The 57,671-nt window shown below is 59.0% G+C and carries 41 protein-coding genes and 1 pseudogene (2 of these 42 running past the window's edge); 27 read left to right on the top strand and 15 right to left on the bottom strand.

Annotation, left to right across the window (positions count from 1 at the left end):
* The 3 genes from HGI46_RS18450 to HGI46_RS18440 all read left to right on the top strand — a co-directional run.
* Positions 1-417: the 3' portion of a hypothetical protein gene (locus tag HGI46_RS18450; protein ID WP_118074341.1), read on the top strand. The gene continues 735 nt to the left of window position 1, outside the view; only the last 417 of its 1,152 coding nucleotides appear in the window; the start codon falls outside the window, past its left edge; its stop codon occupies positions 415-417.
* On the top strand, positions 414-1,556 hold the full coding sequence (locus HGI46_RS18445; RefSeq protein WP_168905365.1) for a hypothetical protein: 1,143 nt from the start codon (positions 414-416) through the stop codon (positions 1,554-1,556). Before HGI46_RS18450 ends, HGI46_RS18445 begins: the two co-directional genes overlap by 4 nt.
* A 208-nt stretch (positions 1,557-1,764) precedes the next feature.
* Positions 1,765-2,841 (top strand): IS5 family transposase, encoded by a 1,077-nt coding sequence (locus HGI46_RS18440; RefSeq protein WP_118074829.1) that lies wholly within the window; start codon positions 1,765-1,767, stop codon positions 2,839-2,841.
* A 418-nt stretch (positions 2,842-3,259) separates the two neighbouring features.
* Here HGI46_RS18440 and HGI46_RS18435 read toward each other — a convergent pair whose 3' ends face one another.
* The 6 genes from HGI46_RS18435 to HGI46_RS18410 all read right to left on the bottom strand — a co-directional run bounded on the left by HGI46_RS18435 (position 3,260) and on the right by HGI46_RS18410 (position 10,907).
* Positions 3,260-4,267, bottom strand: a complete 1,008-nt coding sequence (locus HGI46_RS18435; RefSeq protein ID WP_118074339.1) for an IS110 family transposase — start codon at positions 4,265-4,267, stop codon at positions 3,260-3,262.
* A gap of 202 nt (positions 4,268-4,469) precedes the next feature.
* Positions 4,470-5,399, bottom strand: a complete 930-nt coding sequence (locus HGI46_RS18430) for an arginine N-succinyltransferase (protein ID WP_118074338.1) — start codon at positions 5,397-5,399, stop codon at positions 4,470-4,472.
* Between the two features lies 1 nt (position 5,400).
* A complete protein-coding gene (locus HGI46_RS18425) occupies positions 5,401-6,690 on the bottom strand; it encodes an N-succinylarginine dihydrolase (RefSeq protein ID WP_125955317.1) in 1,290 nt (429 codons plus the stop codon).
* Positions 6,680-8,122, bottom strand: coding sequence for a succinylglutamate-semialdehyde dehydrogenase (gene astD, locus HGI46_RS18420; RefSeq protein ID WP_168852291.1), 1,443 nt, complete (start codon positions 8,120-8,122; stop codon positions 6,680-6,682). The genes HGI46_RS18425 and astD overlap by 11 nt, the downstream gene beginning before the upstream one ends.
* Positions 8,119-9,330, bottom strand: a complete 1,212-nt coding sequence (locus tag HGI46_RS18415; RefSeq protein WP_206065821.1) for an aspartate aminotransferase family protein — start codon at positions 9,328-9,330, stop codon at positions 8,119-8,121. The genes astD and HGI46_RS18415 overlap by 4 nt, the downstream gene beginning before the upstream one ends.
* Before the next feature lie 221 nt (positions 9,331-9,551).
* Positions 9,552-10,907, bottom strand: a complete 1,356-nt coding sequence (locus tag HGI46_RS18410; RefSeq protein ID WP_118074337.1) for a hydrolase — start codon at positions 10,905-10,907, stop codon at positions 9,552-9,554.
* Positions 10,908-11,105: 198 nt separating this feature from the next.
* Here HGI46_RS18410 and HGI46_RS18405 point away from each other — a divergent pair, with 198 nt between their 5' ends.
* Complete coding sequence (locus HGI46_RS18405; protein WP_118074336.1) at positions 11,106-12,008, top strand: LysR substrate-binding domain-containing protein; 903 nt, start codon at positions 11,106-11,108, stop codon at positions 12,006-12,008.
* A gap of 56 nt (positions 12,009-12,064) precedes the next feature.
* Here the strand turns inward: HGI46_RS18405 and HGI46_RS18400 are convergent, their stop codons facing one another.
* Positions 12,065-13,261 carry an MFS transporter gene (locus HGI46_RS18400; protein WP_162896112.1) on the bottom strand — a complete coding sequence of 399 codons (1,197 nt, stop codon included), beginning with the start codon at positions 13,259-13,261 and terminating at the stop codon, positions 12,065-12,067.
* Positions 13,262-13,570: 309 nt separating this feature from the next.
* Positions 13,571-14,722: an MFS transporter gene (locus HGI46_RS18395; protein WP_168852290.1), complete on the bottom strand. Its 1,152-nt coding sequence runs from the start codon at positions 14,720-14,722 to the stop codon at positions 13,571-13,573.
* Between the two features lie 77 nt (positions 14,723-14,799).
* On the opposite strand from HGI46_RS18395, the gene HGI46_RS18390 reads away from it, so the two are divergent.
* From HGI46_RS18390 to HGI46_RS18360, 7 genes are all read left to right on the top strand, one after another.
* Positions 14,800-16,392: an NAD(P)/FAD-dependent oxidoreductase gene (locus HGI46_RS18390; protein WP_168852289.1), complete on the top strand. Its 1,593-nt coding sequence runs from the start codon at positions 14,800-14,802 to the stop codon at positions 16,390-16,392.
* Positions 16,389-17,642 (top strand): sarcosine oxidase subunit beta family protein, encoded by a 1,254-nt coding sequence (locus HGI46_RS18385; RefSeq protein ID WP_118074332.1) that lies wholly within the window; start codon positions 16,389-16,391, stop codon positions 17,640-17,642. Before HGI46_RS18390 ends, HGI46_RS18385 begins: the two co-directional genes overlap by 4 nt.
* A gap of 1 nt (position 17,643) precedes the next feature.
* Entirely contained in the window at positions 17,644-17,907 is a 264-nt protein-coding gene (locus HGI46_RS18380; protein ID WP_054123171.1) for a sarcosine oxidase subunit delta, read from the top strand.
* Complete coding sequence (locus HGI46_RS18375) at positions 17,904-20,603, top strand: 2Fe-2S iron-sulfur cluster-binding protein (protein ID WP_168852288.1); 2,700 nt, start codon at positions 17,904-17,906, stop codon at positions 20,601-20,603. Before HGI46_RS18380 ends, HGI46_RS18375 begins: the two co-directional genes overlap by 4 nt.
* Positions 20,593-21,057, top strand: coding sequence for a hypothetical protein (locus tag HGI46_RS18370; RefSeq protein WP_168852287.1), 465 nt, complete (start codon positions 20,593-20,595; stop codon positions 21,055-21,057). Before HGI46_RS18375 ends, HGI46_RS18370 begins: the two co-directional genes overlap by 11 nt.
* A 125-nt stretch (positions 21,058-21,182) precedes the next feature.
* Positions 21,183-23,504: a TonB-dependent receptor gene (locus HGI46_RS18365; RefSeq protein ID WP_168905364.1), complete on the top strand. Its 2,322-nt coding sequence runs from the start codon at positions 21,183-21,185 to the stop codon at positions 23,502-23,504.
* Positions 23,505-23,576: 72 nt separating this feature from the next.
* A complete protein-coding gene (locus tag HGI46_RS18360) occupies positions 23,577-26,306 on the top strand; it encodes a fused MFS/spermidine synthase (RefSeq protein WP_168905363.1) in 2,730 nt (909 codons plus the stop codon).
* 79 nt (positions 26,307-26,385) lie between these two features.
* On the opposite strand, the gene purU is transcribed toward HGI46_RS18360, so the two are convergent.
* Positions 26,386-27,225: a formyltetrahydrofolate deformylase gene (gene purU / locus HGI46_RS18355; RefSeq protein WP_233497657.1), complete on the bottom strand. Its 840-nt coding sequence runs from the start codon at positions 27,223-27,225 to the stop codon at positions 26,386-26,388.
* Between the two features lie 300 nt (positions 27,226-27,525).
* Here purU and HGI46_RS18350 point away from each other — a divergent pair, with 300 nt between their 5' ends.
* Complete coding sequence (locus HGI46_RS18350; RefSeq protein WP_346766774.1) at positions 27,526-28,161, top strand: TetR/AcrR family transcriptional regulator; 636 nt, start codon at positions 27,526-27,528, stop codon at positions 28,159-28,161.
* Here the strand turns inward: HGI46_RS18350 and HGI46_RS18345 are convergent.
* Complete coding sequence (locus tag HGI46_RS18345) at positions 28,155-29,444, bottom strand: aromatic ring-hydroxylating dioxygenase subunit alpha (RefSeq protein WP_205525209.1); 1,290 nt, start codon at positions 29,442-29,444, stop codon at positions 28,155-28,157. The genes HGI46_RS18350 and HGI46_RS18345 overlap by 7 nt on opposite strands.
* Here HGI46_RS18345 and HGI46_RS18340 point away from each other — a divergent pair.
* Positions 29,434-31,905 (top strand): TonB-dependent receptor, encoded by a 2,472-nt coding sequence (locus HGI46_RS18340; RefSeq protein ID WP_162896107.1) that lies wholly within the window; start codon positions 29,434-29,436, stop codon positions 31,903-31,905. The genes HGI46_RS18345 and HGI46_RS18340 overlap by 11 nt on opposite strands.
* A gap of 122 nt (positions 31,906-32,027) precedes the next feature.
* Positions 32,028-33,272: a sulfotransferase gene (locus HGI46_RS18335; protein WP_168852284.1), complete on the top strand. Its 1,245-nt coding sequence runs from the start codon at positions 32,028-32,030 to the stop codon at positions 33,270-33,272.
* A gap of 8 nt (positions 33,273-33,280) precedes the next feature.
* On the opposite strand, the gene HGI46_RS18330 is transcribed toward HGI46_RS18335, so the two are convergent.
* Positions 33,281-33,871: a hypothetical protein gene (locus tag HGI46_RS18330; protein WP_125955331.1), complete on the bottom strand. Its 591-nt coding sequence runs from the start codon at positions 33,869-33,871 to the stop codon at positions 33,281-33,283.
* Positions 33,872-34,246: 375 nt separating this feature from the next.
* Between HGI46_RS18330 and HGI46_RS18325 the strand changes: the two genes are divergently transcribed.
* From HGI46_RS18325 to HGI46_RS18290, 8 genes and pseudogenes are all read left to right on the top strand, one after another.
* Positions 34,247-36,388, top strand: a complete 2,142-nt coding sequence (locus tag HGI46_RS18325; RefSeq protein ID WP_118074322.1) for a CocE/NonD family hydrolase — start codon at positions 34,247-34,249, stop codon at positions 36,386-36,388.
* A 60-nt stretch (positions 36,389-36,448) separates the two neighbouring features.
* Positions 36,449-38,548 carry a CocE/NonD family hydrolase gene (locus tag HGI46_RS18320; protein WP_162896105.1) on the top strand — a complete coding sequence of 700 codons (2,100 nt, stop codon included), beginning with the start codon at positions 36,449-36,451 and terminating at the stop codon, positions 38,546-38,548.
* A gap of 194 nt (positions 38,549-38,742) precedes the next feature.
* Positions 38,743-40,125: an alpha/beta hydrolase gene (locus HGI46_RS18315; RefSeq protein WP_162896104.1), complete on the top strand. Its 1,383-nt coding sequence runs from the start codon at positions 38,743-38,745 to the stop codon at positions 40,123-40,125.
* Between the two features lie 188 nt (positions 40,126-40,313).
* A complete protein-coding gene (locus tag HGI46_RS18310; RefSeq protein WP_082364758.1) occupies positions 40,314-41,672 on the top strand; it encodes an MFS transporter in 1,359 nt (452 codons plus the stop codon).
* A 92-nt stretch (positions 41,673-41,764) separates the two neighbouring features.
* A pseudogene (locus HGI46_RS18305) lies at positions 41,765-42,855 on the top strand (S-(hydroxymethyl)glutathione dehydrogenase/class III alcohol dehydrogenase).
* Positions 42,855-43,688 carry an S-formylglutathione hydrolase gene (gene fghA, locus HGI46_RS18300; RefSeq protein WP_118074319.1) on the top strand — a complete coding sequence of 278 codons (834 nt, stop codon included), beginning with the start codon at positions 42,855-42,857 and terminating at the stop codon, positions 43,686-43,688. Before HGI46_RS18305 ends, fghA begins: the two are co-directional and overlap by 1 nt.
* On the top strand, positions 43,681-43,950 hold the full coding sequence (locus HGI46_RS18295) for a hypothetical protein (protein ID WP_125955336.1): 270 nt from the start codon (positions 43,681-43,683) through the stop codon (positions 43,948-43,950). The genes fghA and HGI46_RS18295 overlap by 8 nt, the downstream gene beginning before the upstream one ends.
* A gap of 62 nt (positions 43,951-44,012) precedes the next feature.
* A complete protein-coding gene (locus HGI46_RS18290) occupies positions 44,013-45,950 on the top strand; it encodes an MOSC N-terminal beta barrel domain-containing protein (RefSeq protein WP_168905362.1) in 1,938 nt (645 codons plus the stop codon).
* Between the two features lie 35 nt (positions 45,951-45,985).
* On the opposite strand, the gene HGI46_RS18285 is transcribed toward HGI46_RS18290, so the two are convergent.
* From HGI46_RS18285 to HGI46_RS18270, 4 genes are all read right to left on the bottom strand, one after another.
* Positions 45,986-47,323, bottom strand: coding sequence for an aminotransferase class III-fold pyridoxal phosphate-dependent enzyme (locus tag HGI46_RS18285; RefSeq protein ID WP_118074315.1), 1,338 nt, complete (start codon positions 47,321-47,323; stop codon positions 45,986-45,988).
* A 137-nt stretch (positions 47,324-47,460) separates the two neighbouring features.
* Entirely contained in the window at positions 47,461-48,711 is a 1,251-nt protein-coding gene (locus HGI46_RS22480) for a Xaa-Pro peptidase family protein (RefSeq protein ID WP_205525207.1), read from the bottom strand.
* A gap of 130 nt (positions 48,712-48,841) precedes the next feature.
* On the bottom strand, positions 48,842-49,273 hold the full coding sequence (locus tag HGI46_RS18275; protein WP_054123150.1) for a DUF4345 domain-containing protein: 432 nt from the start codon (positions 49,271-49,273) through the stop codon (positions 48,842-48,844).
* Positions 49,270-50,103 (bottom strand): SDR family oxidoreductase, encoded by an 834-nt coding sequence (locus tag HGI46_RS18270; protein ID WP_118074313.1) that lies wholly within the window; start codon positions 50,101-50,103, stop codon positions 49,270-49,272. Before HGI46_RS18270 ends, HGI46_RS18275 begins: the two co-directional genes overlap by 4 nt.
* 129 nt (positions 50,104-50,232) lie before the next feature.
* Between HGI46_RS18270 and HGI46_RS18265 the strand changes: the two genes are divergently transcribed.
* The 5 genes from HGI46_RS18265 to HGI46_RS18245 all read left to right on the top strand — a co-directional run.
* Positions 50,233-51,057, top strand: a complete 825-nt coding sequence (locus tag HGI46_RS18265) for a crotonase/enoyl-CoA hydratase family protein (RefSeq protein ID WP_240344722.1) — start codon at positions 50,233-50,235, stop codon at positions 51,055-51,057.
* Between the two features lie 131 nt (positions 51,058-51,188).
* On the top strand, positions 51,189-52,289 hold the full coding sequence (locus tag HGI46_RS18260) for a CaiB/BaiF CoA-transferase family protein (protein ID WP_118074312.1): 1,101 nt from the start codon (positions 51,189-51,191) through the stop codon (positions 52,287-52,289).
* A 39-nt stretch (positions 52,290-52,328) separates the two neighbouring features.
* Positions 52,329-53,885 carry a long-chain fatty acid--CoA ligase gene (locus HGI46_RS18255; RefSeq protein ID WP_118074311.1) on the top strand — a complete coding sequence of 519 codons (1,557 nt, stop codon included), beginning with the start codon at positions 52,329-52,331 and terminating at the stop codon, positions 53,883-53,885.
* A 100-nt stretch (positions 53,886-53,985) separates the two neighbouring features.
* Positions 53,986-54,864 (top strand): fatty acid desaturase, encoded by an 879-nt coding sequence (locus tag HGI46_RS18250; RefSeq protein ID WP_118074310.1) that lies wholly within the window; start codon positions 53,986-53,988, stop codon positions 54,862-54,864.
* A gap of 108 nt (positions 54,865-54,972) precedes the next feature.
* A protein-coding gene (locus tag HGI46_RS18245) for a LuxR C-terminal-related transcriptional regulator (protein ID WP_162896103.1) crosses the window boundary here: on the top strand, positions 54,973-57,671 show its 5' portion. It continues 10 nt past the right edge of the window; the window shows 2,699 of its 2,709 coding nt (coding positions 1-2,699); its start codon is at positions 54,973-54,975; the stop codon falls past the right edge of the window.

The raw sequence follows: 57,671 nt of genomic DNA, 5'->3' as shown, positions 1-57,671 counted from the left end.
ACCTGGGGACTGACCCAATTGCATTATACCAATCCGGCAGACATGCAGACCGGCTATGAGAACTTCAAGCGTCTGCTCGTTGCGCAGCAACCGGATGGCGCGCTCTACCTCAAGGAATGTGTCCATGCCTCCGATCCCGCCATGGGGCTGGAGGAGAGTTTCGGGCTTCTATATGCGCTCGGCTTGGCGAGGGAGTATCAGGACCCTGACCTTTGGGCTGGTTTTATGAAGTACCTGGGTAAGACGTCTGGTATTGCGTATGTCGACGGAAGGGTCCGCCTCGTCGAAGTGACAAATGGGGAAGAGCATCACGCCAACAGCTACATCCTATGGGGCGCCCTTCACGAATCCTGGAACGCGGTCTTTCAGCATGATTGGAGCGCGCTGAGGGCCCGGCATCGGGCGGTGTTGTCATGATCGGTGCAGAGGCTTCGCGCCAAGACATCTGGGCGATGGTTGAAGACGGGCGGTTCACAGATCAAGTTGAGGCGCATTACAGGACGCTTCTGTTCGACCTGGACCTGGCTTGCTACAATAATTGCCACGTCTGTCACGTTCCTGGTTCGGGGGTCGCTTTTTACAAGGCCATGGGCTTCATGGCCCTGACTTTGCCATCTGTAGCCTATATTGACCCGTTCAGAACCAGAGAGGTTGAGTATAATCTTAACCTGACCGCAAAAAATATCTGTAATCCAAATCTTTCCAACCCATTGAATATGTACGATTCTGAAAATGTCCGCGTCGTCCTGAGCGCCCTGTCGTATGAATTCTACCGATTGGTCAGCGGAAGGGGGCAATTCGATGAAAAATCTCGCGCATTCATCGAAGAAATAAAAGGAAAGATCATTAACAATTACCAATCTGCGCAAAATATTTTCGCGCTTGAAACTGTGACCGGTAGGTTCGAAATGTTTCCAAATCTACTGGCGATGCTTGCATTTGAAATTCATGATAAGATTCATGGGACAACTTATTCCGACGATAATGACAAAATTCTGGACGGTATAGGCGTTCTGTTACGCGATGATAAATCAGGACTGTTCTTCGAATCACTGCAAACTGGAAGTTTTGGTTTCGACAAGCAGGAAATGAATAGAGAGTCATTTTGGATCTCTAGAAATATTCGACCAAGATCCAATGCGTTGGCACTTAACCTGATGCATTATTTCAGGCCGCAGGAAGCTGAGGCGCTTTGGGAGCAGTTTAAGTTCGCATTTTCTGACGAATTGATGCGGATCGATTTAGGGGCGTTGAAAGGGAAGTCTGGACAGTCTTTCGTAACACCTCTTGGTTTTCAACTAGAGGATATTTTTTCAGCTCTTTGGTTGGCTAAAGAGATGCAAGATGTCAAATTTTTCAATTTACTGAACAATCGCATTTATGAAGTTTTAGAGCCGAAGCGTATAGAGGCTAAGATATTTTATGATCAGCTGGGGGAGGGTGGACCATTGGTTTCATACTTTAACCTTCTGGCCCAGTGCCATGTCGGCTGGAAGCAGCTTGTTGAAAAAGATTGGGCGCAGAGCTACCACAAAGACTATAATGTGGTCCGCTGATACCAGAATGCGATGAGCCTGACTCATCGCATTCTGCTTAAGCCCGTGCGGCGCTTGAGAATTTCCAGCGTGTGATGCGTCACCATCCCAGCGCGCTGGTATGAGACGATGCTTGATGTGAAGGCTTCGCAGCAGTTGGACACCCTGATTTACTGGTGGCGGTGAGGGTGTGAATGTGATTCCATCGTTTTGAGCGATGGAGGCGTATGTGTCTGTGCAGCGTGGCTTTTTCGATCTGGATGAGCGGTATGCGGCGCTGTCGGCGGCGGGCGATCCGCTGGAGAAACTCGTGGCGCTGATCGACTTTGAGATATTTCGCCCCGCGCTGGATGCGGCCCTGCAACGATCTGACGGCAGCAAGGGCGGGCGGCCGCCGCTGGACGCGGTGATGATGTTCAAGACGCTGATCCTGCAGACGCTCTACGGCCTGTCTGATGCGCAAGCCGAGTTCCAGATCCTCGACCGGCGCAGCTTCGGGCGCTTCCTCGGCCTCAACGATGGCGACAACACGCCCGACGAGACGACGATCTGGCGGTTCCGCGAGGGCTTGGTGCGCGCTAATGCCATCGACGCCTTGTTTGCCCGCTTCGACGCCCACCTCAGAGGTCTGGGCTATCTGGCCATGGGCGGGCAGATCGTCGATGCCAGCATCATCGCCGCTCCGCGTCAGCGCATGACCGACGAGGAGCGCGCCCTGGTCAAGGGCGGCGGCATTCCGGAAGACTGGGCCGCCAAGCCGGCAAAGCTCGCGCAGAAGGATCGCGACGCGCGCTGGACGCTCAAGCGCGGGCGCCGCAAGAAAGGCCCAGATGGCAAACTCATGGCCGAGATAGCCACGCCCATGTTCGGCTACAAATCCCACATCGGCATCGACCAGCGGCACGGCTTCATCCGCACGTGGGGCGCCAGTGATGCCGCCCGCTACGATGGCCGCGAACTGCCGAACCTGATCGATCCGGCCAACACCGGCAGCGCGATCTGGGCGGATACCGCCTATCGCAGCCAAAAGAACGAGCGGGCTATCCTGCGCGCGGGGCTGGTATCGAAAATCCACTTCCGCCGCGCACCAGGAAAGCCGCTTCCCACGCAGCGCCAACGCGCCAATGCCGCCCGATCCAAAGTGCGCTCTGCTGTCGAGCACGTCTTTGCCACACAGAAGCACCGCATGGGCCTGTTCATCCGCACGATCGGCATTGAGCGGGCCAAGGTGAAGATCGGCCTCGCCAACATCGCGTTCAACTTCAAACGCTTCCTCTACTGGGAAAACCGGGCGAGCACCGCATGATCACGCGGCCAAGGTCCCGAAACGGCCCGTAACGCCTACGCGGTGACCGGAAAATGCCCGGATATGGAAACCCGAAACGGTCGGCCTCGCACCTTCAGGTTATGCCCAGCACCGTGAGCGGGTAAATCAGGGTGTCCAGATGCAGACCAGACGCCAAATTCGTAGGTCCTGATCTGTAATTGCAGAGCTAGGCGGTGTTGATCCCCTGAGGGTTTCATGGATCTGTCCGCACTGGCCGGACCGGAGCCTGGTCGTGCTGTATCGGGTCTCACAGAGGCGAACGTTGCATTGACTCGAAGCGGGCTTTGCAGCCCATCTGACTACCTTCGCAGATCGTTCGTCCCTGCGTTCCCTCGCGGGACACCGCCCTCGGATCAGCTTCGACGCTTCACCGCTGGCAAACAGGTTCTACTCTACCTTACGCTTGGAACAAAGTGCCGTCGCGCAGCATGGCATGCATTATGACAGCGAGGCGGCGGGCAAGGGCAACGCGAGCCTTCTTTAGGCCGTGACGCTTGGCGATCTTCATGGCCCATGACTTGAGCGCGAAGGTTTCCCGGCTTCGGGTGAGGATCGAGTTGGCAGCTTCGTACAGCAGCTTGCGCACGGTCCCATCTCCCTGTTTGGTGATCCTGCCTGTCCGATCTAGCTCGCCCGACTGATGACGTCGGGGCACAAGGCCGAAGTAGGCGCCGGCATTGCGCGATTGTCGGAAACGCCCCGCTTCATCCACTGCAGCGGCGAAGGCAGCAGATGTCTGCACGCCCACGCCCGGTATGGTCATCAGGATTTCGCAAGCCTGTGACTGGCTGGCGATGATACGCAGGCGGCGGTCCATTTCCTTGATTTGCCCGACCAGTTCTGCGCGCACAGACAGCAAGGATGCGATGGCGTCGCCAAGGCCCGGGATGTGGGCGGCCTGCATGATCCGTTCGAGGAAGGCCTTCCCTTGACCTGCGCCGGGCCGATAGCCGAACGTCGCGCAGAGACCACGGATCGTGTTGTCGAGCCGGACACGCGCTTCAACCAGATGGCTGCGTGCGGTGATGACGCTGCGAACGCCATGCGCTGCCGGAGATTTGACATGCACCTCCTTGTAGAAGCCGGTGCGTGCCAACTGTGCGAGGCCGGCGGCATCGTGAGGGTCGGTCTTGTTCGCCTTCATTGCCTTGAGGCTCTGGTGGGCCTGGCGGGCATCAATGCACACTACCGGGACACCCAGTTCACGCAGGCCAAGGCAGATCGCCGGCGACATGCGGCCCGTTTCGATCACCGCCCGCTCGATTGGACCGTATCGCTCCAGCATCATGGCGATCGCCTCCGGAGAGCTTTCCACTTTCTCCGACACGACCTTCCGACCATTGTCATCAACGATGCAGACCTGCGTGGATTCCATCGACAAGTCCAATCCGGCATAGTGCTTCATGGCTGCTTCCTTCCTTCAGGATTCGACAACCAGAAGTGTGCGCCCCAACCGAGCTCCGAGGGAAGCAGCCGCAATTACACGATGACTCCAGCATCCTAAGATCGGACAATGCAGGGATTGAGTATCGGACGCCTTGCCGCGTTCTGCCAATCCCTTCGAAGGCGATCACCTGGTGCATTGCACAAGGGGTTGAAAAGTTGCGCTACGATTCCAGCGCTTCGAGGCTTACCGTGAATTCCAGACCAGAATTTCTGGCACGCAGGCGCTGATTGCGGCCAGGTAGCGGTAATTCCAGGCCGTCGCCTACGAGGCGGCATTCGGTAATCGTACGCAACTGGTCAATGCGGGCATGAAGCGTGGGACCTGCATCGAAGATGTCGACATAGCCGTCGTAAACAAATCCTTCGGCTTCAAGCATTGCCTTGGCCGGAACTGCGTCTACGTGGGGGCGCCCGATCGCAGACTGCGCATCGAGTGGCAAGAGCGCAGTATATATGGGAAATTTAGGCATGAGATCGGCAATGAACTGATTGCCTTGGGTCGCATTGTATAGGTCGGCAGCATGAAATTCGCTGTCAAAGAATTTTCGGCCAACGGCCTCCCAGAATGGTGAGATGGCGCCATCTAGCCAGCCGCGCATTTCAGCAACTATAGTGCTTCCAAACCTCTCCCTGTGTTGAGAAATAAAGAGGTAGCGGCTGCGCGAGAGAAGTTGTCCCAGCCCCGCGGATCGGGCTTGTGGCGCCAAAAAGAGCCCGCCCACTTCCGAAGCGCCATCGAAATCATTGACCAGTGTTAGAATATGAGTCGAGAAATGTCGGCCAGTGCCATTGGAAACATGGGATATTCGGCTCAGCTTGTAGCTGTAGAATGGCCATCGGACCCCGATCTTCGAGTAAATGCTCGAGGTTCCAACAATTCGGCCCGTCTCAGTGTCTTCAAGGACGAACAGATAGAATTCATCCTGCGGTGAATCGATAATGACGCCGCAGGATTGCTCGCTCCACGCTACTCGTTCCGCCAGTACACCCCGGTCATGAGGAAAGTTGGTGAGGCCGCCCGCGGTCAATGCCGCCAGTTCCAGCAATGCATCCACGTCATTCTTGCATGCCATGCGCACTTGGTGCGTCATATCAGAGTTCCCCAATTCCAAAGCCGAGCATTTTCATCAGTGCTCCGCGTGCAGCACGGCATTCTGCCCAGAGTTCGGCGTCCGCCAGGTCGGACTCGGCAATTCTCTCCGGCCAATGTTCTTCTATGGTTCTCTCGAGCCTGTCACAGATCCTTTCGTCAACGAGGAACCTCTTGTCGACGGCTGCCAGCGCGCCCTCGCTCATGGCAACCCGTAGGCGCAAACAAGCAGGGCCTCCTCCATTACGCATGGATTCGCGAACCTCGACGATTTCCAATCGTGTGATGACGCCTTGGCCCACCACGCTATCGTTCAACCATTTCCACACAGCAGAGTTCTCTCGGCATTCGCCCGGTACGACCAGGGCCATTCCGCCGCAAGGCAGTGTGACCAGTTGCGAGTTGAACAGATAGGAACCCACCGCATCTGCAAGTGATACTCGATCCGAAGGCGCCTCGATAATCTGGACCGAAGGTACTCGCATGCGGATGGTTTCGAGGACTTGGTCGCGATCCTCGAAGGCCTGTTGGTGTGTCAACAAGACATTCTCGTTCGCGACCGCCACCACGTCATTGTGGAAGGCACCGGCTTCTATCGCCGCAGCACTTTGTTGGACGTGGAGTTGCCCCTCGGCGCTCAGGCCATGGCGCCGAGCCACGGCTTCCCCCGCGATCCGATTCTGCCGGGCGGGGTACCTGCCGCTTGAAACACCGTAAACGAAGATCTCGAGGCCGTGTTCGCCATGACTGGCTGTTAGCCGCATTGCATTGGCGGCTCCTTCGTCTGTTAGTCTTGCGGGGAGCGGGTCATGCACGGCGAACAGACGCTTATCGGGAAATGCCAGCCGAAGTTGTCGCACAGTCTGTTGTGCCTCGATGCTGCGATGGAGCATCGACGAAAGGTTTGCGACTGTCAGGTGGCAACGCCCGTCGCGCGTGTCGGGGGCGGGCGAGACGGTCGCTGCATTAGCGGTCCACATCGGGGATGCGGAGAACACACTCGTCAGCAATGCCGGATCGCTTGCCCAGGCGGCGGAGTAGACGTCATCGTCGCTGCCTGCGAAACCAAGATCTCGTAGCCACGGAGCGAAAGGGCGGTCATGCGGCAGCAGCAGGCCTTGTGTTAGGCCAAGCCCGAGCATTCGCCGCATCTTGCCAATCCCCTGGATGGCCGCTTTTCGAGGGCTTGAGACCACGCCGGCATTCCGCGCAGAGGCGACATTTCCGAACGAGAGGCCCGCATAATTGTGGCTCGGGCCGACCAGACCGTCAAAATTGACTTCACGCACCATTGGAATGATCCCTTCGGGCTGATCGCAGGCCGCGAATGTCGCTGGTTTGGTCGATCACTGCTTCTGCTTCGAAGCTGGCGACCGGATAGGCGCAATAATCAGCCGCGTAAAAGGCGCTTGGCCGGTGATTGCCCGAGGCACCCAGCCCGCCGAACGGCATCGTCGCGGCGGCGCCGGTCGTGGGCCTGTTCCAGTTGCACACACCGACGCGTGCGCGAAGCGCATAGCAATCCCACAAGGATTGATCTGAAGAGATCAGCCCCCCCGCCAGTCCGAAGGCGGTATTGTTGGCGACGCGGATAGCGGTGTCGAAGTCAGGCACTCGCATGACCTGGAGAAGTGGGCCGAAGATTTCCCGGTCAGGGACTTCCATGTCCGTTACGTCGACGATTGCGGGAGTCAGAAATGCACCCGAACGATCCGGCGGGGATAGCAAGGGCAAAACCACGCGCGCCCCGGATGCCACCAGCGCATCATAGGCGGCGCGCACGCGATCGGCAGCGTGAGCGGATACCAGCGGTCCCATTGCTGGCTCCGGAGCTTCGTCCCAGCTGCCGATCGACAAACGCTGCGCGTAGTCGACGACAGCTGCAAGCGTTGCGTCACCGACGCTACCCTTCGGGATAATGAGGCGACGCGCACACGAGCAGCGTTGCCCGGCCGAGATGAAAGCGGAGCTCACGACGATTGAGGCTGCCGCGTCCGGCATCCCGTCCCAAGCGATCAGGGGATTGTTGCCGCCGAGCTCGAGCGCAAGAATGACTTCTGGACGATCAACGAACTGGCGCCGAAGGTGTGCGCCGGTAGCGGCCGAACCAGTAAAGAGTAGGCCATCGATCCGGGATTCGGCGAGGGCGATGCCGGTGTCGCGCCCGCCCTGCACAATGTTGAAAACACCATCCGGCAGGCCAGCCTCTTGCAACAGACCATCAATGATTTCGCCAACGAGGGGCGCTTCCTCCGACGGCTTGAAGACGATTGTGTTTCCCGCAAGGAGCGCCGGAACGAAGTGCCCGTTGGGAAGATGGCCAGGAAAGTTGTATGGGCCGTAGACGGCCATTACACCATACGGCCTGTGGCGCAGCACCGACCGGCCGAATGCGGCCTCCCGCTCGGACTCGCCAGCGCGCTCGCTTTGGGACTGGATCGAAATCGCGACCTTGTTGGCCATGGATGCGACTTCTTGGCGGCCTTCCCACAAAGGCTTTCCGGTCTCACGGCCGATTGCCGCAGCGAGCCGTTCTGCGTGATCCGATATCATCTGCCGGTATCGCTCGACGAGCCGAATTCGCTCGAAAAGTGGCGTAGCGGACCAGCCATCGAAGGATCGCCTCGCACGTTCGACGGCCAGAGCGACTTCCTTCGGGCCCGCCGACCTTCCTTCCCAAACTGTTTCTCCCGTCGCCGGGCACACTGATCGGAAATTAGTCATACTGCGACCTGCAATGCGTCAACAGCAAGTAGTTCGCTTGCCTTCTCACAGGTCTGCTCGAACCGAATGAGGACCTCGCGCACTTCCTGTGCTGAAATGGTGAGAGCCGGCAAGAGGCGCACGACATTGTCTCCGCCACCCGTGATCAAGAGTCTCTGTTGGCGCGCAAGATTGATGAACTCCCGATTGACGACTGCTAGCTGCACACCAATCAGGAGGCCGAGCCCACGGATCTCGCGCACTATGTGCGGATAGCGAGCGGTTATGGATTCAAGGCCGGCACGGAATTCTTTAGCGCGCTGGTTCACGGTATCGAGAGTTTCTGCGTTGCTTATCTCATCGAAGGCCGCGATCGCGACGGCCATCGCAAGCGGATTACCGCCAAATGTCGAACCATGTGATCCAATAGTCATACCGATCGCGGCCTGCGCAGTTGCGAGGCAGGCAGAGACTGGAAAGCCTGCGCCAAGGGCCTTGGCAATAGCCATGATGTCTGGCTCGCAGTCCTTGATCCACTGATGAGCAAAAAGACGACCGGTGCGCCCCATTCCACACTGCACTTCGTCAAAGATAAGCAGTACGCCATTGCGCGAGCAGACTCGGCGAAGGTGTCGCAACTTCTTGGGATCGAGCGCTCGCGCGCCTCCTTCGCCCTGCACGGGTTCGACGATCACGGCCGCTGTGCTGGGCGATGCTACCAGTTTCTCCCAGGCAGCGACTTCGTCGAAGGCGGCATGACAAAAGCCCTGCATTGGCGGGCCGAAGCCGTCGAGATAGGCCGCATTGCCGGCAGCGTTCAACGCGGCGAAAGTGCGGCCGTGAAACGAACCTTGGAAGCCGACGATGTCGACGCGTTCATGATTGCCCTTGACCGAAAAATGGCGGCGCGCAGTCTTGATCGCGCATTCGATCGCCTCGGTACCAGTGTTGGCGAAAAAGGCCGTATCTGCAAATGTGGCGGCGATCAGGCGCTCTGCCAGCTGGGATTGTCCGGGAATTTGCAAGCCGTTGCCAACATGCCAAAGGCGTTCCGACTGGCGTTGCAATGCATCCACAAGTGCAGGATGGCAATGACCCAAGGCGTTGACGGCGACCCCCCCGATGCAGTCGAGCCATTCTAAACCATTCTCATCGAACAACCAGCTTCCGAAACCCCTTACGGGTGCAATAGGCGCGGGTGCATAGACCGGCATCACCGAAGAGATCATATTCGCAGCCCCTTACCGAGTTGAGGTAATGAGAATATGCCAACATTCGCCGGATAATAGCGAAAAAGAGGCTAGCATTAATTACCAGAAGGAATGTTTGGGCCGTCTTTCGGAGCTGGTACACCTGCTGACGTTGTGATACTGCCGCGGCTCGGTGAGCAAGCAGGTCATCAGCGGCATTATCCTGCCTTGGCGCACGACGAGAAGGTGCAGTCCTTCAGTCAGTCGGCTGACAATCTGTCATTTTCCTGCTCGGCGATCAGTTGCGCCCGCAATGCGAGCGCATCGATCTCGGCGCTTGCGAGCTTGCAGAGTATCAGGGCTGAAAGCCGGGCCTGCTCTGCGAAACTTTCAGGCCAGGCGAACTCCTGTTCACTATGAATGTCGCCACCCCGAACGCCTAGTGTGTCGATTCCCGGGAGCCCCTGCGCAAGCAGATTGTTGCCTTCGCAGACGCCACCGGATGGCTTCCAGCCGATTGACAGGTCAAGTAGTGCGCCCAACTCGCGAACCTGGCCAAACAGGACCTGTTGGGCGTTGAAGAATGGCTTCGCCGGACGATGTACCCCGCCATGGACCTGGACGGATATGCCGCCTCCTTCCATTGTGGCGGTCGCAATGCGCACCTGCTCGTCGATCCAGATCGCACCCGCTTGGTCAGGGACTCGCACGTCGAGTCGCAGCACGGCACGGTCAGGAACCGAATTCAGCGCACCACCCCCATCGATGCGACCTACATTGATGGTGACGCCGTCCCGGACTCCGTTGAGATCTGCGAGCTTCGTAGCGATACGCGCAGCTGCGACCAGCGCGTTTCGACCGCTGGCGAAATCACGACCGGCGTGCGCGGCCCGCCCAAAAATTGCGATGTGGTAATTCCCCGACCCCTTTCGTGCTGATACGAGCGAACCATCGACAAGTGTAGGCTCGTAGGTAAGCCCTATGTGGCAGTTCCGACCAAGTTCGGCTAGCAAGGCGGCTGAGCCCATCGAGCCCGTCTCTTCGTCAGGGGACAGAAGCACCTGGAAGCCCAGCTGCGAAGCTAGCGGGTGGCGCTCGAATGCGGCGAGCGCACCCAGCATGACACTGATGCCGCCTTTCATGTCGGCGATTCCGGGGCCGTTGATGCTGCCATCGGCAAGCGGTCGAACTGCCTGAAACGGACTGTCAGCGGGAAAGACCGTGTCGTAATGTCCGGTCAACGCGACCTGAACGGGTGCTTCGGGGCGCAATCGGAGTAGGAGGGATTGCCCTGCCGGTGTAGCGCAAGCCTCGCCTCGCGTGTTTATCTGCAGTGCTTCGTCAAGCGAAATGGCTTCAAGATCACCATCAAAGGCACTTAGGACTTCGAATAGGCAATCAGCCATTGTGGCCAGCCCCAGCAGGTTGGAACTCCCGCTGTTTATCTCCGACCACTCGATCGCACGAGCAACCAAGTTCGGCCCTGTCTTCGCGACGGCATCCAGGACTGCTTGATCGGCATCGCTGATCTGGAACCGTCGAGTGCAGGATGGCCATTGCTCCACAATCAATCTCCAACTTGCCTTTGCCTTTATGGGGCGGCTTTGTTGCAACATGGCGCCCGCAATGCTTTTCCTCCCTTATGCGGCCCCCACATGATTAGTCAGGTAACGCCGCTCAGTGAGTCGCACTTCAGGCCCAAGCATGGATGTCAAATCAAGGGCTATGGATCCGCGATTGAACCTTTGATTGAGATCGGCAATCAGGAGCCAGAACACAAGCGACTTCGTTTCGCTGATATATGAGGTTTGTGAATGGAATCGACTCGCAAGCATCTTCCACCTCTATCCATGCTACTGGGGTTCGTTGTTGCCGCGAGGCACGGCACGATTTCTCAAGCGGCAAGGGAAACTGGCCTCACACAGGGCGCGGTAAGCCGGCAGATTGCCTCGCTCGAGGGCTGGGTCGGTTGTGAGTTGTTCGACAGGGTTGGACGCAATGTTGTGCTGAATGCTGCGGGAACGACCTATCTGGGCGAAATCGAACCTGCCCTCCGGCGTATCGCACGGGCAACGGGCAAGTTGATGAGCACGCCTGGGGGGCGGATCGTCGAAATTGCAACCTTGCCCAGTTTTGGCATGCGTTGGCTCGCGCCGCGCTGGAGCCGGCTATCTGCTCTCCACCCTGACCTCACGGTAAACATCTCCGCGCGATCTGAAGAATTCGACTTTGCTGTCGAGCCTTTCGATCTGGCTGTCCATGTCGGGCAAGCAGACTGGCCGAATGCCCAACATGACCTCCTTTTCAGCGAACGTGTCGTACCTGTGGTGGCTCCAGCGCTCGTCCGTGATCGCGCAATCCGCTCGCCGAGTGACCTCCGAAACATCCCTCTGCTCGTCCAGTCGCGACGTAAGGATGCTTGGAAGCGCTGGTTCGAAATTGTTTCCGTCCCTTACGAGGAGCCTCCCAGCACCACCAGTGTGGCCCACTTTTTGATGTTAGCCCAGGCTGTTGCTGCGGGAGCCGGCGCGGCCTTGTTGCCAACTTTCTTGATCGAGGCCGAGCTTCAATCTGGCAGTCTGGTTGTTCCTTTCGACGTCCCGTTGGGCGAGGACCGCAGCTACTACTTGGTCTACCCCAAGGAAAATCTGGAGAAGCAGGCCGTCAGACAGGTCCGGGATTTCATTTGCGGAGAGGCCAGCGGTCATCAGGCCTAGTGTCGGTCCGCCGCTCCTGAAGCCTATACCCATTATGTGTGGTTTCCCATCGCATGCTACGCCTGCTGGGTACGCGAGCGAACTCGCCGACCGATCATAGCGGTTGTCGCCAAGCCCATCGCGCATGCCAATGCGACGATTCCAAAGAGCATCCGGTAGCCGCTCTCGCCTGGGAAACTGTCCAGGAGAAAACCTGCAACTGGGGGCACGAAGATGTCGGGCGTAAAGCCGACCAACGAAATCAGACCGGTTGCTGAGCCAGTGCTCGATTCGGGAATCCGGCACTCCTCGATCAGCGCGAAATAGACCCCTCGGATCGCGAAGACAGCCAGCGATGCGCATGCAAGGTTTGCGATCATGATGGGGGCATTTTTTGCGGTTCCCGGAGATATCGCAAAGGTCATCATGCTTGCAACGAGGATGGCGAAGGCGAACACCACCGTCTGCCAAACTCCCCAACGGTCGGCTGCAAAGCCGGCCGCCATGGCTGCAACTGGCTTGAGCCAAATCTTCCCAACCGCAATGGCACTTGCCGCCGCAACCGACAGTTCCAGCATGCTCGAACTATAGGGCGTGAAATAATAGAGCGCCGTGTAGGCAGTGTAGCTGCTCAAGACGATCAGCGAGATCAGCCATAGGTCTGGATTTGGGAGCAATTCCCGCCATCCGCTGTAAGATGCTGCCTGCAATTTCGCGCCGCTCGGTGCTGCGCGGTCGAGCGTGAAAAACGCGATGATCCCAAGTGCGATGTTCAAAACGGCAAAGCCGATGATGACCGTGCCGAGCGCGCCGCTTGTGCTTCCCGCCCAAGCAAACACCGCGACTCCGGCCGCTCCAATAGCGCCTTCTGTAACGCCGCGGACACTTTCGAGCAGGCCAAAGGCGCGGCCCTGGCTCCCGGCGACCGCCCATTCGCGTGTTGCGCGGATCATTGTGCTCCAGCACACAACGGTCATGGCGCCCCAAAGCACGTAGAGGAGAAGGGTGAATGGATAGGACGGAAACGAAGCGAAAAACGCTCCACCTATGCCGGTTCCGATCAACCCGATCGGAAGCAGAGTGCGAGGCTTGAACCTGTCAGCAAGCCAGCCTCCCGGGACGTAGCCGATTAGTGATGCCAGGCCATATGCCGACGAAAGACTGCCGATCTGCACATTCGTTTGGCCGAGAGCGAGACGCAGGGGATCGTAATAGATTTCATGCAGAAACGGGAACAGAAACAGCGTGGTACCTGCGCTGCCCAATACCAGCATTGTGATTGACCTGCGCAAGCCTGCCCCCCGTATCTTGCATGTCAGTAAGCAGAGTGTTCAGAACGGGAGCGTTTCGCGATGTCCTCGTGTCCGAGTGCACTTGGTGAAATCACTTTGGTAAGCCGACAGCAAGTTCTTCTGATTCTCAAAATACGCATTGCCGCAATGCCTTCCGCCATTCCGTCAGGGACCCTGCGCCCAGTTCCTTCGGACATGTTCTGCAATTCCGTCTCACTCTCGGATTTGCCGACACAGTCGGCCCGAAGCCTGTTGCAGATTGATGGATCGGCTTAGCCAAAAAGCCTGGGCTTATCTGTCGCCTCCAGCTGCAATGGAATTGGAGGCAATTGACCTGCTGAAGAGAAGTAGGGGGAGCAGAGCCAATACAGCACAGCCAAGCGCCAAGGCTCCGATTTGCTGATACGTTCCTCCGTTCAGCAGGATCAGCCCTGAAATCGCGGGTGCTGATGCGCTTCCGATTCCCTGACCTCCACGCGCAACCGCGGCGAGCGGCGCTCCACCCGAGGCGGCAGCAAGGCCGAGAAGATATGGCAGAGTGAAGACATAGGCAGTGCCGGACACGCACATGGCAATTGTAAGCATCGTCTGGTCGCCCGAATGGGTAACCGCATAGGCGCCTAAGCCGGTTATCAGGTACCCAAGGACCAACGGTGGTGTCCTTCCGAACCGGGTGCCAAGCCGATGCGCCAAGGCAGGTCCGGCTAGAGAGCAAGTAGCAGAGATAGCCATTGCATAGCCGGCTTGAGCTTCGGTCACACCGATAGATTGGGCGATACCTTCAATGAAGTAGTAATATCCGTTTGCCAAAATCGCGAGGAGTGCAGCGACAAGGCCCAGCGTAACCGCGCGGGCGTCGATAGTGGCAAGATGTTGCTTCGCCGTCGTGTCGACCACCTGGGCTCGTGGAGGGATGTTTCGGAGCAATGGGACGAGGGCCAACACAACAATGCCCAAGGCTACGAAGATTCCGCGCGGACCAGCCCAGTCAGGCAAGAGTGGCAAAGTCACAAAGAGCATTACTGCCAATCCCACGACGGCGGCCCATATGAGAGCAAACGTTCTATCCGCATTGGGGGTTTCCGCAGCGGTTGCGGCAATTGCAGCATAGAGCAGCCCCTCACCGATCCCGCCTATCAAGCGTGACACAACGAGGAACTCCGCGCCATGGCTCAATGCTGAGCCAGCATAGCCAGCCAAAACCAGCAACGCACCTGCGAAAGCTAGCTTTCTTCGGTCAAGACGCAACAGGTAGGGCGCCAGTCCAATCGATACCAGCGATGCACAGGCGATCTGCCCCGCAATGATGAAGCCGATCCAACCTTCAGGAATCGCGTAGGCCTTGACTATGCCGCCAACCACAAAAGGCATCGTATAACCGCCAATCTCGGCAATCAGCGATCCCGCAAGCATTCCCGAAATCGAGGCGAAGCGTCCAAGCAAATTTTGACCTTCCGAACTCCAAACACTAGTGTATGGTAGAGAGGTTGTTTCAAGAGTCCAGAGGGCAGGCGAGTCACGTGACCGATTTTTTCGATGCAATTGTGGTAGGCGGTGGTCACAACGGTCTGACTGCGGCCGCATATCTTGCCCGTTCGGGTGCAAGAGTTCTGGTCCTCGAGCGTCGCCAAATTGTGGGCGGGGCTGCCGTGACCGAGGAAGTGATGCCGGGGTGCCGTGTGTCATTTTGCTCGTATATCGCCAGCATGCTTACCCCCGCCGTGGTCAAGGAACTGGGGCTCGCTGATCATGGGCTGAAAATGGTCGCATGCGACCCGGCGCTTAATGTGCCGACATCCGATGAGGGCCTCGTGACGCTTTGGTCCGATCCGTTGCGGACTGCGGCAAGCCTTCGGACCTACAGTCGGAAGGATGCCGACAACTTCGTAGCGGTCGAGCATCAACTCAAGGCGCTCGCTCGCTACCTGCAGCCGTTCTTTCTCAAGCCTCCGCCGGCTCTGAGCGGGAGCTTGGTCGACCGGCTCGGGGAATTGGCATCAATGGCCCGCCAATTCTGGGGAATCTCGCGAGATGAAATTGCATCGATGACGCGGTTTCTGACCGGCTCCCTCGCCGAATTTCTCGAGCGACACTTCGAAAGCGAGGAGACGCACCGGCTCTTTCTGGCCAACAACGTTTACGGCAAGCATGGGGGGCCATATGATCCGGGCTCGACCCTAGGCTTGTTGTTCCACCTGTTGGGCGGTGGTGATAATAGCATCCAGGGCTTCAGCGGCCATGTTATCGGGGGGATGGGATCAGTCAGCGATGCGCTGGCCAACGCTGCCCGGGGCTTTGGCGCCGAAATCATCACGAATGCAGAGGTTGCGCGGATCTACGTAAAGGGCGGGCGGGCATCCGGCGTCGAGCTGGTCGATGGCCGAGTGTTTCACGCCAAGGCGGTCGTGTCGAATGCGGACCCAAAGCGAACGTTCCTTGGGTTGGTCGACGCGGAACATCTCGACCCGACATTTCGATCGGACATCGCCGCCATCAAAATGGCCGGTCCTTCGGCCAAGGTGAACATGGTCCTGAGCGAGCCACCTTCGATCAGGGGCATGTCGCTCGACGCCACTCCGGCGGAACGCGCGGTCTTTTCGGTCATGGGCAGCATGGAGGCTATGCAGCGCTGCTATGATGCCTCAAAGTTCGGCGAAGTGGCAGACGAGCTGTGGGTCGATTGCGTGGTTCCAAGTTTGGTCGATCCCACGCTCTGCCCGTCGGACCGCACCATGCTCACTTGCTTTGTCCAGTATGTTCCTTTTCGGCTGCGAGAGGGGGACTGGGACTCGCGACGTGAAGCGCTCGGCGATCAGGTGGTGCAACAGATTGGCCGGGTCGCGCCCAACGTCCCTGGCAGCATCGTCGCACGTAAAGTCATCACACCGCTGGATTTGGAGCGCACCTACGGACTGACCGAAGGCAACATCTTCCACGGGGATCTCAATCTCGCCCAGTTGTTCTTCATGCGCCCGCACCCCGATTGGTCGGGCTACCGCACGCCTGTGGCCGGTTTGTATCTGTGCGGCGCGGGCACGCACCCCGGTGGGGGCGTGACGGGAGCTCCTGGCCGGAATTCAGCACAAGTCATTCTGAAGGATTTGCGCCGATGAGCCGATATTCGGCGTTCGCGCTTCTCAGGAACTGGCTTGGTGGCAATACGGATTGGGATCCGGTTTGGCGCTCCCCCGAACCGGCGAGCAGCTACGATGTGATTATCATCGGAGCTGGCGGCCACGGCCTTGCGACCGCCTACCATCTGGCCAAGCACTACAGGCCTGGACGCATTGCTGTGATTGATAAGGGGTGGCTCGGCGGCGGTAACACCGGCCGCAACACGACCATCGTGCGCTCGGACTATTTCTACAAGGAAAGTGCCGACTTCTACGACCATTCGCTCCGTCTCTATGCCAGCCTTTCGCAGGAGCTCAATTTCAACATCATGTATTCCGCCCGCGGAATCCTTAATCTCGCGCACAGCCGGCACGAGGTCGATTTTCAGCGCCGAATTGTGAACGCGATGCAGTTGAACGGGATCGATGCCGAACTGCTCGGACGGGAGGAAGTGCTCAAATTCTGTCCTGTCCTGAATGGCGATCCTAATGCAAGGTTTCCCATTTACGGGGCCATGCGCCAGAAACGAGGAGGGACTGTCCGGCATGACGCGGTAGCCTGGGGCTATGCACGGGCAGCCGATGCCCTGGGTGTCGACATCCTTCAGAATACCGAAGTCACCGGGTTCCGCCGGGACATCAGCGGCGGTGTGCAGGGCGTCGAAACAAGTAAAGGCTTCATTGGTGCGACCAAGGTGGGGATCGCCACGGCCGGTCATTCGTCAGTGGTCGCGCAGATGGCCGGTTTCCGATTGCCTGTCGCCAGCTATGGGCTCCAAGCCTTTGTCTCCGAACCGGTCAAGCCCGTCTTGCACACCGTGATCGGTTCAGCCGTGATCGGAAGCTATTGCAGCCAGTCGGACAAGGGCGGCATTGTGTGCGGTGGCGGCATCGATCCCTATCCGTCCTTTGCCCAGCGCGGAAGCGCAGCGACAATGGAAAAAGTGCTTGCCGGCATCGTCCAGCTTGTTCCGACCTTCAGTAGTCTGCGCCTCCTGCGCCAATGGGCTGGAATCGTCGACTACACGGCCGATAGCTCGCCGATCATTGACCGCAGTCCGGTACCGGGGATTTATCTGAACGTCGGCTGGGGCGGAGGCGGGTTCAAGGCGATCCCGGCCGGCGGTGAGGCTTTTGCGCACTTGATCGCGAAGGATGAGCCCCATCCGCTAACCACCGCCTTCGGACTCCAGCGTTTCAGGGATGGCGCGCTCATCGACGAAGCTGCGGCAGCCGGGATTGAACACTGACATGATGCGGATTGCCTGCCCGAACTGTGGCCTGCGCGACGAGCGCGAATTTGCCTATGGCGGCGAAGCCCATATCGACCGACCAGAGCTGGACTGCGACGACCAGGCTTGGGAGGAGTATCTCTTCCTGCGCGCCAACCCCAAGGGCGAGCATGCCGAGCGATGGGTCCATGTGCACGGTTGCGGGGTCTGGTTCAATCTGATCCGGCATACTGAAACACACGAGGTCGTAGCGGTTTACGTAATGGGAGTTGCGCGGCCGTGACCGGTTACCGACTTTCCCATGGCGGCGGCAGGATCGATCGCGGCCAGTCCATCGACTTTTCGTTCAATGGCAAGCGCTATGCAGGCCTTGCGGGCGATACACTGGCGTCGGCCTTGCTCGCCAACGGCGTGCAGCTTGTCGGACGGAGCTTCAAGCTCCATCGACCACGCGGTATTATGGGAGTCGGCTGCGAGGAAACCAACGCACTGGTTCAACTTGAGCACGGCCTATCCTCCATTCCCAACGTGCAGGCCACCATGATCGCTCTGGAGGAAGGGCTGGTTGCCCAGAGCATCAATGCCTGGCCTTCACTGACCTGGGACATTGCTGGCGTGAATGATCGTCTCCGCGGACTGTTCTCTGCCGGATTCTACTACAAGACATTCATGTGGCCGGACTGGCACTGGTTCGAATGGCTGATTCGGCGCGCCGCCGGACTTGGCAAGGTGCCGGTCGTGCCCGATCCGCAGCGCTACGAAGCGCGTCATGTGGAATGTGATCTGCTAGTGATAGGTGGAGGCAGAAGGGGGTTGGCCGCTGCGGCACAGGCAGCGCGAGACGGCAAATCGGTATTGCTTGTCGATCTGGATCAGGGTCTTCCAAGCCTTGAAGGTGTTCGGACCTTTGAAAAGACTGCAGCTCTTGGAGTCTGGGATCATGGTTTTGTGCTGGCCGCATCGGAAGGTCGGGTACTCCACCGCATCCGGGCCGAGCAGATCATTCTCGCGACGGGCAAGCAAGAGCGCGGCATCGCATTTGCGAACAACGACTTGCCCGGCATCATGCTCGCCGGTGCGATCGGCAGATATGTCGCGGATTATGCGGTGGCGCCGGGTCGATCCGGCATTTTCTTCGTCAACAACGATCTGGGCTGGCGGTCCGCTATTGAAGCTGCGCAGTGTGGTGTAGGGGTGCGCGCCATTGTCGATGCAAGGCCGCAGGTGCTGCCCGAACTTGCCGATCGCGCCCGTGCGCACGGAATCGATCTATTCTTTTCGTCATTAGTCCGGTCGGCCCATGGGCGCGGACGCGTCACCGGCGTCACCATAGAGAAGCCGGATGGCCTGAGTCGTCTCGCGTGCGACTTTGTCGGGGTCTCGGGAGGCTGGAACCCTGCTTCCCAACTGTGGACCATGGCTGGCGGTCAGACGAAGTTCAACGAGCGCAGCCAGAGTTTCCAGCCGGATGGGTTGGTCGCCAATGTCGAATGGGCAGGCCCCGAACCGATTGAGGCGGAGCCCATCTGGACTGTCCACGGCGGGGATGAAAAGACCATGTTCGTCGATTTTCAGACCGATGTGACCGTGGCAGACATCAAGCTGGCGGCCCGCGAAAACTATCGAAGCGTTGAGCATCTCAAGCGCTACACTGTGTTGGGAATGGGCGTCGACCAGGGAAAGCTGAGCTCGGTCCCCGGCGCCATGATCCTCGCGGAGACCATCGGCGCGGAACCCGGAACGCTGTCCGCAAGCAAGGTTCGTCCGCCCTTCGTTCCTACAGCCTTTGGTCTGATCGGTGCTGATCTACGCGGTGAACGCTTCCGACCTCGTCGGTATCTGCCCGCACACGAATGGCATGTACGCGAAGGTGCTGTGTTCGAGGATATTGGATGGGAAAGGCCGGCGGCATATCCGGTTGGCGGGGAAGACATCCAGGCGGCAGCTGAGCGTGAAGCCGCAGCGGTCCGAAGTGGCGTTGGTCTTCTCGACGGTTCGCCGCTTGGCAAAATTCTCGTGGCCGGCCCCGAAGCTGCAGCGTTCCTCGACCGGGTCTATGTTGGCACCCCCTCGACGCTCAAGCCCGGGCGGATCCGGTACGGGCTTGTCCTCAACGAGAACGGTACGATCCTGGATGACGGGGTCTATGCTCGTCTCCAAGACGGGAGTTTCCTGCTCAGCCCGTCCAGTGCCTTCGCTGACCGGATGGTCCGCCTGCTGGAGGATCTGCTTCAATGCGAATGGCCGATGGATGTTGTCGTTCAAGACGTGACTGAGCAATATGCTGTCTGGACTGTTGCGGGCCCGAACGCACGAAATGTGCTCGAGGCATTGCAGCCCAGTTTTGATCTCTCAAGTGAGCGTTTTCCACACTTGTCCGTCCGAGAGGGACAACTCGACGGATCGGAAGTACGTATTCAGCGCGTGAGCTTTTCTGGTGAGTTGAGCTACGAGATCCAGGTGCCAGCGGGGCAGGCGGTGCAGATGGGCGATGCGCTGATGGCGGCTGGCAAGCCCTATGGATTGGTGCCCTATGGGATAGAGGCACTCGAAATCTTGCGTATCGAAAAGGGCTACATTCATGTTGGAACTGATACCGACAGCGAGACCCAGCCCGGTGATATCGGTTTTGGCGGAGCCATCGCCAAAAAGCAGAGCGATTTCCTTGGGCGGCGAGCGCTGACGCGTCGCTCATCCTTATCGCCATATCGTAAGCAACTGGTGGGCCTGACCTCGCTTTGCGGCGGGATATTGCCGGTAGGTGGTCATGTGCGGGCTCCCAGTGGGCAGAGCGGAGGATTCGTTACGAGCAGCCAGTTCAGCCCCGTGCTGGGACGGGGCGTTGCCTTGGGATTGGTCGAGCAGGGGCAGCGGCGCCTTGGTGAAATCGTCGAGATCGTCTCGCTGGGGAGGAGTTGGCAGGCCAGGATTTCAGAGACGGTCGCCTATGACCGCGAGGGAGGTCGCCTTGACATTTGATCTCTCAATTATTCGTTTGTCGGTTGATCTGGCTCGCCATCCAGAGTTGAAAAGCCCGTTAGAGTGCTGCTTCAACATCCGGTTGCCTGATTTCGGCGAGTTGCATGGCGACACGTCCACCTGTCTAGGGCTGCGCGCCAGTCGGTGCGACTGGTTACTGCTGGGCTCTGCATCTGAAATGGCCGGTCGTGTTTCTGGGATGAGGGCGCAGCTTGCCGGGGCACCCGCAATCATCACCGATGTATCCGACAGCTTTGTTGCTGTTCACAATGTCGATAGCGTGCAGCTGGCGACGCATTCTGCTGTGTTGCTGCGGGGGGATGAAGCGCGGCCAATGCAGATCGGTCAAGTCGATGTCATGGCGTTTTGTCAGAGGGGCTTGGTGACCATTTTAATACCCCGGTCATATCGCGGCGCACCATGTTGGCAGGATCTAACTCATAAGCGGCAATAAGGCTGCGCTTTTGGGTAGTGCACAAGCCTCTTCGATGCCAAGGTATACCAAAGAGGGATTTCGCAGTTGACAAGGGACGTCAAAGCGAATATTTTCTCTTGATCGGTATACCATGGGGGCGGATCGTGACAGACACACTGGGGAGAATCAATTCCTTCGGCCGGCTAATGGCTGCAACTATGCTCGCGCTACCGCTCGCGTCGCCTGCGCTCGCACAGTCCACTGAAACAAGTGACGAACAGCCGGCAATCGGAGAGATCGTCGTTACGGCGACCAAGCGGCCTGAGCGCCTGCAGGACGTGCCAATCTCGGTACAGGCTGTCACAGGTGACCTTCTTCGAAGCGGCGCAGTGCAGAATTTCGAGGATGTGCAAGTTCCAGGGCTTCGCGTGTCGCGAGGCGGTATGGCTGATACCATCACCGTTCGCGGAATCGGTTCGGGGCAGAATTTGGGCTTCGAACAATCTGCGCCCATGTACATCGATGGCATCTATTATGGTCGGGCCCGCACCCAACGCCTTGGCTTCCTTGACATTGATCGAATCGAATTTTTGAAGGGTCCACAACCAACGTTTCTGGGCAAGAATGCAATTGCGGGCGCCATTAACGTAGCCACCCGCCGGCCTGGTGATAAATTTGGTGGTGAGATTGAGTTCAGCTATGAACCGGTCACCAATGAAAAGGCGGCATTTGGTGCAGTCGACATCCCTCTTGGGCTGGACTGGTCCACCCGTGTCGCCTTGCGATACCGAAAGTCTGAAGGTTATCTCACAAACACGATAACCGGTCGCAAGGAACCCGAGATTGAAGATCTTCTGGGTCGTATAACGATCACAGGAAATTTGGCAGACAGGCTCACGATGACGGCCATCGGCTACTTTGGGAATAATGACGACCGAGGACGCAATAACCAGTCGGTCATATGTCAGCCCAATTTCCGGCGTGACATTTCCGACGCAGTTCGTGAGCCTTGTCTGTTCGATCGCTTCAAAGCCTCGAGTGGACTGATCCCGTCTGCTGCAGAAATAGCGCGGCCAGACCTCTATACTGACGATAATGGTGGTTCATTCTATAATCGCTTGCGCTCGGGCGGCGGCACACTTTTGCTGGACTATGAATTTGGTGATGGAGTGACGCTGAGCTCCGTGACGGGCTACTACAAGTACAAAAACTACCAGTTTATCGATACCGATCAAGGTGTTGCCAATTATTCCACAGCGACATTCACCGAACGCTATGATCAATTCAGTCAGGAACTCCGCCTGGTTTCGCCCAAGGATGGTGCGTTCAAATGGTTCCTCGGAGCTTATGTCGACAAGAACAACAACGATGTTATCAGCACCTCGGACAACGATGCGCGTAATCTACTGCCGCTCGTGGTCCCGCCTCCGGCAGGGTCGACCAACCGGACTCCGGCATTTGTAAACGCTCGTATTATCGGTAGCGTTCAGGACAGCGTCGAAGATGCCTCATCATGGGCGCTGTTCGGGGAGGCGAGCTATGCCTTCGGTCCGGTGACGATCCGTGGCGGACTGCGTTACGAAGAAGTCAAGAAGGATCTCGCATTTTCCGGGTGTGAATCTACTCCCTATGCGGGCTGCACTCCCCTACCAATCCTCACCGCGAGCCGAAAGGATGAGAAGCTCCAGCCGGCCATCACGCTCGAGTATCGTCCGGCGCAAGATGTGATGATCTATTCCAGCTTCAAGAAGGGTTTCAAGTCGGGGGGGTTTTCGGGCACGGATGGTGGACCATTTAACCCCGAGAATGCAAACGCCTATGAGATCGGTTTGAAAAGCCGTTTCTTCGACCGACGAGTTTTGCTCAATCTCACTGCATTCCGAAGTGATTACAAGGACCTACAGGTTTCTTCCTTCGATCCCGCTACCTCTAACTTCCAGACAACAAATGCGGCATCCGCGCGCACACAGGGTGTAGAAGCGGAACTCCAGTTTGCGGTGGCAAGGAACTTCAGACTTTCGGCCAATATCACTTATCTCGACGCAACATACGAGAACTTTGCCACCGCGCAGTGCTTCGCAGGCCAAACAGCTGCTCTTGGCTGCAATCCTGCAAACAACACGCAAAATCTGTCGGGTATTACAACCCCATATGCACCAAAGTGGTCGGGAAGCATTGCTGCGGACTGGTCACAGGAGATCGGGAGCGGGTTGACGCTTCGGGCAGGTAGCGACCTCTATTTCACGAGCCGGTTCGCGACCTTGACCGACATCAATCCGAACTCCTTCCAGGAGAAATTTGCCAAACTTAACGCGAGGGTCGGCCTTTCAAGCGAGAGTGGCTGGGATTTGTCGCTGGCGGTTCGCAATCTGACAGACAATCGTACGGCAGCGTTCAAGAACACGATCCCGGGCGGATTCAACTCCATTGCCGCATTCACCGAACCGCCGCGCACCTTTACAATTCAAGCGCGCTACCGGTTCTGATCCGGCGAACATGCAGAGCCGGGCTGGTATTGATTGGCCGGCTCTGCCAGTTCAAGGGCTGTCGGGGCTGGAATGAGCAACGCAAGAAAGAGAGATCCGAAGCACATCGTCGCCGCTATCTGCATGGCGTTGTCTGGCATGGCAGCGCTGGTTTACCAGATCGTCTGGACCCACAAGATGGCGATGGCGATTGGAACGGCACAAAGCGCCGTCGCGATCATGCTGGCCAGCTTTCTTGGCGGTCTTGCGCTGGGCGGTTGGATGGCCGCGCGCTGGCTCAATTCTGGCGTCGATGCAGGCAGACGCTACGCGTTTCTAGAGCTGTTCATTGCGGTCTGGGCCATCGCCGTTCCTCTGCTATTTCCTCTGTTGCAGACGCTGCTGATCGGACTGTTGTCGAGCGGAGCGCATTTGCCGCCTGATGCAGGTTGGGCCCAGTTCTGGGTCTATCTTACGATCGTTGCAGCGGCCTTTGCACCACCGACCATCGCCATGGGAGCCACGCTGCCAATTCTGGTGCGCGCGGTGCGCTGCGGTGTGGACGATGTCGCTGGCCTCTATGCGCTGAATACGTTCGGCGCAGCGGCAGGAGCGATGCTGGCAGGCTTCCTACTGCTACCGTCTTTGGGACTGACTGTGGCCAGCCAGTTGGCCGCAGCGGCCAATATTGTGGCCGCTGTCTTGGCTTGGCGCCACCTGCGCTCCAACGGCCCCGAAAAGAAGCACGATGCGGGAACTGCTGCTTCGCCTGTTCAACGGGTGCTGGTTGCGGCGTTTCTGTCCGGGGTCGCTACTTTCGCACTTGAGGTATTCTGGACAAGGCTGCTGGCAATTCCCTTTGGGGGGACGACTCAAGGCTTTGCGTTCATGCTGGGCCTATGGCTGACGGGACTTGCGCTCGGTGGACTCTATGCTGCGCGGAAGCCGGGAAGTGCAGCCATGGCGCTCACGTTCGGCGCAATCTTGTCCTCGCTGGGCTATCTCGCAATCCTTATTACGGGAGATGCTGAGAAATCCGCGGTTCTGGCTCTGTTTCCGGGAGCCATTGCCTTCGGCATGGCCTATCCGCGCTTCGTCGAGGCGGCAGGCGGAGACCCTGCGAAAAGCGCGGCTGTGGTCTATGCCTCAAATACTGCGGGGGCGGTAGCAGGCGCTATGTTGGCTGGCCATTATCTGCTGGAATCGTACGGCTTCGGCGGAACGCTGCTTGTTGCAGTAACGCTACTTTTCTTAGCTGCTGCGGCCGTTTCTCACATATCAAAACAAACTTATGCATTCGCAGCAGGCGCGCTTGCGAGTATCGGCGGGCTCGTAATTGGAGTGCCGGAACCCTACTCGCTGCTCAAGGCCGGTGTCGTAGACAGAGACACATCCGGTGATCTGGTTTCGCTCAATGTGGGGCGCGTTGCAACAGTCGAAGTGCGCGACCGTGATGACGGTGTACTTATTCGAAGCGATGGGCTGCCGGAAGCACTGGTGCCGCGGGCGGGTACGCCACCAGCCCTGAATGATCAACACTGGCTGACTATTCTTCCATCGCTCGCACGACCGCAGGCCAGATCAATGATGGTGATCGGTCTTGGCGGAGGCGTCAGCCTGGAAACGGTCCCTTCGTGGATCAGCGCCATAGATGTTGTCGAAATCGAAGAACGTATCATCGATGCCAATCGCAGGATTGCGTCGCAGCGTGCGGTGGATCCGCTATCTGACGCCCGGGTCAAGATCGTCCACAATGATGCACGTAACGCAATGCTGCGCACTGGCAAACGCTACGACATCATTGTGTCACAGCCGTCGCATCCTTGGACGGCGGGTTCCTCGAATCTATACACGCGACAGTTTGTTGCGCTCGCCAAGGCGCGCCTCGCCGATCATGGAGTGTTTGTCCAATGGATGAACGCGTCCTTTGTTGATCCACGGTTACTCCGATCTTTCCTCGCAACGCTTGCATTTGAGTTCCCCAATGTCCGGGTATACGAACCGGTTCCGTTCAACTTGATCGTCATGGCTTCGGATGCTCCCATATTGCCAGAGAGCGGGCTTGCTGTAGTAGGGCCGGCCGATGTCCGGCTGCTCGATCGAGCGGGCATCCTGGATGCGGACGATTTCGCCTGGTCGCTCCTCCTTGATGAGGGAGCAGTGCGACGGGCTATTGCAGGGGCCTTTCCGATCAGCGACGACAGGAATTCAATGGCTTTTGAAACAGGGCCGGGGCGGGGAATCCTGACCCGGACGGGACTCGATGCCTTTACCCAAAGGCCTGCGGGCGTGCGGGCCGGTAGCGACTATTCCCGCCTGCGGCTGGCGCAGGCAGGCCTGCTGCCATTCACGCCGGTGACGGAGAGTGGGCTGGTGGCGCTGGCCAGAGCGAAAGGCGCAGCTGGTGATTATGCGGCGCTGGCGGGGATGGATCGGCAACTTGCGTCCGTGACACCTGTTGAACCGGGGTATGCAGCCGCAAATCAGCTACGCTCGGCCTGGCGCCTTGAACGGATTGCTTCCGTCGATCCCCGGCAGCGTGCAGCCATGGCCCAAGAAACGCTGACTATCGTTGATGCCGCGCTGCGCGTCGAGGCAACCACCGATCTGCTGATCCAGCGCGCGACTCTTGCGCAAGTGATCGGCGATCATGCGATGCTGGTGGAAACTGCGCTCGCCTTTGCCGTTGTAGCGAGCCAGTCGAGGGGTGGAACTCTCGAAGCGCGCCGTTCGGAGGCGTTAAAGGCCGCCCTTGGGAGGCTGGAGTCGTCACCGATCCGCCAGCGCGCCATTGCCGCACTTGACGGCGTTGCGCAAAGATAAGGAAACTGTGACGCGGGGCTTGACAAACGTGGCATTGGACAGCCCGCAACAGGTCGTCAACCTGCTGGGCTCATTCCGTTCAATCAAACACAATCGTTCGGGATCCGTTCAGTATGACACGCTGCTCGACATGCCAGCGGACGGCACGCGAGAGGACTGATGCCTCGACTTCCTGACCAATAAGCGTGAGTTCCTCGGCGGTACGAGAATGACTTACGCGCCGCGTGTCCTGCTCGATGATCGGGCCTTCATCGAGATCGGTTGTAACGTAGTGAGCCGTCGCACCGATGAGCTTCACACCGCGGGCATGGGCCTGGTGATAGGGCTTGGCACCTTTGAAGCTTGGAAGAAAACTGTGATGAATGTTGATGCACCGCCCAGCGAGCAATGCGCAAAGATCTGGTGACAAGATCTGCATGTACCGAGCCAGAACAACCAGATCGATGTGATTCTCTTTTACCAGTTTGAGAAGAGCCCGTTCCTGCTCTGGCTTGGTCTGCGGAGTGACGGGCAGGTGATGATACGGGATGCCGTTCCACTCGGTGAATGAGCGCATGTCCTCGTGGTTCGAAACAACAGCTCGGATCTCCACTGGCAGTTGGCCAGCGCGCCAGCGGTAGAGCAGATCATGCAGGCAATGCCCGAAGCGCGAAACCATCAGCAGGATTCTTGGCTTCCTTGAGGCATCGGTGAAGGTCGCTGTCATATCGAACCGTGATGCAATGGGTGCGAAAGAGGATTCAACCTCAGGCAGCGAGGGTATCGCTGCTGACACCGGCTTGAATACGATCCGCATGAAGAAGTCGTCGGCATCCTGATGCTGGTGCGACTCCACGATTGTGAAGTTGGATTCGGCAAGAAAGCCTGTGACAGCCGCGACGAGTCCTGGCCGATCAGTGCAGCGAATGGTAAGGAACATTTTGTTTGTCATATGGATTACGAAGCCATTTCCACAGCAGCCTCAGGTCATTCAATGACCATACAGCAGTGTATGGAAATCGCAAGCGTTGAACTCTGCTCCTGCGGAGCCTATTGCCAACGCGCGGGCCAACTGGCGACTCGTAGATCCTGGCGTTGCGCAAATTTGGTGGGATTGAGGTGGTCAAGGTCCCCATTCTTGCCGTTCTGTTATGAGGTGGGGACATCAGGATGCCTCGCTTTATGCGAATTTGGCATGCTGTTGTTTGATCGTTCGTAATTTTGAGCGGGGTACGGACTGGTGGGAGGTGCGGTGAGCAGCGAAGGAAGCGCCGGTACATTGCGTCGGCGGACAAAGCCCCCAACGTCCAGTTCAAACCGGACCTCGTCGCGCTTAAGTCGCGAAGACTGGATCAATGCAGCGAAAACTATGCTGGTCGAAAGCGGTATTGACGGCGTAAAAGTCGATTTGCTTGCAAAGCGCATGAACGTAACTCGCGGCAGCTTTTACTGGCATTTTGAAGATCGCGACGCGCTGCTCGATGCACTGCTGCATTTGTGGGAAGCAAGTAACACCGAACCAATGCTGGCGGCGATCAAGGCGGCCGGCGCACGCGGCGATCGCGAGGATTTTGATGCGACTGTCGGCCGCTTGTGGATCGACGAAACCGAATTCGACCCGGCATTTGATTCGGCAATCCGTGACTGGGCACGAACCGATCCCGACGTTGCGGAAGCTGTGCACCGCATCGACGACATTAGAGTTGCTGCCTTTGCGGAGATGTTCAAATCTTATGGCTTCACGGGCGACGAAGCGGAGGTCCGCGGTCGCATCATCTATTATCATCAGGTAGGCTACTACACCCTCGGCATCCGCGAAAGCAGCGCCGAGCGCAAGCGCCTTGGAGCGCTCTACGACAAGGTACTGCTCTACTGACTTATGGCTCCAGCCCCCAACCTGTCAGCAAGGTATTTGCGGATGTCGAGGCTGTCGTCTTCCATTGGTGCATACCAGCCATGTTCGAGCGCTCCCATGCTCATACCCTGCTGGACGCGTTCGCAGACTGCCCAATCCTGGCGGTTCGTGATGTCCCAGAAGTCGATCGCGTCGGAACCGTTGAAATTGGGTTGGGAAATCTCCTCCGGATCGAAGAGAAAGCGGCATTCGACAATCGTCTTTTCGGCTGAGATAGGCCAGAGGATGAAGGCGGCACCGTGTTCTGCGCTCATTGAGAGCATCATGTTCGGATAGACGAGTTCGCCCTTGTGCCGAACCAACTCGAATTCGTCGAGCCCTGCGAACGGCTTGCGGGACGTCGTGCCGGTGAACGTGTAGGTCCAGGCTCCTTCGCGATGGGGTACACCATTTTCCCAGTCGAGTTCGAGACCACCCTTCTTGCGGAATACCGGCACGATTTCGCAAAGTTCCGGATGGACACCGCTGCAGTGATAACATTCATTGTAGTTTTCGGCGATGACCTTCCAGTTCGCGGCGACCTCATATTTGATGGTATGCGCGGTCTGTAGTCGGTCCAGCGGGTAATTTGCGAGCCGTTTCGGAGCGAGACCAATATCAGCAACCCCAAGTGCCCTGGGTATCTCTTCCCCAAGCTCTGGGCGCAGTTTCAAGAAGATGAACCCGCCCCAGGTTGCGATACCAACCGGGATCAGGCTGAAATCTTTCACATTGAAATCGTCCGATTTAGTCAGGTGAGGTGCATTGATCAGCGCGCCGTCGAAACCGTAGGTCCATTGGTGATAGGGGCAGCGAATGAAGCCCCGGTCAATTCCCCCGTTGAGGGTAACCCCCCATTTCGAATCATCACCACAAAGTTTTGATCCGCGGTGACGGCAGATATTCTGGTGGGCGCGCAGGCTGCCGTCTTCGAGACGCCCGACAATCACGCTCTCTCCAAGGACCGGCACTACGATAGCGTTGCCGGGTTCTGGTACGTCTTCGCAACGCGCTACACATACCCATTCCCGGCTAAAGAGTGCGCTGCGCTCCCGCTCGAAGAACGCTGGTTCTGTGTAACACCGGAATGGCAAAGACGCCTTCATGGCTGAAGATACAAACTGACTCATCATGACCTCTCGCGAATCCGAATGGGCTCCTTTCCATATTGCCAATGGGTCTTCAATACAATACAGTTCTGTATGGTTTTGATTCGATGCCGTTAAAATGCTGAGGTCAAAAAGGGAGGGATTGATGAGATTCAAGCGGTCAATTTTGCTGCAGACTGCAAGTCTCGCAGTGATGATGCATCCGCAATCTGCGAGCGCTCAGGAGGTTGATCGCAGCGGCTCATCACAGGCCGACGAGATTGTGGTCACTGCTACCCGCCGGGAAGAGACCGTCCTCGATGTTCCTTACAACATCAGCGCGGTTTCAGGAGATACGCTGGAGAAGGCTAACATCACCGATCTTGCTGGGTTGCGGAATAGCACGCCCGGTCTGATTGCGGTTGACTACGGTCCGCGTGCCAACGGCTCGAACAACAACTTCATCATTCGCGGCGTATCGACTGACGCGATTGGTGGGGGTGGAACATCGTTTCCCCGGCTCGGAAGTTCTGCGACATCGACCTATATCGACGACATCCCTGTTTTTGCGAACCTCAAGCTCAGCGATATTTCCCGCGTCGAAGTTTTGCGCGGGCCGCAGGGCACGTTGTTCGGTGCGGGGTCAGTTGGCGGAACAATTCGGTTGATCCGCAATCGCCCCGACATTGGCAAGTTCGATTATGAAGCGAACCTCGCCGCATCGACGACGCGACATGCAGGCAAAGCTGGCTATGACACTGATGTCATGCTGAACGTCCCCATCGGTTCCACGTTAGCCCTGCGTCTAAATGGGGGCTACGAGTATCAGGCCGGGATCATCAACGCGACTAATGCCTATGTTTATGACAAGGATATCAGGTTCAATCCGGAAGCGCAGGTTGTGCTGGCTAATCCGGCAAGCCCCCTTACCAGCCCAGCCGTGACCCGGGCGATCAAGGACATTGACTGGGCGAAAATCTGGTTCGCCCGCGCCGCGTTGCGCTGGCAGCCCACCGATGCCGTGGACATCGAGGCGAGCTATCTTCACCAGAACACCAAGGCAAACGCATTCCCGTTCCGCACTGGCAATTCCGGCTATGAAAATCGTCAGTTTATCCCGGTAAGCCCAATTGATACGGATATCGATCTTGCATCGCTTACCGGGACAGTCGACTTCGGATTTGCGACGCTGACATCCGCGACCTCCTATTCCCGCAGCCGGTCGGATGACCTGTTCGATAATTCCCAGATCGCCAATGCGTTCATCCAATATTATGGAAATTATCCACGTGCTTCGACCACGAATTATAACACAGTTAAGGATCGTTCATTTGTGCAGGAGCTGCGGCTGGTTTCGAATGATAGTGACACGTTCGAATATGTGATTGGGGGATATTACCAGAACCGTGAACAGGGCACATTCTCTCTCTCGACAGTGCCAGGACTTGCAGCCTATTCGACATTGCCAGGAAGCGGCGTTTTTCTTGACACCTATGCCAATGACGTGGTTCTCTACTTCGGAGGGGTTCGGCCCGGCACGCTCAATCCGCCCGACACCTCCTTCACCTTCGATCGTCAAGTGCGTTTTGAGGAGCTGGCGGGTTTCGGGGAATTTACCTGGCATGCGACCCCCGCCTTGTCGTTCACTGGAGGTGCGCGAGTATTTAATCAGAAGTTCCGCCAGAGTACAGTTCAGACATTTCCGACGCTGGGGCTTTTTGGCGGTGATGGTGCGTCAAGGGATCCCGCCTATCTCGCGAACGGGACGTCGCAAGGTTCCGGCTCGCGTTCGGAAACTAAGGCCATTTTCAAAGGGAACGCATCGTACGAATTCGGCGACCAGCTGGCCTATTTCACCTTTAGCCAAGGCTTCCGCTCGGGCGGCGCCAACGCCTACCCGATCGGACCACGATCCTGTCCGGCCTGCGATCCGGGTACCTTCCTGAACTATGGTCCGGACAGCGCCAACAATTACGAGTTCGGCATCAAGGGCCGGTTGCTGGACCGCGCGATCAGCTACTCACTTGCTGCGTTTCGCATCGACTGGCAAGACATCCAGATTGAAATTGCCTCCAGGGCCGGTACACCAACAATTGTCAATGGCGGCCGGGCCAGATCGCAAGGGATCGAGTTTGAGGCTCAGGTGCGTCCGACCTCAATGGTCACAGCATCAATTTCCTACGCCTATACCGATGCCAAGACGACCGAAGTTATTGGTCCGATTGCCTTCGGCGGGCGCAACTTTATCGCACCTTCTGGTACCCGGCTGCCCGGTTCGGCGCGGCACCAGGTGGGTGCCGCCATTGATATTTCGGTTCCGCTGGGTAGCAACAAGGATCGGACCATCGACTTCCATGCCGATGTGAACTGGCGGAGCGATGTACTGTCTAGCCTCGATCCAAATTCTCCGGGATTTGCTAGGCTCGATGGGTTCGCCATGACGAACATGTCGGTCGCCTATGACTGGAGTTCGGCGCTGCGCATGCAGATCTTTGTGACGAACGTGTTTGACGTCGATGGCATTTCAGCGAAAACTGCCGGAAATAACCTTGCGCCGCCGAACATCAGGGCCTTGTACCGTGGGGACTATATTGCGCGGCCGCGGACAGTGGGAATTCGCCTGACGTTGAGACAGTGAGCAAAACGAGGGCAGCACTTGAGCAGGCGCGCGGCGCTCTTGCCGGGAACAGGCCCGACCTCGCGAGAGCTTGCCTGACGAGATCTTTCGACGAGCTTGTCGCTGATGTTCAGGCTGCGGCGATGGCTGGCGATCTCGCGTCCGCTGCGGGCGACTACCGCCTAGCCAACCGCTTTTTCGACAGCGTGCTTACACGCGAGCCGAACCTGGTCGGCGTGCGTTTCAATCGCGCGGCGACGGCTCGCTTTCTTGGTGAGCTGGAATCTGCCGAAAAGGACTATGATGCCGTCATAGCTGTGGACCCTGCAGATAGCGAAGCGTGGTTAAATCGTAGTCATCTCAGGCGCCAAACAAGCGTTCGCAATCACATTGCACAGATCGAGACAGCACTGGGCGGTGATCACCCGGCTTGGCAGCATCGAATGCGGCTACTTTATGCGCTTGCAAAAGAGCGGGAGGACCTTGGTCATGTTGCCCAGGCCTTTGCTGCCCTGGACGCAGCCACCAAGTTGCGGCGATGCCATCTGGATTATGACATTGGCGATGATCTCGCGGCGCTAGCGGCAATTCGCAGCACCTTTACTAGTTCTACCTTGGCGTCGATGGGCGAGGGATTTTCCGGTGCTGCGCCGATCTTTGTCCTTGGCCTGCCGCGCTCGGGGACGACCCTGGTGGAGCGCATTCTTGAAGCTCATCCCGACGTCGTATCTGGTGGAGAGATGTCGGCCTTCGCGCGCGCGCTGGAGCATTGCGCAAAAGCGAGTGGATTCCGGGGGGGCGGCAAACATGCCTTGATCCCGTTCAGCAAGACGCTGGATCCAGTCATGTTGGGTGAGTTCTATCACGCGCTCGCATCGGCAGGCCGGGACCCGTCACTGCATATTATCGACAAACTGCCGCTCAATTATCTCTATATTGGGCTCATCGCCAAAGCTTTGCCACGTGCGCGCATCGTACATGTCCACAAGCCGCCACTTGCGGTGGGCTGGGGCATGTTCAAGACGCTGTTCGTACAAGGCTATCCTTTTTCCTATGATCAGGTTGAGCTTGGACGCTACATCGCGGCATTCCATAGGCTGATGGACCACTGGAGCCGCGAACTGCCCGGCAGGATTCACCATGTTTTTTATGACGATTTGGTGCGCGATCCGACAACCGGCATCCGCGAACTCGTGGCTGCCTGCGGCCTCGACTGGAATGAAGATTGCCTGTCACCACACAAGGGGTCAACTGCGAACACCTCGCACAGCGCGGCCCAGATCAGGGAGCCCATTCATACGAGGGGGTTGAGCGGATGGCGCGATTTTGCGCCCTATCTGGAGCCGATGCGCAAGGCGATGCTGGCAGAAGGCCTCGTAACAGAATGACGTCCCGTTTAACGGGCGGTGGCGGACGTTGGCTCGCTGTCTTTTGTCAGCTCATGCGGCTTTGATCGAGCGGGAATCGGCTTGATTACAACGTTGGAGAAATGGGCGATCGAACCTGGTCCGACCCACAGACCAACTCGCCCCGAACGCTCGCCAAGTTTGAGATTGCTGACGATCAGGTTAGGTTGCTTGGCACCGTTAACGAACAGGCTGGCGCGCGCACCCTCGACCACGATTTTCATGCGAGTCCATCGCCCCGGTTCGAGATCCACATAGGACTCGAACTGCCCCGGATCCTCAGTCCTCAATCTGTGCCAAGGATAGTCTGGATGGGAGATGTACTGGATGGCGCGATTCCGGCGCACCTGATCTTCGGCGCGGCCGTTGGTCGGCCTCAAGTAGATGGCTTCGAAACTGCTCCGATCTTCGGCGATGTGGAAGGCAATACCAACAAAACCTCTCGCGGTGGTTTCCGCGGATACGGGCATGCCTGCTACATCCGCCTCAATTACAAAATCTCTGATCGGCGGATAGGGAAGCACCGCGAAGGTCGCGTCGATATCAGCTGCTTCCGCTTCAGGAGAAACGATGAGTCTCAAGGCCCTGCGGTCCCGATATTCAGTATTCTCAGCACCGACGTTTTGCAACGTTAGGCGCCTGGCGTCTGAAACTGCCGTGGTTCCGGCCGACGCAGCGCCAGCAACTGAGACAGCAACCGCCCCGGCGATCAGGCAGGAGACCCGTCGAAAACTTCTGTGCACTCAACAAACTCCTTCGGATGCGGTGAGTACTTGCGGGGCGTGGCTTGGTCGTTGCACCGAGTCTTTGAGATTTGACGCCAGTGGGAGGCTGTGGATCGGCGCCCCGGAGATATTGACGAAACCCGATTTCATCGCGCTTGGCATTACAATACAGAACTGTATGGTAGTGTCAAGGCTGGATGATTCGGCCACTCACCGAGTGGAGGACGGAGAATGGCGGGAGAAATTGCTGTCTGGGCAAGTGACGGCGATCAGAAGATACAGAAGCGCGAGATCGAACCGGGCTGCCTGGTTTCGCGCAGTTCTCGTACAATGAGTCGTCTAAGTCTGGGTTTCGCGGCAGCGTTTGCGATCCTTACCACGTCCTACGCCAGTGCCAAAGATGCCCCGCAAGCTAGCTTCTTGCGACAAAAGATTGTGATGAAGGATGGAGTGCAACTGGAAATCTGCCTTGCCAAACCTTCCAAGGCGCCTCCGAAAGAGAGATTCCCAGTTCTTCTCACGGTCGATGGATATGCTAGTCCTTGTGGAAGCTACGGACGCCCGTGGTATGCCGACTACGTCAAGGCAGGCTATGTCGTAGCCTATCTCAATCTTCGTGGAACGGGAGCCAGTGAAGGGAAGCTGGCAGACCGGGAATACTCCCAAACCGAGCTTGATGATACGGCTGAGGCCGTGGACTGGCTGTCAAGTCAGCCTTGGTCAACCGGCCGCATAGGCATGTTTGGGACCTCGTGGAGTGGCTTCACCGCCATGCTGGTGGGTGCCAGGAAACCGGCTGCGCTCAAAGCCATCGTCACATTCATGGCGACCGAAGACATTTACTCCGAGGATGTTCGCTATCCTTCGGGTATCCTCCATATGGACGACTATACAGTCGCCGCCGACAGCATGCTGTTTGTGACACCGCCGGATCAGGATCCGTTCGATGAGGAGATCCTGCGAAACCGGTTCGACCAGCAGCCGATGAGTCTTACATTTCTGCGGCAGCAGCGGGACGGTGAGTTCTGGCACCGCGGCTTGCGCCGTGATCTTAATCCCTCTGCAGGTGATGTGCCGACTATGATGGTCGGAGCGTGGCATGATCCCTATCGAAACGCGGCCATTCGCGCTTTGGAAAACTCGCGTGGGCCTGTGCGGGCGGTGATCGGCCCCTGGAATCACAGCTCGGATTATCCCGGGCCGACCGCCGATCTTGGGCGAGTAACACTCGATTGGTGGGATTACTTCCTGAAAGGCAAGCAGAACGGCGTGCTTGAAAAGCCGCAAGTGAGTGTCTTCATGCGGCGCCCCTACCGCCCGATCATTTCGCGCTCGCAAATCCCTGGCGAGTGGCGCTCGATTGCGCGCTGGAACAATGCGCCCATCCGGCCGCAGATCTTCTCTTTGACCGAGAGCCACGCCCTAGCGCCCATTGCGGGGCCGGCTTCGGATCACCGATTGCGCATGATTGCCAGTACGGGGGTCGGCGCAGGACTGGGCTGGATCGATGTGTCTCCGGATCAGCGCGAGGGCGACGCGACAGCGCTCATCTATGAAAGCTCGCCGCTGACGAGTGAATTGCAGATTCTTGGCTCTCCGGTCGCGTCGCTGCTGTCCTCAGTCGATGTCGATCATGCGAACTGGTTCGTGAAGCTATCCGACGTAGCTCCTGACGGGACCACAACGCTGGTCACGGGCGGGGCGTTGAACGGCGCACAACGCCAATCATCTGTCGAGCCGGAGCCACTCGTGCCAGGAACCCGGTATCCCTTGGAAGTGAAACTTCACGCCACCTCATGGATCTTCCAACCTGGTCACCGCATGCGCATTTCGGTCTCCAATGCCCTGTTCCCGTCCTATTGGCCGTCGGCGAAGCCGCTGGTCATGACGCTCGGCGTGGGGGAGGGCGGCTCGACGCTCGCGCTGCCGGTCATTCCGCCGCAAGCGCCCGAAGCTGCCGAAAAGGCGGCGGCCGACATGGGTAGCCGCAATCTGACAGTGACTGAAGCGGAAGCAGCAGGCAGCGGCCATGCTGAAACGACCTGGAACGGCCCGGTCAGAAGTCAAATCCTGCGCGACGATCTGAAGCGGACGACGACCGTCAAACGCGGTTATCAGTGGGCCAGCCCTGACGGGGAGGACGTATCAGTCGAATTTTCCGTTGCCGATGATGATCCCGCGAAAGCCAGCTTTGTTGGCCGATCGTTCATGAAAAGCAAATGGCGAGAGCATGATGTCGAATGGCGCGGCACGACGGAGCTCAAGAGCGATGCCGGGGCCTTCCATTATAGGCATGTCCGGCAGCTATTGAGGGACGGCAAGGTCGTTCGTGAACGCGAATGGAATGAGTGCATCCCGCGCGACCTTCAATAGGGCGACCGATTGAGTCCTCGGGCGGAGCGCGAGGCCGGTGTCTGTGACGAGGAGAAGAGCATGCAAGGGTCGAGGCGGGAGTTCATTGCTGGCGCGGGCGCGCTTTCGGCGATTGGCGGTTGGTATCGGCCGGCTTGGGCCAAGACGGACGTTTGGTTACCGCCAGCAAACCGGAAGCTGAAAGTTGTTGAGCACAGCTTGATTGAAATGCCTGACGGCGTGAAGCTGGCAGCGCGAATTTTCCTGCCCGAAGATGCTGATGCCCGCCCGGTAGGAGCGATCCTCGAGTATATTGGTTACGGCAAACGTAGAAATTATCGGCGTGTCGACGACCGAACCGCATCGTGGTTGGTCCCACGTGGTTTCGCCCTAGTGAGGGTCGATGTGCGCGGCACTGGTGAGTCAGGCGGCATAATTGTCAACGAGTATGACTTGCCCGAACAAGCTGACGTTTCACCCTTGATAAAGTGGATAGCACGCCAGCCCTGGTGCAATGGCAATGTCGGGATGAGGGGCATTTCATACGGTGCGATCACGGCCTACCAGGCGGCAGGCAAAGATATTCCCGAGCTCAAGGCCATCATCGCCGCAATGGGCACGGAAAACGGCTATACAGACGATGTCCATACACTGGGCGGATGCGTCATCAACGAAAAAGTGGTTTGGGGCACAATCTGGAAACAGGTCATGACGGTGCCGCCCGATCCGGAGCTCGTGGGCGAAGTCTGGCAGTCAATGTGGCTTGAGCGATTGCAGGCACAGCTTCCTCTGGTTTCTGAATGGATGCGCCACCAGCTGGTTGATCAGTACTGGAGAAATAGAATTCTTTCGAATTACTCAAAGGTCAAATGCGCTGTCTATGCAATCGGCGGACTTGAGGATTCCTACATTGATACCGTGCCTCGAATATTGGAGAGGCTTGACTGCCCACGGAAGGGCATAATCGGCCCATGGGGTCATGACTGGCCGCAGGAGGGCGATCCGGGACCGCGGCTCGATTGGGCGGTTGAGGAAGCGCGCTGGTGGGACCATTGGCTGAATGGTCATGACACAGGCTTGATGAAAGAGCCGATGTTGCGGTCGTTCGTGGCCGAAGCAACGGTGGCACAATGCTATCCCCAAGACGTTCCGGGCCGTTGGGTAGCGGATGAGGCCTGGCCGTCTGCCCAGATCAGCAAGACCTCTTACCGATTGGGACAGGGCGGAATACTAAGCCGCAAGCGCTCGCCCAAAGGCAAAGTCGAGATTCCCGCTAATGTCCTTGTAGGTACGGCTATACCAGTCCTGTCTCCGATCGACATGACATCCCAGGCACCTGTCGAGCAATCATTTGACGACGACTTTTCGATTCTATTCGAAACAGCGCCGCTCACACAAGGCATTGATATTGTTGGGCAGCCAAGACTGAAACTCCATTTCGTCGCTGACAAGCCCATTGCCAAGATCGCAGTACGACTTAATGAAGTTACGCCAGACGGACGATCTTGGCTGTTGACGTACGGCGTCCGCAATCTCGCGCACAACTCTGATCATACGGCCTATGTCCCTATTGCACCAGGAACCGAACAGACCCACGAGGTGCTTTTGAAGCATACTTCCCGGCGTATAAGAAAAGGCTCCCGGCTTCGCCTGTCGATATCCCAAAACCAGTGGCCAATTGTTTGGCCCGCGCCCGAAGATGTTGCGCTGCACTTGGTTACTGGCGTGACCCATCTGGAGTTGCCCCTACGCATTGGCAGGACAACCGAACCAGATATGCCGATCAAGACATTGCCCAATCCTGCACGATCTCCTGCACAGGAAATGAAGCCGACGAGCAGGCTGGCAAGAATTGAGGGAGCAGCCGGGAAGCGCAAAGGGGTTATGGAAGTTGCCTTGCCAATGGAGCTCCAAAATCTGGAGCCGATAAAAATGCAATTGGGTTCAGGGCTTTCGTTAGATGCCACGATCACGGAGGGAGATGTCAATTCCTACCGCATTGCATTTACCTCCGAGAATGCTTCGTCGCGCGATGGATGGAAAACGGAAGCACGCGTCAAAACCACGATGACCAGCACCCCCAGCGAATTTATCGTCGAGGAAAGCATCGAGGCCAAGCTGAACGATAAGGCTCTGTTTGCGAGGCAATGGTCCAATCGTATCCCGCGTAACGGAAACTGACTGGATTCAATATTTTCATCGAAATCGGTGGGTTGTGAAGGGCACCTTTTTGGTGAAACCGTCATGACAATTTGACAAATATTAGGGAGCTTAGATCGATGCCCAAGGGAAATTTTCTGCGCTGGAACTCTTGGTTTTTCGGAGGTGCGACGCTCGCACTAACCGGAATCGCCCAGGTTGGTAGGGCGGAGACCATGACTATTCCCCAGCGTGCTGTGGCACCCGCTCCCTGCCCGATCGAGGTTGCACCGGCGCTTGGCGGGCGCGTCCAGTGTGGCAAGATCGAGGTTCCCGAGGACCGGGAAAGGGCCAATGGCCGAACGGTGACTGTCCACTTCGCCATCGTCCAGCCTGAACAGCTGGCTGCGGGCCGCGCTCCGATCCTGTTCGTCATGGGGGGCAATGGCGCGGGCCTCAAGAACCTGCAAAGGCAACCGGGCTTGGCTCAAATCCTGTCACGCAAGGATGCGGTGATCTATGTCGATCATCGCGGATCGACACCGTGGGGGAAGCCTGACATGTCGTGCCCGGAATTCCCGGAAGGCCTGGAGGCAGCCGATCCCAAGGTTGATCCGGCTAAGGTCGAGACTTGCCGCAAAAGCCTTACCGAGCGGATGGACCTCAATGCCTATGGTGCTTACGAGGCCGCGCAGGATCTGCGGGACGTGCGGCTTGCACTCGGCATTGATCGCTGGAACGTCTATGGCGTCTCTTATGGCACCACGATTGCGCAGCGCCTCAATGTAATTGATGGCAAGGCGATCGGAGCCGTCGTGCTCGACGGCATGTCGGGCATGGAGTCCAATGCCTTCGGCAAGGCCTTCGTGGTCCAGCCGCTTGTCGAGCTGATCGACGAATGCTCGGCCGCGCCGGAGTGCGCCGCAGCATTCCCCCGGTTCGAAGCCAATCTGGGCAAGGCAGCCTCCAGTCTTGAACGCCGCCCCCGCGTGATCGAGGGCCGCAAGGTCTCCAACGTGGAATTCCTCGATCAGGTCAGGCTGGCGCTGGCCCATCCGGACCTGCGGGGCAAGATTCCGCTGGCGGTAGAGCGCGCTGCCAAGGGCGACCTGCTCGCTTGGCAGGGCCTCGCCAACCCGGAAGCCAATAGCGGTGGGAAGGATCCGGCCTTCACCTGGCCGAGTTCGGTCTGCCGCGACGAGTTTCCCCGCATGGATCGCCCTGGCACTGGCGCCTTCCCGACCCGTAAACTGGCGCCAGCAGTGGTTTCGGGCGCGAGGATGACGGCGTTCGAAAGCTATGATTGGGCCAGGTTCTGCCCCAGAATGGGCTTCAGTATGAGCGATCCTGCTACGATTGCCGTGGCCCGGTCCGATACGCCAGCTCTGTTTCTTGCTGGTCAACTGGACCTCGTTACCCCACGGTTCCAGAGCGAGGAGACCGCAGGCAACTTCACCACTGCCCGGATCGTCGAGTTTCCGCTGACCTTTCACTTCGTTCTGCTGAACCATTCCGAATGCGCAGGTCGTATGATCGTCAAGTTCTTCGAGAATCCGGTTGATCCGCTGGATCGGGCATGTGTCGATGAGCTGCCCGAAACCAGATGGGTTCTAAAGTAGGTCTATGCAGAGACGGTGCAGGCGGCTCATGGTATACTACGACCTATGGGAGCAGGCACTATGAGCCAAAAATCCTACGATTATCGGCAGAAAATCAATGCGCGGATTGCGCAGGCCTGCATATTGGTATACCAGAATTGAGGTCTTGCAGCTTTTGCGATCGACGATGGCAAGCCGGGAGAGATTGAATGGCTTCCAATAAGGACGAACGTCCAATGATAGCCGTCTCCGACGTGCTAGACAATGCGCCGTTCTCCGCCTTCCATTTCGGACTCATCCTGCTGTGCACGTTAGTGGCCATTGTTGACGGGTTCGATACGACAGCACTTGGCGTGATCGCACCGACGGTCGCACGGGACTGGGGCCTGAGCCTGCCGACGTTCGCGCCCGCTCTGGCGGCTTCGCTCGTCGGCATGGCCCTTGGAGGGGCGATAGGGGGTATGCTCGGTGATCGGTTTGGTCGCCGACCAGTCATGATCATAATGTTCGTAATCGTCACCCTGGCAACGCTCGCTTCGGCCTTCGCCAAGAATATTCAGCAGTTGGAGGCACTGCGGCTGCTGACTGGCCTCGGTATCGGCGGCACCATCCCGCTGGGCGCTGCTCTGGTTGCCGAATACATGCCAAAAAGGCATCGCAGCTTCCTGTTGGTCGTGATGTTCAGCGGACACGCTCTGGGCGGCACATTGGCGGGTCTCCTGGCGCCATTCCTGATTAACAACTTCGGATGGCGAAGTGTCTTTTTCGCAGGAGGCATCGCGCCGGCAATCCTGGTTTTCGCTCTCCTCGCGCTCCTTCCAGAGTCCGCCCGCTACCTCACAGCGCAGGGCACGACTGCCGCCAGAGCACGTGCGATCGGACTACTCACGAAGGCTAATGCGACAGCGCGCGTGACCGCAGGCGCGCAGCTTACGACAGGTGAACAGGCAGTGGCTCGGGGGAGCGTCGCCGATCTGTTCAAGGCCAATCGGGGATCGCAGACTGTCTTTCTCTGGATCACGTTCTTTGCGACGCAGTTCGTCCTGTTCGCCCTTGCAAGTTGGCTCACCAGTCTGCTTACACAGGCCGGACATAGCCAGGATACAGGGGCCTATGCCCAGATGCTGCACAACCTCGGTGGTGTCTTCGGCAGCCTTGCGTTCGGCCTGCTGAGTGATCGCCTGAGTGCCCGCCCGGTTCTGATTGCAGTGAATTTCGGATCAATCGTCTTCATTGCTGGTCTTGGCATGTTTGCAGCATCGGACTTCGCTCTACTGATGGCTCTCGTTTCTGGTGTTTTCGTACTTGCTGCACAACTGTGTTTGAACGCCTACACGACAGGACTTTATCCCACTCCATTGCGTGCAACCGGAGTGGGCTGGGCTCTCAGTTTCGGTCGGCTCGGATCTATTTTAAGTCCGTTGGTGACAGGTGCTCTGATGGCTCGAGACTGGACGCCAAGCAGCCTCTTCTTCGCAATTGCTGCTGTGCCCTTGATAAGCATTGCCGCACTCACCTTCGTCAGAGGGGAACGCCACGAAACAAGCGACGTTATTGCAGGGCATTAGCGGTAAGTGACAGGAATACATAACAGCGAGCGCGATGGTGATCATCGCCGCCGCCAATCTGGTTTCGACTTCTCAAGTTTCAGGAGTACAACATGAAGACCCGTGCCGCCGTTGCCTTTGCGCCGAAACAGCCGCTCGAGATTGTCGAGCTCGACCTGGAGGGTCCGAAGGCGGGCGAAGTGCTGGTCGAGATCATGTTGACGGGGGTGTGCCACACCGATGCCTACACCCTCGACGGGTTCGACAGCGAAGGGATATTCCCCTCGATCCTGGGCCACTAAGGCGCCGGCGTGGTGCGTGAGGTTGGTGCCGGGGTGACTTCGGTCAAACCAGGCGATCACGTGATCCCGCTTTACACCTCCGAATGCCGCCAGTGTAAGTCGTGCCTCTCGGGCAAGACCAACCTGTGCACCGCGATCCGCGCAACCCAGGGCCAGGGACTATGCCCGATGGAACCAGCCGGTTCAGCTACAAGGGCCAGACCATCTTCCACTACATGGGTTTCAGCACCTTCTCGAACTTCACCGTCCTGCCCGAAATCGCCGTCGCGAAGATCCGCGAGGACGCGCCCTTCCAGACCTCGTGCTACATTGGCTGCGGAGTGACCACCGGCGTTGGCGCCGTGATCAACACGGCCAAGGTCCAGGTCGGTGACAATGTCGTGGTCTTCGGCCTCGGCGGCATTGGCCTCAACGTGATCCAAGGCGCGCGGCTGGCCGGGGCGAACAAGATCATCGGCGTTGATATCAACGAGACCCGCGAGGAGTGGGGCCGCAAGTTCGGGATGACCGACTTCCTCAACTCCAAGGGCATGAGCCGCGAGGACGTGGTCGCCAAGATCGTTCTGATGACCGATGGCGGCGCGGACTATACCTTCGATGCCACCGGCAATACCGAAGTGATGCGCACCGCGCTGGAAGCCTACCATCGTGGCTGGGGCACCTCGATCATCATCGGCGTCGCCGAAGCCGGCAAGGAAATCGCCACCCGGCCGTTCCAGCTCGTCACGGGCCGCAACTGGCGCGGCACGGCCTTTGGCGGGGCCAAGGGCCGCACCGATGTGCCCAAGATCGTCATCCAGATCGATCCGATGATCACCCATGTGATGGGGCCGGAAGAGATCAATACCGCCTTCGACCTGATGCACGCGGGCAAGTCGATCCGCTCGGTCGTGGTGTTCTGATGGAGCAGGTCTCGGCCTGGCGGAGCCATGGCGGCACGCAGGGCGTCTATACCCATCAGTCGACCGAGACCGGCACGCCGATGACCTTTTCGGTCTTCGTGCCGGATCACGCACCGGGGCAGAAGCTGCCGGTGCTGTTGTATCTGTCGGGCCTGACCTGCACCCATGCCAATGTGACCGAAAAGGGCGAATTCCGCGCCGCATGCGCGGAGCATGGGGTTATCTTCGTAGCCCCGGATACCAGCCCGCGCGGCGATCTGGTGCCGGATGACGAAGGCTATGACTTCGGCAAGGGCGCCGGGTTCTATGTCGATGCGGCACAGGCGCCGTGGTCGGCCAATTACCGGATGCGCAGCTATATCGAGCAGGAATTGCCTGCGCTGATCGGTGGGAATTTCCCGGTCGATATGGCGCGTCAGGGGATTACAGGCCATTCGATGGGTGGCCATGGTGCATTGACCATCGGTTTGCGCAATCCCGATCGCTTCCGCTCGGTCAGCGCCTTTTCCCCAATCGTTAGCCCGCTGAACTGCCCCTGGGGCGAGAAGGCGCTGGGCGGCTATCTGGGGCCCGACAAGTCGACCTGGCGCGAGTACGATGCCTGTGCCCTGATCGAGGATGGTGCTCGTCTGCCCGATCTGCTGGTCGACCAGGGCGATGCTGACAACTTTCTGCACGAGCAGCTCAAGACCGGGCTGCTGGTCATGGCTTGTCGCAAGGCCGGTATCCCGGCGACGATCCGGATGCAGCCGGGTTACGATCATTCGTACTACTTCATCTCCACCTTCGTGGCCGATCACATCGGCTGGCATGCGGTACGCCTCGGTGGCTGACTTCGCTGCCGATCGGTTCCTTTGTCAGCCGCCGCATGTGGCGTTCTCCGCATGTTTCTTTGATGGTGAGGGCGACGGGATCATGCCGTTTGACTGGGGGCTGCGTATCGCCAGGCGCAATTCGCCTGGTCGTAGCCTGCTGTTCCCATTGACCGGTCGCTGGGCGCTTGCCGAACAGCCGGACTGTGCAGGCAAAATCACGCCGACTTTTCCCGACGGCAAGACAATCGGAGATGCCGCGCAATACGTCGGCGCCTGCTGAGGACTGAATGGGTCGAAGAACCGGTAGCGGCGCGGTGAGCAGTGGGGCCTGATGGAGGGGGTATGCAGGTTGGAACGCTTGATGCTTTGTGGCGCTATCCGGTCAAGTCACTCGGCGGCGAACGCCTGATCCGTTCGCGACTCGACACGGCCGGCTTGCCCGGCGACCGGATTCTGTGTCTGCGCGACGAGGGAAATGGGGAAATATTGAGCGCCAAGCGCCTTCCCGTGATGTTGGGCCTGCAGGCCCGGTATGACGAGAAAAGCGGCGGTGTCATGATCGTCACCACGGCGGGCGACCTGATCGATTCGGCCGATCCATTTGCCTCCGCGCTGCTGGGCGCGCAGCTCGGCCGGGTAGTAAGCCTGCTGCCCCTGATGGAAGATGACGCACACTACCGGCGACGGGTGCCGCTCAATCCCGACGGGGTCAAGCGCCTGCTCGGACTGTCGCTCCAGGATGAACTTCCCAAGGCCGATGTTCCTGACGAAGTCGGGTTGGTCCTGCGCCAGTATGTCACCTGGCCAGGCAGCCATTTCGATGTTGCGCCCCTGCATGTCGTGACCCGGCAATCGCTGGAGAAGCTGGCCGGCGGTTCGGACGATATCGCACGTCTGGAACGCTATCGGGCAAACCTGGTGCTGGACTGCGACACGCTGGCCGATTGGCCGGAACGGGCCTGGATCGGGCACCGCCTGTGCATCGGCGATGCCGTGATCGCGATAACCCAGGCGACCGTTCGCTGCGCCATGCCGCGCTATGCACAGCCCGACCTGCCCGACAATCCCGCGGTTTCGTCGAGGCTGCGCGACAAGACCGGCCATGTGCTTGGGGTCTATGCCCGCGTGATCCGGGGCGGAATGCTGGAATGCGGGGCCGAAGTCGGCGTTGAACCGAACCTGGGAGAACGAAGGTATTATGATATCCCCGCCTTCGCACAACCGGGTCGTGAAGCGTCCGCTCCCAGCCCCCGCGGCGACCGGTTGTGGCGCGTCACAGAAGTGATCCGGGAATCGGCGGAAATTACCTCGTTCTGGTTGAAGCCCGAAGATGGCGCGCTGTTGCCGTTCCTGCCGGGCCAGCATGTGATTGTCCGAATGCCGGGCGGCGGGGATTCGCGGGTCTATTCGCTATCGAGCGGGGTCGCAGACACGGCCTGCCGGATCAGCGTCCGCCGCGATCCATCGCGCGATGCGGGCTTCACTGCTATGCTCGTCGATCGGATCAAGGTTGGTGATGCTCTCAGGATAAACGGGCCAATGGGCAGTTTCGCGGTCCATCCCGCCGATTCCAGCCCGCTTGTTCTCGCCAGTGTGGGAGTCGGGATAACCCCGTTCCTCAGTATCCTGCGCAGCGCGATCGCGCTGCGGCCGACGCGTCCGATCCATCTGTTTCACTGCACGGATACTCCGGCAGGCTTCGCCTTCGAAGGTGAGTTGCAATCGGCGTTGCGCCTCTTGCCCAACCTTCAGATCGATGTTCTGGCGAAGGCGCCGCGCTGCAGCGAGGAGCGCCTTGCCTTTAGCCAGGCCAGGCTGGATGCAGTCAGGCTCGTTTCAAGTCCCCTTTTCGGCGCGGGCGCCAGAATCATGCTGTGCGGCTCTCCCGGTTTTGTCGAACGTCTTGGCGGCCAGCTGCGCGCGCACGGGGTCGCTGACGCCAGATGGACCAGCGAGCTATTCATTCCCGCCGGCAAGGCTCACTTCCAGGCCGGAAGCGCTTCGGCCGGCTCCTTTGGGGTAAAGGTCAATGCGACACTTGAAGGGGCCTGGGGCGATGCCAGCAATCTGCTGGAATGGATCGAAGCGGCAGGCTATGCGGCCCCCAACGGTTGCCGCTACGGGGCATGTGGGGCCTGCGCGGCCAGGCTTGTCGCAGGCAAGGTCGAATATCTGCCCGGCGTGACTGCGCCCACTGATCCCGGAACTGTCTTGCTGTGCACGGCCCGACCGGCGTCGGACATCGAGCTGGAAACCGACATCCACCCCATCGCCGGTTGATGCCGCAGGGCTGCGCTCTGCTCGGAACCGGAAAGTCAGCCGGCCGGCCGGGGCAGGCGTGCGAATACCCTGTCGAGGCGGGCAAGGGCTTCGCGGATGTCATCCTCTGCCATTGTCCCGGAAATGTAGATCCGGCTGCCGGCGCCGATCGACAGGCCTTCCTCCATGCAGATCACGCGGAAGGCGGCGCGTCGGGCTGCATCGGCGGCTTCCAGTTCGGTCGGGGAATAGGCAACATCCGCCTTTAGGAAATCGACGTAGATCTGGCCGCGCGGTCCTTGCAGGAACAGGTCGTCGTGGCCGTGCGCGGCAGCCATTTCGCGCAGCCCCTCCCTGAAGCGGGCCTGGATGCGGTCGACATTGCGGTACCATGCTCCGTCGTCTTCGGCCAGCAGGTCGAAGGTTGCGATTGCGGCGGCCATGCCCAGCGGGAAGCAGTTGAACGTGCCAGCTCCCACGACCCGGCGATCGCTGAGCAATTCCATGACATCGGCGCGGCCGGCCACGGCGGCGAAGGGCAGGCCGGCCGCAATCGCCTTGCCGTAGGTGGCCAGATCGGGAGTGACCCCGAACACTTTCTGCGCTCCGCCCAGATCGACCCTGAAACCGGTAATCACTTCGTCGAAGCACAGCAGAACACCGAAGCGGTCGCACAGCTTGCGAACCGCTTCGAGATAGCCCGGGCGGGGCGGGCAACCACCGAAGTTGCACATGATCGGTTCCATATGTACCAGAGCGATCTGGTCGCCGTATCGCTCCAGTACCGCTTCCAGAGCATCAGCATCGTTCCATTTGATCTTGTATTGGTCGAGGAGTGCCACCGGTGATCGACCTTCGGTAGACGTATTGAAGCCGCCCGCAGTTCCCGGAAGATCGATTGGGTGTGGCGGTGCGTCTGGGTCGGGGTTGATTGATCCACCGAGAACACTGTCCATCCAGCCGTGATAGTGACCGTCGAAACGGAGCACATAGGGACGGCTGGTGAAGGCCCGGGCCAGACGAAACACGAGTTGGACAACTTCGGAACCGGACAGGCCATACTTTACCAGTTCTGCGCAGGGGATCGCGCTGGTCATCCGCTCGCCGAGTTCAACTTCGAGCGGGGAGTAGAACTGGCCGGGCAGGGGCGAGGGCAGCGTTCGCAGCTGCGCCTCGACGGCTGAGATCCACTGGGGGTGTCCGTGACCGAATATCAGCGGCCCCATGGTCAGGGCGAGGTCGATATAATCTCGACCCTCCACATCGAAGATGCGGTGGCCAGCCGCGCGCTGTGCGAAAATGGGAGCGATCGGCAATGCGGGCGCGAGGTTGCTCTGTGGCCCAGTCAATATTCTTGCTGCCCGATGCGTCCAGTCTGCGTTGGTGTTTGCCATGGCTGCCCTTGGTCCTAGTATACCAAAATAGTTGCTAGTTGCGAATTATCGCGATGTAAATCACCAAACACACCATCCCGTGCCCATGTTGGTATACTATTGGCTGCAATCAGGGCAAAGCTGAGCAGTCTGACCGCTCACCGTGTTTCCCATGGAAAACTGTCGAGCCGTTCTGTGCCGTTGGGTGTCACGAGAACCTGGGTTTCCAGTTTGACGCATTCACGTCCTCCCTGCTCGCCGATCAGGCTCTCAACGCAAAAGACCATGCCGTCTTCAAACCGGCCAGGCAACAGGTCGGCTGGGTCGGTAGCATAGGGTACGCCGGGATATTCATCAGCCATGCCGACACCGTGCAATGCGCAGGAGTAGCGGTTGGCCATGAAGCGTTCGGGAATTCGCCAAGTCTTTTCCATATACTCCCGGAACTCCATGCCTGGATGGATCAAGTTGGTGTTGTGGAGCAATTGTTCGAGTGCGGTGCTGTACAACGTGCTCTGTTCATCGGTCATCCGTGTGTGGCCGATGGTCCAGGATCGCGAAAGATCCGCGCAATAACCATAGGGTCCTATCATATCGGTGTCGAAAGCAAGCATATCCCCCAACTTGCCGACATGGTCGGAACATTCCTGAAACCAAGGATTGGTGCGCTCTCCGATAGTCAGGAGTCGCGTTTCCAGCCATTCGCCACCTGATCGGATATTCTCGTAATGAAGTTCCGCCCAGATTTCCTGCTCGGTCTTGCCGGGGAGCGAGTGCTCATACATCCGCGCCATTCCTGCTTCGCACACTCGAATCGTCCAGCGCATCAGTTCGATTTCATCTAGGCTCTTGATCAGCCTGGCCTGCTCGGTCATCTGCTGGCCTTCGACCAACGTCAGCCCTTGCCGCCGCAGCGCATCGGCGCCCGGAAGTTCGAGCTTGTCGGTGCCAAGCCTGAGGTTGCCACCACCACGCTCGCGCACTGCCGAGGCGATTTCCGCAGCCCATTGCCCCGCCCGTTCCTCAAGATAGGGACCGGAATACATATAGAAGAACGGATTGGCGCTGCGGATCTCATCGACTGTCTCGAGTCCGTTCACGAGATGCTCGGCACCGGGATACTCGAAATCAATCGCGTGGCCATCAGCGAAGACCAATGCATAGTGGAACGGGTTGTGCGTCGCCCACAACTGCATGTTCGACACATCCAGCGCATATCGAATGTTGACCGGATCGAAGAGCAGGATGGCCGCACAATCATGCTTGATAACCTGGTCTACCAAGCGCCGCTTGCGATAGGCGCGGGCAGCCCTGAGCGTGTCGAGAGGCACGGGGCTGCGAAGCGGCTTATCGGCTCCCTCAGGATTGAAATAGGCTGCCTTGCGGGCGTCTTTGAAAACTCGGCTCACGACCTTTTCCTTTGAGTCAATGTTCCGCATTTGTTTTTGGCGCGGTAAAGAGCGATTTCCCTCTGGATCGGGCGTTGATGGCGTTGACGAACATTCCGTTCTTTGTTGCCGTTGGTTGCTTGCCATTTGGTCATCGAACGAAGCCCTCGTCGGCGGCCAATGTTCCGCGACGGAAGGCCAGCCATGCAAGTGGCACCAGCAAGAGTTCGATGGCCAAGGCGACAGCGATGAAGGCGGTGCCAATATCGCTCGACGGATGACCCGCCTGCAGCAGGGACAGCGCCCGTCCTATCCCGCCAAGCACCACGAAGGCGAAGCAAAGCTGGAGAATGAGACCGTAGCGGCGCAAGTCACCAAGGCAGACCAGCTGGATCACGCCGAGCCCAAGCCAGACCGCGCCAAGGAAGCGGACCTGGCTGTCGAGCACTGGATCGAACGGAGCCACTGCCGCTGTGCCGACACCGATGTTGGCTTGCCCGGCCACTCCCACGATCACGTCCATCGCTCCGGTCAGCAAGGCAATCAACGAGAGCAGGACGGTGGTTATCTTTACGAAGTTCATGCCGTTTCCCCCTTCGCTGCATCCAGCGCATCGCCAATTGCCCGGTTGAAAACGTGTGAACCGGTCAGGTTCTGCCCGCCATCAACGGCAATGCGCGCGCCTGAAATGTAATACGCGAGGGGCGTGGCCAGGAACGCCGCGACATTGGCAACATCTTCCATTGTCCCCATCCGGCCAAGCGGCGTCATCGCCTTCCAGATGGCTTCGGCGTTGTCCCCACCCAACCGGTTCATGCCCTCGGTGCCTTCGATCGGTCCGGGCACGATGCTGTTCGCCCTGATCCCGTAACGCCCCCATTCAAGCGCGAGGTTTGCCATGAGGTTGTCGATCCCGGCCTTGGCCGCGCCGACATGGGCCTGATAGGCGAAGGGCACATAGGACTGCCCGCCCGAGACAAACAGCAGGCTCCCTCGTGTCTGCCGCAGCTGCTCGAAACAGGCGTGTGCGGCGTGGAATGCGCCGAGCAGGTCGATCTCGACCACGGTGCGGAAGCCCTTGGGCGAAATGGCTTCGGCCGGCGCGACAAAGTTGCCGGCGGCCCCGCACACCGCGAAGCTGATCGGCCCCAGCGCCTCGCCACAAGCCGCAACGGCAGCTTGCACGGCCAGGTCATCGCGGACGTCGGCAACCGCCGCGAAGACCTTGGCACCGGCCGCTTCAAGTTCCTTCCGCCCCGCGTCGAGCCGCTCGGCCGTTCGCCCACAAATGCCGACGTTGGCTCCCAACCGGGCGAGCGCCTTGCCAATCGCCAGATTGATGCCGCTGCCGCCTCCCGTAATGAAAGCCACCTGGCTGCGCAGAACCTCGGGATTGAATGTGTCGGTGATCATGCGTCGAGGGCTTCCCATCAGAACTGTGACCCCGACTAGGGTAGGATCGGATGGAGCCACACCATACTTTTGGTTGGCCAGAACTCGACGCGCTTCGATCAATCGCTACCACAGGCATCCGGCGCTGGCGTGAAGCCTGAAAGCTACATCGGGAGCGGAACATTGGCGGATCGGGTTGAACTGGTTGTTCTTGATGGGGTCGCCGAAGTTCGGCTCAACCGCCCCGAGAAACTCAACGCACTTGACTTCGAGACTTTCGACCTGATCGTCAAAGCCGGTCACACGCTCGCGGCAAAAGAGGGTTTGAGGGCAGTGGTCCTGAGCGGGAACGGACGCAGCTTTTCAGTTGGAATTGACCTTGATGCGCTGGCCCAAGGCGGAACAAAAATCCTGTCAAACCTGGCGGCGCGCACCCATGGCGATGCAAACCTTTTTCAGCATGTCGCTATGCAATGGCGCGAATTACCCGTGCCGGTCATCGCGGCGATCCAGGGGCACGCGCTTGGCGGCGGAATGCAACTGGCCTTGGGCGCGGATATCCGCATCGTCGCGCCGGATGCCAGGTTGTCGATCCGGGAAATCGCATGGGGACTGATCCCCGACATGGCGGGCACAGTGTTGCTACGTCAGCTCGTCCGCACGGATGTGATGCGCGACTTGCTGTTCTCAGGGAAAATAGTTTCGGGCGAGGAAGCGTTGGAGCTTGGCTTGGCGACCCGATTGGCGGCAGACCCGTTGACGGCCGCCCGCGAACTTGCGCAAGAAATTGCATCGTCCAGCCCGGACGCGGTCAAAGCCGCAAAGCGTCTGGCAAATGCAGCAACCGCGGGAGCATCCGACCCCGACTTGCTCCTGGCCGAAGCTGCCGAGCAGCAAGGACTTCTCGCTTCGCATAATCACCGAGAGGCATTGCTGGCTTATGCAGAGAAGCGCCTGCCCGTCTATCGCGATTAAGCGGATGCGCAATTTCAAACTACCTTGGCCACCCCCGAAGGTATTGGACTTAGCAAGATGGTTCATCATCAAGTCCTGATTGATCAGTTCAACCCGATTGCGCCGGCGACTTCGCCAGGAAGGGCCATGCCATGACGAGCGGACGCCTTGCTGGACTGAGGGTCGTTGAATTTGCGAGCATCGGACCAGGTCCGCACTGTGCAATGTTGTTGGCAGATTTGGGAGCCGATGTCCTGCGTATTGATCGGCCTAACGGTAACGATCAGCCCAATCCCGTTGCAGATCGCGGGCGGGCAATCCTGACCCTAGATATCCGGTCGGAAGCTGGACGGGCTAAGAGTCTCGAGTTGATCGCTCAGGCGGACGTGTCCATTGAGGGGAGCCGACCCGGTGTGATGGAACGGCTTGGTCTTGGTCCCAACGACGCCTGTTCGCTGAACAAGCGGTTGATTTATGCGCGGATGACCGGCTGGGGTCAGGATGGGCCGTTGGCGCGTATGGCAGGCCATGACATCAACTATCTCGCGCTGACGGGCGCGCTGGCTGCGGTTGGGAAGCCGGGCGAACCGGCGACAGTGCCCCTCAATCTGATCGGCGATTTTGGCGGTGGATCCGTGTTCCTTGCTTTCGGCATCATGGCTGCCTTGTGGGAGCGCGAGCGGTCTGGTCTTGGACAGGTGGTGGATGCCGCGATAGTCGATGGTGTCGCATCGATCATGAGTATGTTTGCAGGGCTGGTGCCTTCCGGACGAATCTCGCTTGATCGCGAGGCCAACATGCTGGGTGGCGCGGCCCCATTTTATCGTTGCTATCTTTGCAAGGATGGTAAGGAAATCGCGGTCGGAGCCATCGAGCCGCAATTCTATTCGCATTTGCTTGCAGCAGTTGGCGCACCTGCCGAATGGGTCAAGGACCAACACGACACCACAAATTGGCCGGACCGTTGTGCATGGTTCGCGGCTAAGTTTCTCACCAAGTCCAGGGATGAATGGGCAAACCAGATCGAAGGTATCGACGCGTGCTTCGCCCCCGTCCTTGATTTCCGCGAGGCTGGACAGCATCCCCATATGAAGTCCCGTGGCACCTACGTCGATCGCGACGGGTTTGCTCATCCTGCGCCCGCGCCGCGGTCTTCACGAACCCGGGCGACAATCCCCGAGGACCGGGCAGCGGAGGCAATGATAGCTGATTGGGCATCGGACAAGCAGGCAGCAGCGCCTCGCGCACTGTAGTAGTGCATTTACGGCCGGCGGACAGGAAGGAGGCAACCCATGCAATTCACACAAGGTCTCGAAAGAGCCGTCCAGCACCATCCGGACGTGACGGCGACGATCTGCCGTGCCCGCAGTCAGACTTTCGCGGAGCTCTATGAGAGGGTCACCGGGCTGGCCGGTTGCCTGGCATCCCGGAGCCTTGCCAAAGGTGCGCGCATCGCGGTGCTGGCACTCAACAGCGATCATTACCTTGAGGTCTATCTGGCGACGGCTTGGGCAGGCGGCGTGATCGTGCCCGTCAACTTCCGCTGGAGCCCCGCCGAGATAGCCTATTCTCTCAATGATGCTGGCTGTGTGGCGCTGATGGTCGACCAGCATCATGCCGCGCTGGTTCCCACATTGCGGGAGCAATGCCCCGGTCTGCAGCATATCTTCCTGATGGGCGGGACCGAGGAATCGGATGACCTTCCTGGCCTTGACGCGCTGATTGCAGCGGCGGAGCCTTTGCAGAACGCAGGGGCTGGCGGCGATGACCTGCTGGGCATCTTCTACACCGGCGGCACCACCGGACGGCCCAAGGGCGTGATGCTGAGCCATGCCAATCTGTGCTCATCCGGCCTGTCGATGCTGGCCGAGGGCGTGTTCAACGAGGGCGCAGTCGGGCTGCACGTGGCACCGATGTTCCACCTTGCCGACATGCTGCTCACCACCTGTCTGGTCCTGCGCGGCTGCACCCATGTCATGCTCCCCGCCTTCAGTCCCGATGCTGTGCTCGACCATGTCGCGCGGTTTGGGGTCACCGACACGCTGGTGGTTCCGGCCATGCTTCAGGCGATCGTCGATCACCCTGCGATCGGGAATTTCGACACGTCGAGCCTGTGTAACATCCTCTACGGCGCGTCACCCGCCTCCGAAACACTGCTGCGGCGCACCATGGCGGCCTTCCCGGACGTGCGCCTGACTCAGGGTTATGGCATGACCGAGAGCGCGGCCTTCATCTGCGCGCTGCCCTGGCACCAGCATGTCGTGGACAATGATGGCCCGAACCGGCTGCGCGCGGCCGGGCGATCGACTTTCGATGTCCATCTCCAGATTGTCGATCCCGACGACCGCGAGCTTCCGCGCGGCGAGATTGGCGAAATCATCGTCAAGGGGCCGAATGTAATGCAGGGCTATTACAACATGCCCGAAGCAACCGCCGAAACCTTGCGCGGCGGCTGGCTGCATACCGGCGACATGGCCTGGATGGACGAGGAGGGCTATGTCTTCATCGTCGACCGGGCGAAGGACATGATCATATCGGGCGGCGAGAACATTTATTCCGCCGAGGTCGAGAATGCCGTCGCCAGCCACCCCGCCGTTGCCGCCAATGCGGTGATCGGGATTCCCCACGAGCAGATGGGTGAAGCCGTGCATGTCGCCCTGGTCTTGCGGCCAGGTAGTGAGCTGTCACTTGAGGCACTCCAGGCCCATTGCCGGGCCTTGATCGCCGGATACAAGGTGCCGCGCAGCATGGAAGTCAGGCCCAGCCTGCCGCTGTCCGGAGCCGGAAAGATCCTGAAGACCGAACTGCGCGAACCCTTCTGGAAGGGTCGGGACAGGGCAGTGGGCTAGGACCAGGCCGCGCGGAAAAATCGACAAGCCAAACTTTCGTCGAGGCGCTGCCCATCGTGGGCAGGCATTGATGCGGAAACACTTGGTCCAGGAGAGTCTGATGTCCACGTTACCGCAGAATGCAGCTGCCCAGTTCAATGCGTTGCGGTCCTGCCCCAAGGTAGCATGGCCGACCGTGGCACTGTTCGTCGTTTGCACCAGCATTATCGGCGGGGTTTGGTACGCCGCCATCGCCCATGGGTTTCCGCTCTGGCTGGGTGCAATCGTGAACGGGGTTACCGCGTACTACCTGTTCAGCGTTGTCCATGATTCCTCGCACAATGCGGTGAGCAAGAACAAGTTCGTCAATGAGCTGCTCGGCAGGATCGGCCTGGTCTATTTCGCCCCGCTCGCGCCGATGGACGTGGCTCGCTACATCCACATGGCGCATCATAAATATGCCAATGATCCCGAGCGCGATCCGGATGGCTACGCGCACAAGCTGGATTTGTGGTTCCCGCTGCGCTGGCTCAACTTCGACTACTATTATACCAAGTGGTTCTTCCAGAAGGGCGGCGATTTTGCACGCCGGAAGTACCCGGCCTTGTTTGCCTATGTTGCTTTCATCCTCGCGACCTGCGCGCTGATCATTTGGCTGGGCTATGGGCTGGAACTGCTGATGCTGTGGTTCATTCCGACCCGGATCAGTTCCTTCCTGTTCGTGCTGGTGTTCAGCTTCCTGACCCACCAGCCGTTCGAGACCTATGCCAAGGAAAACGAATACAAGGCGACCGCGCTGCGGATGGGCGGGGAGTGGATTCTCTCGCCGCTGATGGCCAACCACAATTACCACCTGATCCACCACCTCTATCCCACCGCGCCGTTCTACAACTACATCAAGATCATGAAGCTGCGCGGCGACGAGATCATGGCCAAAGACCCGCTGATGCCGCCAACCTTCGGGCTGTCGCCGCGGACGAAGGAACTGGCGAGGCACTAGATCCTCTGGAGCGCATTGCCCACCACCCATACAAAAGTATGGGTGGTGGGTGCATCTGCGACTATAATCCGCCATCAGGGTCGGGATGTGGAGCGCAGGGTAGCCAGCTTGAATTACCCCAGAGGTAAAACCGCGCCGCCGGTGTCGGGCGGTGACCTGATTCGCAGGGATGCCCTGATCGATCAGCTCCTTCTTGACGTTCAGTCCAAGGATCTTGTGCTAGCTGTCGCCCCGGCTGGCTATGGCAAGACTGTCTTGCTGACCTCGCTTCATGAGGCGCTTGGAGCGGCGAAGGGCGGCGCATACTGGTACAACTGCGACCGCACCGACGTGGTACCCCGCAAGCTTGCCGCATTCCTGATGGACGTGAGTTCTGCTGAAGGCGGTCTGGCCGCCGACGACAGCCTCGGCCTTGAAGCCAGCGGGGCCTTATCAGCCAGCCTGATCGCTGCTGGCCTCGATCGGCGCAAGGCCGATCTCACCGTCATCATCGAGAACTATCATCTGGCGCAGTCGCAGGAAACCGACGCGCTGATCGAAGCCCTGCTGGCGACTGAATCGCCATACCTGCACCTGGTGATCTCCTCGCGCGTCAAGCCGGGCTTTGCCACGCGCAAGCTGATGCTGGCCGGCCGGGTCGCAGAACTTCGCGTCCGGGACCTGGCCTTTACCAAGAGCGAGCTTGGCACGCTGGCCCGCACGGTCATGCCGGATGGCGGCGGCGCCGATCTGGCTGGCGTGCTGGAGCGGACCGAAGGGTGGCCCGTCGCCATCCGCTTGTTCCTGCTCGCCCTGAAGGAAGGGGCCGACACCAAGCGCCTGCTTGAGGAGATTTCCTCACGCGATGCCGACGTCGCCGAATATCTCTCGGAAGAAGTCCTGCGCGGCCAGCCGCGCGAGGTTCAGGATTTCCTGGTGGCGACCTGCTTTCTGGAACAGTTCAACCTTGCGCTGTGTGAAGCGGTTGCTCCCCGCGCCGACGCCGCCCAGATGATCGAACAGGTGCAGCGCAACAACCTGTTCATCGTCAGACTGGAAAGCGACAGCGGCTGGTTCCGCTATCATCCGATCTTCCGCCAGTACCTGCTGACGCAGTTCGATCGCTTGCCCCGTCAGGAACAGGCCGAGATGCGCAGCGCGGCCGGACGCTGGTACGAGGCGAATGATCAGCTGGCCGAAGCGATCGATATGGCGCTGCTTTCGGGCGATGCCGGCCGGGCGCGGTCGCTTCTTGCCAGGCTGGCGCCGGAACTTGTGTCCGTGCGCGGCGATCTTGCGACCTTCCTGCAGCTGTTGTCGCGCTTTCCCAAGGGCATGATCGAAGACGATTCGACGCTGCTCTACTGGCAAGCCTGGGCCATGTTCTTCGCCCGCCGCTATCGCCAGGCCGCCAGCCTGGTCGCAAGCCTTCACCGCAATGCGCAGATCGGTAGCGGGGGCGAAATTGATGCGGGCCTGCAGAACCAGATCGGGCTGCTCGATACCTTGTCGGCGACTTTCATGGACGACATGCTTTCGGCACGGCGCGCGGCCAGCGACTGGCTGAGCAGCAATCCAAGTGCCGATCCGTTCGACCGCGCGACCGTTGCCTGCAGCCTAGTGCTTTCGTCGCTCGCCTTCCTTGATGTTCCCGCCGCCAGGCGCGCTTTCGATCTGGCGCAACGGGCGATTGCCGACAGCGACAGCGCCTATGGCAATGCCTGGGTCTGCGGGATCGGGATGACGATGGATCTGGTCGTGGGCGAACCGCGCCAGGTGCTCGCCCGGCTCGAAGCGCTGGGGGCGGGCTGGTCTGAAACTCCCAAGGCACCAAGCAACATCTCATCGACCCTGGCTCTGCTTGCCGCAGCTGCCCATTATCATCTGGGCGAAATCGACAGTGCCGAAGCGCTGGTGAATGAAAACCTCCACATGCTGGCCGAACATGGGGTCAGCGAAACCGCCGCTTTTGGCCTCGCGGCCTGCCTGCGGGTGACCGCGCTCAGGGCTGGCGCTTCGGATGCACTGACGCTGGCCCGCAAGATGGAGGCCGGCCTGGCCAAGGCCTATGCCCCGCGCCTTGCCTTTACCTTGCGGTACGAGCGGGTCCTGCTGCTGTTCCGGGCCGGTCGCAGCGAAGAGGCGATCGAGGAGGCAAGCGGCATCACAGAAGTCCAGCCACTGGGCGAACGGCGCCCCGACGAGGGTGATCCCGACCTGCCCAGCGTCAAGGAACTGCGCCAGATCGTTTCGGCCCGGGTGGCTATAGCGGACCAGGCCTGGAACGAGGCGCTGCGCATCCTGACCGGCCTGATCAGCGCCGCGCGGCACGGGGGGCGCAACTTGCGGTTGGTTCAGGCGTTGATCCTCAAGGCTGCGGTCCACTACAACCAGGGTGACAGCGTGAAGGCGGTCCGTGCCTTCCTCGACGCGGTGTCGGTTGCGCGTGACCGGGGGCTCAACCAGATCTTCCTCGACGATGCCCAGCTTTGCCGTCCGCTGGTAGCGGCGACATTGGCCAGATTAGAACAAAGTCTCGGCGGACAGATGAACGAACTTGGGTTCTTGCAGAATTTGCAAGCGCGCCTCGGTCTTGAAAGTCAGATCGCCAAGCCCAACGACGAGATGTACGCTCCGCTCGAGCCGCTGACCGCCCGGGAAAAGCTGATGGTGGAACTTCTGCTAGCGGGCTTGCGCAATCGCGAAATTGCCGGGCGGCTCGCCATGTCGGAAGCCACGGTTAAGTGGCACCTTTACAATCTATACAGCAAGCTTGGCGTGAACAACCGGACCGCAGCAATCCATCGCGCTCGCTCGCTCGGTCTTGC

Origin of the sequence: Novosphingobium sp. ERW19 (assembly GCF_012641315.1) — a bacterium.
Lineage (GTDB): Bacteria > Pseudomonadota > Alphaproteobacteria > Sphingomonadales > Sphingomonadaceae > Novosphingobium.
Note: the sequence above shows the minus strand (reverse complement) of the source record. Positions and strands in the feature narration are given on the sequence as shown.

Excerpts from the sequence above, each read along its gene's own strand:
- HGI46_RS18430 (WP_118074338.1), bottom strand. The coding sequence starts at position 5,399 with ATGACGCACCAAGTGCGCATGGCATGCAAGAATGACGTGGATGCATTG.
- HGI46_RS18325 (WP_118074322.1), top strand. The coding sequence starts at position 34,247 with ATGGCGGGAGAAATTGCTGTCTGGGCAAGTGACGGCGATCAGAAGATA.
- HGI46_RS18270 (WP_118074313.1), bottom strand. The coding sequence starts at position 50,103 with ATGATCACCGACACATTCAATCCCGAGGTTCTGCGCAGCCAGGTGGCT.
- HGI46_RS18310 (WP_082364758.1), top strand. The coding sequence starts at position 40,314 with ATGGCTTCCAATAAGGACGAACGTCCAATGATAGCCGTCTCCGACGTG.
- HGI46_RS18410 (WP_118074337.1), bottom strand. The coding sequence starts at position 10,907 with ATGTTGCAACAAAGCCGCCCCATAAAGGCAAAGGCAAGTTGGAGATTG.
- HGI46_RS18385 (WP_118074332.1), top strand. The coding sequence starts at position 16,389 with ATGAGCCGATATTCGGCGTTCGCGCTTCTCAGGAACTGGCTTGGTGGC.
- HGI46_RS18275 (WP_054123150.1), bottom strand. The coding sequence starts at position 49,273 with ATGAACTTCGTAAAGATAACCACCGTCCTGCTCTCGTTGATTGCCTTG.
- HGI46_RS18415 (WP_206065821.1), bottom strand. The coding sequence starts at position 9,330 with ATGATCTCTTCGGTGATGCCGGTCTATGCACCCGCGCCTATTGCACCC.
- HGI46_RS18360 (WP_168905363.1), top strand. The coding sequence starts at position 23,577 with ATGAGCAACGCAAGAAAGAGAGATCCGAAGCACATCGTCGCCGCTATC.
- HGI46_RS18435 (WP_118074339.1), bottom strand. The coding sequence starts at position 4,267 with ATGAAGCACTATGCCGGATTGGACTTGTCGATGGAATCCACGCAGGTC.
- astD (WP_168852291.1), bottom strand. The coding sequence starts at position 8,122 with ATGACTAATTTCCGATCAGTGTGCCCGGCGACGGGAGAAACAGTTTGG.
- HGI46_RS18445 (WP_168905365.1), top strand. The coding sequence starts at position 414 with ATGATCGGTGCAGAGGCTTCGCGCCAAGACATCTGGGCGATGGTTGAA.
- HGI46_RS18340 (WP_162896107.1), top strand. The coding sequence starts at position 29,434 with ATGAGATTCAAGCGGTCAATTTTGCTGCAGACTGCAAGTCTCGCAGTG.
- HGI46_RS18250 (WP_118074310.1), top strand. The coding sequence starts at position 53,986 with ATGTCCACGTTACCGCAGAATGCAGCTGCCCAGTTCAATGCGTTGCGG.
- HGI46_RS18285 (WP_118074315.1), bottom strand. The coding sequence starts at position 47,323 with ATGGCAAACACCAACGCAGACTGGACGCATCGGGCAGCAAGAATATTG.
- HGI46_RS18255 (WP_118074311.1), top strand. The coding sequence starts at position 52,329 with ATGCAATTCACACAAGGTCTCGAAAGAGCCGTCCAGCACCATCCGGAC.
- HGI46_RS18290 (WP_168905362.1), top strand. The coding sequence starts at position 44,013 with ATGCAGGTTGGAACGCTTGATGCTTTGTGGCGCTATCCGGTCAAGTCA.
- HGI46_RS18425 (WP_125955317.1), bottom strand. The coding sequence starts at position 6,690 with ATGGTGCGTGAAGTCAATTTTGACGGTCTGGTCGGCCCGAGCCACAAT.
- HGI46_RS18400 (WP_162896112.1), bottom strand. The coding sequence starts at position 13,261 with ATGCTGGTATTGGGCAGCGCAGGTACCACGCTGTTTCTGTTCCCGTTT.
- HGI46_RS18405 (WP_118074336.1), top strand. The coding sequence starts at position 11,106 with ATGGAATCGACTCGCAAGCATCTTCCACCTCTATCCATGCTACTGGGG.
- HGI46_RS18380 (WP_054123171.1), top strand. The coding sequence starts at position 17,644 with ATGATGCGGATTGCCTGCCCGAACTGTGGCCTGCGCGACGAGCGCGAA.
- HGI46_RS18335 (WP_168852284.1), top strand. The coding sequence starts at position 32,028 with ATGGCTGGCGATCTCGCGTCCGCTGCGGGCGACTACCGCCTAGCCAAC.
- fghA (WP_118074319.1), top strand. The coding sequence starts at position 42,855 with ATGGAGCAGGTCTCGGCCTGGCGGAGCCATGGCGGCACGCAGGGCGTC.
- HGI46_RS18320 (WP_162896105.1), top strand. The coding sequence starts at position 36,449 with ATGCAAGGGTCGAGGCGGGAGTTCATTGCTGGCGCGGGCGCGCTTTCG.
- purU (WP_233497657.1), bottom strand. The coding sequence starts at position 27,225 with ATGTTCCTTACCATTCGCTGCACTGATCGGCCAGGACTCGTCGCGGCT.
- HGI46_RS18260 (WP_118074312.1), top strand. The coding sequence starts at position 51,189 with ATGACGAGCGGACGCCTTGCTGGACTGAGGGTCGTTGAATTTGCGAGC.
- HGI46_RS18315 (WP_162896104.1), top strand. The coding sequence starts at position 38,743 with ATGACTATTCCCCAGCGTGCTGTGGCACCCGCTCCCTGCCCGATCGAG.